General features: G+C 38.9%; 53 protein-coding genes and 2 pseudogenes (2 of these 55 only partly in view). 31 read left to right on the forward strand and 24 right to left on the reverse strand.

Going from position 1 to position 57,671, the window contains the following annotated elements; translation table 11 throughout:
* Both KTH84_RS15950 and KTH84_RS15955 read left to right on the forward strand, forming a co-directional pair.
* Window positions 1-128, forward strand: the final stretch of a protein-coding gene (locus KTH84_RS15950; protein ID WP_133972011.1) for a response regulator transcription factor. Its footprint begins 547 nt before the window's first position; only the last 128 of its 675 coding nucleotides appear in the window; the start codon falls outside the window, past its left edge; the stop codon is at window positions 126-128.
* Between the two features lie 24 nt (window positions 129-152).
* The gene (locus tag KTH84_RS15955) at window positions 153-1,487 is read left to right on the forward strand and encodes an ATP-binding protein (protein WP_262474138.1); all 1,335 of its coding nucleotides are present in this window, start codon (window positions 153-155) and stop codon (window positions 1,485-1,487) included.
* Between the two features lies 1 nt (window position 1,488).
* Here KTH84_RS15955 and KTH84_RS15960 read toward each other — a convergent pair whose 3' ends face one another.
* Window positions 1,489-2,184, reverse strand: coding sequence for a phosphatase PAP2 family protein (locus KTH84_RS15960; RefSeq protein ID WP_202743409.1), 696 nt, complete (start codon window positions 2,182-2,184; stop codon window positions 1,489-1,491).
* A gap of 82 nt (window positions 2,185-2,266) precedes the next feature.
* On the opposite strand from KTH84_RS15960, the pseudogene KTH84_RS15965 reads away from it, so the two are divergent.
* A pseudogene (locus KTH84_RS15965) lies at window positions 2,267-2,356 on the forward strand (hypothetical protein); the annotation flags it as partial.
* 139 nt (window positions 2,357-2,495) lie between these two features.
* Here the strand turns inward: KTH84_RS15965 and KTH84_RS15970 are convergent.
* Window positions 2,496-3,683: an ammonium transporter gene (locus KTH84_RS15970; protein ID WP_262474141.1), complete on the reverse strand. Its 1,188-nt coding sequence runs from the start codon at window positions 3,681-3,683 to the stop codon at window positions 2,496-2,498.
* A 304-nt stretch (window positions 3,684-3,987) separates the two neighbouring features.
* Window positions 3,988-4,872 carry a LysR family transcriptional regulator gene (locus KTH84_RS15975; protein WP_262474143.1) on the reverse strand — a complete coding sequence of 295 codons (885 nt, stop codon included), beginning with the start codon at window positions 4,870-4,872 and terminating at the stop codon, window positions 3,988-3,990.
* 118 nt (window positions 4,873-4,990) lie between these two features.
* Here KTH84_RS15975 and KTH84_RS15980 point away from each other — a divergent pair, with 118 nt between their 5' ends.
* Window positions 4,991-5,896 carry an AEC family transporter gene (locus KTH84_RS15980; protein ID WP_262474145.1) on the forward strand — a complete coding sequence of 302 codons (906 nt, stop codon included), beginning with the start codon at window positions 4,991-4,993 and terminating at the stop codon, window positions 5,894-5,896.
* 129 nt (window positions 5,897-6,025) lie between these two features.
* Window positions 6,026-7,042 carry a molecular chaperone DnaJ gene (locus KTH84_RS15985; RefSeq protein WP_262474147.1) on the forward strand — a complete coding sequence of 339 codons (1,017 nt, stop codon included), beginning with the start codon at window positions 6,026-6,028 and terminating at the stop codon, window positions 7,040-7,042.
* Window positions 7,043-7,145: 103 nt separating this feature from the next.
* Here KTH84_RS15985 and KTH84_RS15990 read toward each other — a convergent pair whose 3' ends face one another.
* Window positions 7,146-8,654, reverse strand: coding sequence for an SIR2 family protein (locus KTH84_RS15990; protein ID WP_262474149.1), 1,509 nt, complete (start codon window positions 8,652-8,654; stop codon window positions 7,146-7,148).
* A 61-nt stretch (window positions 8,655-8,715) separates the two neighbouring features.
* Window positions 8,716-11,613 carry a valine--tRNA ligase gene (locus tag KTH84_RS15995; RefSeq protein WP_262474151.1) on the reverse strand — a complete coding sequence of 966 codons (2,898 nt, stop codon included), beginning with the start codon at window positions 11,611-11,613 and terminating at the stop codon, window positions 8,716-8,718.
* A 196-nt stretch (window positions 11,614-11,809) separates the two neighbouring features.
* Between KTH84_RS15995 and KTH84_RS16000 the strand changes: the two genes are divergently transcribed.
* Genes KTH84_RS16000 through KTH84_RS16010 form a run of 3 tightly spaced genes read left to right on the forward strand, consistent with a single transcriptional unit; the run spans window position 11,810 to window position 13,803 of the window.
* Window positions 11,810-12,481, forward strand: a complete 672-nt coding sequence (locus tag KTH84_RS16000; RefSeq protein ID WP_262474153.1) for a hypothetical protein — start codon at window positions 11,810-11,812, stop codon at window positions 12,479-12,481.
* 27 nt (window positions 12,482-12,508) lie between these two features.
* Window positions 12,509-13,315 carry an SDR family NAD(P)-dependent oxidoreductase gene (locus tag KTH84_RS16005; RefSeq protein WP_262474155.1) on the forward strand — a complete coding sequence of 269 codons (807 nt, stop codon included), beginning with the start codon at window positions 12,509-12,511 and terminating at the stop codon, window positions 13,313-13,315.
* Window positions 13,316-13,368: 53 nt separating this feature from the next.
* Entirely contained in the window at window positions 13,369-13,803 is a 435-nt protein-coding gene (locus KTH84_RS16010; protein WP_202743857.1) for a nuclear transport factor 2 family protein, read from the forward strand.
* Here KTH84_RS16010 and KTH84_RS16015 read toward each other — a convergent pair.
* The 8 genes from KTH84_RS16015 to sdsA all read right to left on the reverse strand — a co-directional run bounded on the left by KTH84_RS16015 (window position 13,800) and on the right by sdsA (window position 24,481).
* The gene (locus KTH84_RS16015) at window positions 13,800-14,234 is read right to left on the reverse strand and encodes a YbjQ family protein (protein WP_202743856.1); all 435 of its coding nucleotides are present in this window, start codon (window positions 14,232-14,234) and stop codon (window positions 13,800-13,802) included. The genes KTH84_RS16010 and KTH84_RS16015 overlap by 4 nt on opposite strands.
* 7 nt (window positions 14,235-14,241) lie before the next feature.
* Window positions 14,242-14,592: a YbjQ family protein gene (locus KTH84_RS16020; RefSeq protein WP_202743855.1), complete on the reverse strand. Its 351-nt coding sequence runs from the start codon at window positions 14,590-14,592 to the stop codon at window positions 14,242-14,244.
* Window positions 14,593-14,701: 109 nt separating this feature from the next.
* Window positions 14,702-16,156, reverse strand: coding sequence for a multidrug efflux RND transporter outer membrane channel subunit AdeK (gene adeK, locus KTH84_RS16025; protein WP_262474199.1), 1,455 nt, complete (start codon window positions 16,154-16,156; stop codon window positions 14,702-14,704).
* Window positions 16,156-19,332, reverse strand: a complete 3,177-nt coding sequence (gene adeJ / locus KTH84_RS16030) for a multidrug efflux RND transporter permease subunit AdeJ (RefSeq protein ID WP_262474158.1) — start codon at window positions 19,330-19,332, stop codon at window positions 16,156-16,158. The genes adeK and adeJ overlap by 1 nt, the downstream gene beginning before the upstream one ends.
* Before the next feature lie 12 nt (window positions 19,333-19,344).
* Window positions 19,345-20,595 carry a multidrug efflux RND transporter periplasmic adaptor subunit AdeI gene (adeI, locus tag KTH84_RS16035; protein WP_042897628.1) on the reverse strand — a complete coding sequence of 417 codons (1,251 nt, stop codon included), beginning with the start codon at window positions 20,593-20,595 and terminating at the stop codon, window positions 19,345-19,347.
* Window positions 20,596-20,618: 23 nt separating this feature from the next.
* A complete protein-coding gene (locus tag KTH84_RS16040) occupies window positions 20,619-21,245 on the reverse strand; it encodes a phosphatase PAP2 family protein (RefSeq protein WP_262474160.1) in 627 nt (208 codons plus the stop codon).
* A gap of 183 nt (window positions 21,246-21,428) precedes the next feature.
* Complete coding sequence (locus KTH84_RS16045; protein WP_262474162.1) at window positions 21,429-23,489, reverse strand: site-specific recombinase; 2,061 nt, start codon at window positions 23,487-23,489, stop codon at window positions 21,429-21,431.
* Window positions 23,490-23,503: 14 nt separating this feature from the next.
* Window positions 23,504-24,481, reverse strand: a complete 978-nt coding sequence (gene sdsA, locus KTH84_RS16050; protein ID WP_016143332.1) for an All-trans-nonaprenyl-diphosphate synthase — start codon at window positions 24,479-24,481, stop codon at window positions 23,504-23,506.
* Window positions 24,482-24,925: 444 nt separating this feature from the next.
* Here sdsA and rplU point away from each other — a divergent pair, with 444 nt between their 5' ends.
* The 7 genes from rplU (at window position 24,926) to KTH84_RS16085 (ending at window position 30,715) form a co-directional block, all read left to right on the forward strand.
* On the forward strand, window positions 24,926-25,237 hold the full coding sequence (gene rplU, locus KTH84_RS16055) for a 50S ribosomal protein L21 (RefSeq protein WP_004639133.1): 312 nt from the start codon (window positions 24,926-24,928) through the stop codon (window positions 25,235-25,237).
* Window positions 25,238-25,255: 18 nt separating this feature from the next.
* Window positions 25,256-25,513: a 50S ribosomal protein L27 gene (gene rpmA / locus KTH84_RS16060; protein WP_003655414.1), complete on the forward strand. Its 258-nt coding sequence runs from the start codon at window positions 25,256-25,258 to the stop codon at window positions 25,511-25,513.
* 241 nt (window positions 25,514-25,754) lie between these two features.
* The gene (gene lolA, locus KTH84_RS16065) at window positions 25,755-26,450 is read left to right on the forward strand and encodes an outer membrane lipoprotein chaperone LolA (RefSeq protein WP_262474164.1); all 696 of its coding nucleotides are present in this window, start codon (window positions 25,755-25,757) and stop codon (window positions 26,448-26,450) included.
* 115 nt (window positions 26,451-26,565) lie between these two features.
* Window positions 26,566-27,366: an RsiV family protein gene (locus KTH84_RS16070; RefSeq protein ID WP_262474166.1), complete on the forward strand. Its 801-nt coding sequence runs from the start codon at window positions 26,566-26,568 to the stop codon at window positions 27,364-27,366.
* A gap of 118 nt (window positions 27,367-27,484) precedes the next feature.
* Complete coding sequence (serS, locus tag KTH84_RS16075; RefSeq protein ID WP_202743851.1) at window positions 27,485-28,756, forward strand: serine--tRNA ligase; 1,272 nt, start codon at window positions 27,485-27,487, stop codon at window positions 28,754-28,756.
* Window positions 28,757-28,823: 67 nt separating this feature from the next.
* Window positions 28,824-30,197, forward strand: a complete 1,374-nt coding sequence (gene cysG / locus KTH84_RS16080; RefSeq protein ID WP_262474168.1) for a siroheme synthase CysG — start codon at window positions 28,824-28,826, stop codon at window positions 30,195-30,197.
* Between the two features lie 44 nt (window positions 30,198-30,241).
* Window positions 30,242-30,715: a tRNA (cytidine(34)-2'-O)-methyltransferase gene (locus KTH84_RS16085; RefSeq protein ID WP_262474170.1), complete on the forward strand. Its 474-nt coding sequence runs from the start codon at window positions 30,242-30,244 to the stop codon at window positions 30,713-30,715.
* A 60-nt stretch (window positions 30,716-30,775) separates the two neighbouring features.
* Here the strand turns inward: KTH84_RS16085 and KTH84_RS16090 are convergent, their stop codons facing one another.
* A complete protein-coding gene (locus KTH84_RS16090; protein ID WP_262474172.1) occupies window positions 30,776-32,335 on the reverse strand; it encodes a PT dipeptide repeat lipoprotein in 1,560 nt (519 codons plus the stop codon).
* 101 nt (window positions 32,336-32,436) lie between these two features.
* Between KTH84_RS16090 and KTH84_RS16095 the strand changes: the two genes are divergently transcribed.
* The 3 genes from KTH84_RS16095 (at window position 32,437) to KTH84_RS16105 (ending at window position 35,171) form a co-directional block, all read left to right on the forward strand.
* The gene (locus KTH84_RS16095) at window positions 32,437-33,627 is read left to right on the forward strand and encodes a cupin-like domain-containing protein (RefSeq protein WP_262474174.1); all 1,191 of its coding nucleotides are present in this window, start codon (window positions 32,437-32,439) and stop codon (window positions 33,625-33,627) included.
* An 85-nt stretch (window positions 33,628-33,712) separates the two neighbouring features.
* Entirely contained in the window at window positions 33,713-34,510 is a 798-nt protein-coding gene (locus tag KTH84_RS16100; protein WP_045125896.1) for a DUF6502 family protein, read from the forward strand.
* Between the two features lie 28 nt (window positions 34,511-34,538).
* A complete protein-coding gene (locus KTH84_RS16105) occupies window positions 34,539-35,171 on the forward strand; it encodes a hypothetical protein (protein ID WP_262474202.1) in 633 nt (210 codons plus the stop codon).
* A 71-nt stretch (window positions 35,172-35,242) separates the two neighbouring features.
* Here KTH84_RS16105 and KTH84_RS16110 read toward each other — a convergent pair whose 3' ends face one another.
* Window positions 35,243-35,623, reverse strand: coding sequence for a winged helix-turn-helix transcriptional regulator (locus tag KTH84_RS16110; RefSeq protein WP_005049864.1), 381 nt, complete (start codon window positions 35,621-35,623; stop codon window positions 35,243-35,245).
* Between the two features lie 116 nt (window positions 35,624-35,739).
* Between KTH84_RS16110 and KTH84_RS16115 the strand changes: the two genes are divergently transcribed.
* Window positions 35,740-36,300, forward strand: coding sequence for a flavodoxin family protein (locus KTH84_RS16115; protein WP_003655431.1), 561 nt, complete (start codon window positions 35,740-35,742; stop codon window positions 36,298-36,300).
* A gap of 39 nt (window positions 36,301-36,339) precedes the next feature.
* On the opposite strand, the gene KTH84_RS16120 is transcribed toward KTH84_RS16115, so the two are convergent.
* From KTH84_RS16120 to rpoD, 6 genes are all read right to left on the reverse strand, one after another.
* Window positions 36,340-37,725, reverse strand: coding sequence for an APC family permease (locus KTH84_RS16120; protein ID WP_133972053.1), 1,386 nt, complete (start codon window positions 37,723-37,725; stop codon window positions 36,340-36,342).
* Window positions 37,726-37,990: 265 nt separating this feature from the next.
* Window positions 37,991-39,175 (reverse strand): iron-containing alcohol dehydrogenase, encoded by a 1,185-nt coding sequence (locus tag KTH84_RS16125; protein WP_133972055.1) that lies wholly within the window; start codon window positions 39,173-39,175, stop codon window positions 37,991-37,993.
* Window position 39,176: 1 nt separating this feature from the next.
* Window positions 39,177-39,710, reverse strand: coding sequence for a hypothetical protein (locus KTH84_RS16130; RefSeq protein WP_042897610.1), 534 nt, complete (start codon window positions 39,708-39,710; stop codon window positions 39,177-39,179).
* Window positions 39,711-39,791: 81 nt separating this feature from the next.
* Window positions 39,792-40,445, reverse strand: a complete 654-nt coding sequence (gene lipB / locus KTH84_RS16135) for a lipoyl(octanoyl) transferase LipB (RefSeq protein ID WP_262474182.1) — start codon at window positions 40,443-40,445, stop codon at window positions 39,792-39,794.
* A 204-nt stretch (window positions 40,446-40,649) separates the two neighbouring features.
* Window positions 40,650-40,937 (reverse strand): YbeD family protein, encoded by a 288-nt coding sequence (locus KTH84_RS16140; RefSeq protein WP_002116017.1) that lies wholly within the window; start codon window positions 40,935-40,937, stop codon window positions 40,650-40,652.
* Between the two features lie 97 nt (window positions 40,938-41,034).
* The gene (gene rpoD / locus KTH84_RS16145) at window positions 41,035-42,918 is read right to left on the reverse strand and encodes an RNA polymerase sigma factor RpoD (protein ID WP_042897603.1); all 1,884 of its coding nucleotides are present in this window, start codon (window positions 42,916-42,918) and stop codon (window positions 41,035-41,037) included.
* Between the two features lie 358 nt (window positions 42,919-43,276).
* Here rpoD and KTH84_RS16150 point away from each other — a divergent pair, with 358 nt between their 5' ends.
* Together KTH84_RS16150 and KTH84_RS16155 are read left to right on the forward strand one after the other, a co-directional pair.
* Entirely contained in the window at window positions 43,277-43,483 is a 207-nt protein-coding gene (locus tag KTH84_RS16150) for a PA3496 family putative envelope integrity protein (protein ID WP_016137045.1), read from the forward strand.
* A gap of 74 nt (window positions 43,484-43,557) precedes the next feature.
* Window positions 43,558-44,082, forward strand: a complete 525-nt coding sequence (locus KTH84_RS16155) for a YecA family protein (RefSeq protein WP_202743841.1) — start codon at window positions 43,558-43,560, stop codon at window positions 44,080-44,082.
* 123 nt (window positions 44,083-44,205) lie between these two features.
* Here the strand turns inward: KTH84_RS16155 and KTH84_RS16160 are convergent, their stop codons facing one another.
* A complete protein-coding gene (locus KTH84_RS16160) occupies window positions 44,206-45,138 on the reverse strand; it encodes a rhodanese-related sulfurtransferase (protein WP_042897598.1) in 933 nt (310 codons plus the stop codon).
* A 111-nt stretch (window positions 45,139-45,249) separates the two neighbouring features.
* Between KTH84_RS16160 and KTH84_RS16165 the strand changes: the two genes are divergently transcribed.
* Window positions 45,250-45,735, forward strand: a complete 486-nt coding sequence (locus KTH84_RS16165; protein WP_262474187.1) for a DUF1289 domain-containing protein — start codon at window positions 45,250-45,252, stop codon at window positions 45,733-45,735.
* Between the two features lie 81 nt (window positions 45,736-45,816).
* On the opposite strand, the gene gltA is transcribed toward KTH84_RS16165, so the two are convergent.
* Window positions 45,817-47,091, reverse strand: coding sequence for a citrate synthase (gltA, locus tag KTH84_RS16170; RefSeq protein ID WP_004789414.1), 1,275 nt, complete (start codon window positions 47,089-47,091; stop codon window positions 45,817-45,819).
* Window positions 47,092-47,456: 365 nt separating this feature from the next.
* A pseudogene (locus KTH84_RS19095) lies at window positions 47,457-47,537 on the reverse strand (hypothetical protein); the annotation flags it as partial.
* Between the two features lie 498 nt (window positions 47,538-48,035).
* Here KTH84_RS19095 and sdhC point away from each other — a divergent pair.
* From sdhC to sucC, 9 genes are all read left to right on the forward strand, one after another.
* Window positions 48,036-48,437, forward strand: coding sequence for a succinate dehydrogenase, cytochrome b556 subunit (gene sdhC, locus KTH84_RS16175; RefSeq protein ID WP_262474189.1), 402 nt, complete (start codon window positions 48,036-48,038; stop codon window positions 48,435-48,437).
* Window positions 48,437-48,802 carry a succinate dehydrogenase, hydrophobic membrane anchor protein gene (gene sdhD / locus KTH84_RS16180; RefSeq protein WP_003655454.1) on the forward strand — a complete coding sequence of 122 codons (366 nt, stop codon included), beginning with the start codon at window positions 48,437-48,439 and terminating at the stop codon, window positions 48,800-48,802. Before sdhC ends, sdhD begins: the two co-directional genes overlap by 1 nt.
* A 12-nt stretch (window positions 48,803-48,814) precedes the next feature.
* Window positions 48,815-50,650 carry a succinate dehydrogenase flavoprotein subunit gene (gene sdhA, locus KTH84_RS16185; protein ID WP_042897590.1) on the forward strand — a complete coding sequence of 612 codons (1,836 nt, stop codon included), beginning with the start codon at window positions 48,815-48,817 and terminating at the stop codon, window positions 50,648-50,650.
* Window positions 50,651-50,664: 14 nt separating this feature from the next.
* Window positions 50,665-51,375 (forward strand): succinate dehydrogenase iron-sulfur subunit, encoded by a 711-nt coding sequence (locus KTH84_RS16190; RefSeq protein WP_003655458.1) that lies wholly within the window; start codon window positions 50,665-50,667, stop codon window positions 51,373-51,375.
* 283 nt (window positions 51,376-51,658) lie between these two features.
* Window positions 51,659-51,787: a hypothetical protein gene (locus KTH84_RS16195; RefSeq protein WP_002116082.1), complete on the forward strand. Its 129-nt coding sequence runs from the start codon at window positions 51,659-51,661 to the stop codon at window positions 51,785-51,787.
* 156 nt (window positions 51,788-51,943) lie between these two features.
* Window positions 51,944-54,784 (forward strand): 2-oxoglutarate dehydrogenase E1 component, encoded by a 2,841-nt coding sequence (locus KTH84_RS16205; protein WP_133972065.1) that lies wholly within the window; start codon window positions 51,944-51,946, stop codon window positions 54,782-54,784.
* Window positions 54,784-55,974, forward strand: a complete 1,191-nt coding sequence (odhB, locus tag KTH84_RS16210; RefSeq protein ID WP_133972066.1) for a 2-oxoglutarate dehydrogenase complex dihydrolipoyllysine-residue succinyltransferase — start codon at window positions 54,784-54,786, stop codon at window positions 55,972-55,974. Before KTH84_RS16205 ends, odhB begins: the two co-directional genes overlap by 1 nt.
* 61 nt (window positions 55,975-56,035) lie before the next feature.
* Window positions 56,036-57,469 (forward strand): dihydrolipoyl dehydrogenase, encoded by a 1,434-nt coding sequence (gene lpdA, locus KTH84_RS16215; RefSeq protein WP_042897586.1) that lies wholly within the window; start codon window positions 56,036-56,038, stop codon window positions 57,467-57,469.
* Window positions 57,470-57,616: 147 nt separating this feature from the next.
* Window positions 57,617-57,671: the start of an ADP-forming succinate--CoA ligase subunit beta gene (gene sucC / locus KTH84_RS16220; protein WP_003655470.1), read on the forward strand. 1,112 nt of this gene lie beyond the right edge of the window; 55 of the gene's 1,167 nt are visible here — the first part of the coding sequence; the start codon lies at window positions 57,617-57,619; its stop codon lies beyond the right edge, outside the window.

The raw sequence follows: 57,671 nt of genomic DNA on the forward strand, positions 1-57,671 counted from the left end.
TATATGATTTCGATAGTGATGTGACTAGTAATACCATCGAAGTATATGTGCATCACTTGAGAGCTAAACTTGGGAAAGACTTTATTCGAACTATTCGGGGATTGGGTTACCGTTTAGGACAATCATAGCTTAAGTTGTGGAACTTTATAAAAGTGCATTATTCATTAAGAAAACGACTGATTTGGGGCACCTCAATTTTCAGTATTATTTTAGGTTGTATATTAATTTTTAGTGCCTATAAGGTTGCGCTTCAAGAAGTTGACGAAATTTTAGATACTCAAATGCGTTATTTGGCAGAACGAACAGCTGAATATCCCTTAAAAACGGTAAGTAGTAAGTTTGATTTTCATAAAACCTATCATGAAGAAGATTTATTTGTAGATATCTGGGCGTATAAAGATCAAGCTCATTTATCGCACCATTTACATTTATTGGTTCCACCTGTTGCACAAGCTGGCTTTTATTCGCATAAAACCAACCAAGGTTTAATTCGTACCTATGTTCTGCCTTTAAAAGATTATCAGATCCAGATTAGCCAACAAGAAAAGGTCCGTGAGGCTTTTGCTTGGGAACTTGCGGGGAGTATGTTTGTTCCCTATTTAATTATTTTGCCATTTGCAATTTTTGCTTTGGCCGCGATTATTCGTCGAGGTCTCAAGCCGATTGATGATTTTAAAAATGAACTAACACACCGCGATTCAGAAGAACTGACGCCTATTGAAGTTGCGGACTATCCTCAAGAGTTATTGCCAACCATTGATGAAATGAACCGTTTATTTGAGCGTATATCTAAGGCTCAAATGGAACAAAAACAGTTTATTGCCGATGCTGCACATGAACTCCGAACTCCTGTCACAGCTCTAAATTTACAAACTAAAATTTTAATCAGTCAACTTCCTGAACATGAGTCTTTGCAAAATCTGAGTAAAGGATTGGCGCGTATTCAGCATCTGGTCACTCAGCTTTTAGCTTTGGCAAAGCAAGATGTGTCCTTGAGTGTAATTGAACCAACCAAATATTTTCAGCTTAATGATGTCGCTTTGAACTGTGTTGAACAGCTTGTTAATTTAGCCATGCAAAAAGAGATTGATTTAGGTCTGGTTCGTAATGAACCTATTGAAATGCATAGTGTTGAACCGACAGTACATTCTATTATTTTTAATTTAATTGATAATGCAATCAAATATACGCCCCACCAAGGTGTGATTAATATTTCAGTTTTTACAGATATAGATGGCTATGCGTGTATTCAAATTGAAGATAGCGGTGCGGGGATTGACCCTGAACAGTACGATAAAGTGTTAAAACGTTTTTATCGTGTACACCATCACCTTGAAGTGGGGAGTGGTTTAGGTTTATCTATTGTTGATCGTGCAACTCAACGTTTAGGTGGAACTTTGACGCTAGATCGAAGTTTAGAGCTTGGTGGACTTTCAGTTTTGGTTAAACTACCTAAGATTCTACATATTCATGAAACAAGAACTTGATTTATACAAGTTCTTGTTTGATTCGTTTTTCAAATTCGAAGCGATGAATAAAAATCGCATAAAGTAAGATATTTACTGCCCAAATGACCCAAGCTGTCCATAAATTATGGCTAAGAAAATGAGCTCCACGCATCATTTGTCCCCAACCCATCATAAAACCTAAGATAAGACTCGTCGCTAAGTAAAAATAGGCATGTTTAGGTCGCTCAAGACGATAAACAAAATAACCTGTCATTAAGATGAAACCAGCACTTGCATGACCGCCCGGAAAACAGTGTCCATGTTTGGCGGTAAAATCCCATACATATCCTAAATTGGTAGGATGAACCATATTCCAAGGGCAAGCATACGCAGTTTGTGATTTTAATATGCCGACAATACTGCTACCTAACATACTCACAAAAAACATATAGCCATATTGCCAGCGATAAAGCTTCAATTTTTCTACTTTGAATGACGCAATCCACAGACCTAAAAAGATGACATAAACAGTGGTAATGATTTGTTTTACGATTTCATGGTTAAGGCGTACAAGATACCAATTGTCCCGATTGAAAAAATGACCTGTTGAATCCATCCAAGGCTGGATAAGGTACATATCAATTTTTCCGCCGACTGGAAAAACGATTAAAAGCAGAAAAAAACTTAAAAAAAGCAAGATAAGATTAATTTGGAAAAAACGTTTTTGCTTAGTCATTCTGATGAAATATCAATCGACAATGGATGCGACTAATTACATAAAATTAAGCTTAAATTGCTCTTAAACTTAATTTAATTTCGTGACAAAAATGATGAATGGGTGTGTCCATTCACAACCTGTTGAGCATAAGAAGTTTAAAGTTTTTGCAATTTATTTGGATGATAATAAATAAGGAACAGGTTTTGTGAATGGAAATGGTTTTGGTCTTGCGCAGCTTTAGACGCTACTCATGCCGAAACAAAAGTAACGTAATTGGCTGATGTTATTTGTTATTACAGAAGAAAAGACTCTGTCGTGCCTACACAGAATTAAAACATACCTTCTTCTGAGTTTGCAGAAATTTTATGAATGGATAAATCTGCCCCTCTAAATTCATCTTCTTGAGATAAACGAATGCCAATGGTCGCTTTAAGTAAACCGTACACAATAAAGCCGCCAGCAAGTGCAATGGCAATTGCAAGTGTTGTACCAATGAGTTGCGAGATGAAAGACACACCGCCTAAACCACCAAGCCATTGTTGACCAAATAGACCTACTGCAATGCCACCAAATGCACCACACACGCCATGTAAAGGCCATACCCCAAGCACATCATCAACTTTAAGTTTGTTTTGAGTATAGGTAAATAAATACACAAACATCGCACCAGCCGCACCACCAATAACAAGCGCGCTGATTGGATGAACAATGTCAGACCCTGCACAGATTGCGACTAGGCCTGCAAGTGGACCGTTGTGTAAAAAACCAGGGTCATTTTTTCCAATTGCATTTGCTGTAATCGTTCCCCCAACCATTGCCATGAGTGAATTAATGGCAACTAGGCCAGAAATAGCATCAACACGCTGAGCACTCATCACGTTAAAGCCAAACCAGCCTACAATTAAAATCCATGAACCGAGCGCCAAAAATGGAATAGAAGATGGCGGATGAGCACTTACACGACCATCTTTCTTATAACGACCAGAACGTGCCCCCAATAAAATAACCGCAGCAAGCGCAATCCAGCCACCCATAGCATGCACTACAACTGAACCAGCAAAGTCATGAAAAGCTGCACCAAAGGTAGTTTCTAACCACTTTTGCAGACCATAGTTACCGTTCCAAACCATGCCTTCGAAAAATGGATAAACCAGCGCAACTAAAGCGAGGGTTGCAATCGCTTGTGAACGCATTTTTGCACGTTCAGCAATACCACCTGAAATAATGGCAGGAATTGCAGCAGCAAAAGTGAGTAAAAAGAAACAACGCATGAGGTTATAGCCATGATCACCAGATAAAACCGTACTATCATGGAAGAAATGCTGGCCATAAGAAATGTAGTAGCCAACAAAGAAATATGCGATTGCAGAAAGGGCAAAGTCAGTCAGAATTTTACTCAGTGCATTCACCTGATTTTTATGGCGAACTGTACCAAGTTCCAAGAATGCAAAACCTGCATGCATGGCAAGAACCAAAACCGCACCAAGTAATAAGAAAAATAGATCTACATTTTGCATGGCATGCTCAAAAAAAGTGCTAAATTCCATTTTGGAACAAATCTGAGTCTGTAAATTGCACCAAAATAGATTTAAGGAATCTAAAAACCTAAGTTTGTCGAAACAAACTCAATTGCATAAAAGTGAATATGCAATAAGCGCACCAATTTAGATGTGGTAATAGTTTTTTGGCGACAAATGGTGCGTTGATTTAATCAAGATAGAGCAGTTATGGCTCTTTTTATGTTACAAGTCATCTAATACGCTCGTAAATTGACCTAAAAAAGTTCGTTATTAAAATTTAGAAGAGGGGTTTGTATTTGAATTAATGATCTGACCAGACCGATTGAGCAACTTCAATAAATGCTTTCACAGCTGGACTCATATGTTTCTTATTTTTCACTGCGAGTCCAATAGAACGTTTAAGGTTCGGTTTAAAAGGGCGTTTGACTACATTTGGATAGAGCGAGAGCAATTCTTTAGTAATTACCATATCAGACACAATGGAAACCCCTAGCTGGTTGTGAACCATGCTAACGATACTTAGAATTTGTGAAACATAAAATTTGATGTCTGGTTTCACATTAAAGTTTTTTAAAATTAATTCGACCTGATGTCTACTACCTGCCATTGTCATGATAAAAGGGCAGTTTTCTAGCTGTGCTGGATCAATATAGAGTTGTTGTGCGAGCGGAGATTGGTTGGGAATTAAGGCCACGAAACGGTCTTCAATTAAAGGGAAAGTATCGAATCGCTCATCTGGCATAATCAAAAAACCAACCTCGATGCGCCGTTCTAATAACCACTGAGCAACTTCTTTATCCTCACCTTCATCAATATAAATTTCGATTTTAGGGTAGCGCTGCCGAAAGCTTTCTAAAATTTCAGGCAATAGATAAATGGATGATGAAGCCCCAAAAGATCCGATATGTAATGTGCCTTCATTTAACCCATGGATCGCAGCCACTTCTTTTTCTAATGTATTGGAAATACTCAATAGCTCTTTTACATGAGTCAATAACTGCTGACCTGTTGTGGTGAGCTCAATATCACTTTGGGATCTTGAAATCAGGTTAATCCCCCATTGTTGTTCTAATGATTTAAGGGCATGAGAAACTGCCGATTGTGAAATTCCGAGCTTTTCTGCTGTTGCAGTAAAACTTTTTAGTTCAGCAATGAGTGCAAAAATTTCAAGCTGGGTAAATGTCATGTTGTACTTATTATGAGTAAAAACTCATTTTATCATGAGTTTTCATTATCTTTAATATATGAGTAAGCCAAGGTAATTGTCAAAACAGCAAGCCCTTCAACCAAACTCGAGTAAAGAAATGAATAGCATTGTTTTATCTCTATTTCCTTTAGTTGCATTAATTGCATCGGGATACCTGTTTAAAAAATATCATTTTTTTAGTGATGAGTTTTGGGCTGGGGCAGAGAAGCTCAATTATTATATTTTATTTCCCGCTTTGCTTTTTAGTACGCTGTCGACCGCGAAAATTGACTTACAAAGTTTGAGTACAGCCATTATTGCCATGTTGATTGTAGTTTTGGCAGTCACCGCCTTTTTATACATACTCCGAATGTTTTGGCACATACCATCTGCACGTTTTGGTGTACACGTACAAAGTATGGTTCGCTTTAATACCTATATTGGTTTGGCTTTAGTCACTTCGCTTTTTAAAAGTGAAGGAATAGCAATTCTGGCAATTTTATTGGCGCTTTGCATTCCACTTGTGAACGTCATTTCGGTGCTTGCTCTAACTTCTAAAGAACACATGGCAATTAAACCTGTTTTGATTGCACTCCTTAAAAATCCGTTAATTGCATCGTGTGTGGTGGGAGCGGCATTCAATGCACTTCACATCCCAATTTGGGAAGGCTTTTCTAACTTTATTAAGCTTTTTTCAGCATCGAGTTTGCCACTGGGTCTGTTATGTGTGGGTGCAGCTTTACAGTTTATGCAAATTAAAAAAGACATTGTGGTATTAGTGGCAGACACTTTTGCACGACTTTTAGCTGTGCCTGCTTTGGCTTACGCGGTCTGCATGTGGTTTGGTTTACCAAGCTTACAAACACAGATTTTAGTCATTTTCTTTGCGCTACCGACTGCTTCTGCATCATACATTTTAACCAAAGTTTTGGGTGGCGACAGCCAACTCATGGCAGCAGTAATCAGCTTTCAAACCTTATGTGCTGCTGTGACTTTACCAGTAGTGATTTGGTGGATTTCTTAAGATATAAACCTTTAGGTAAGACAAGTTCTATTCTCTAGAAATTAATAGGCTGATTCTTATTTAAAAAATGCTTTGCTACCTTCCTCATCTGATTATTGCTACACTTTTTTCTTTTTCAGGTGGATGAGTATGTCCTTTGATCTCAAAGTGAGCTTGCAGCAAAGGTCTGAACCGTCTGCACAGCAGAAAAAACTGAATCGCCTGATTGATAAAATAGAACAGCAAAAAGTTAGCCTTAGCACATGGCAAAATGCGCAAGCTGAGATTCAACAGCACATACGGCAAAAACTGATGCCTGTGTATAGCGATTTGCATGAAGTGCTATTTCAGCAGTTAGAGCAGCTTTGGAATATGTTGCATAGCCACGAGTTTTCCAAAGCGGATATGCAACAACTAGATGAAAAAATTGCCCAGTTTGCACAAATGTTGAAGCGCTCCAAACAGCTATCTGAGGAACAGTTGGAGTTAGTGAAGCAGATTGACACCTTTTATCAGCAACATGCTCAAAAGTTAGAAAAGAAAAATAAAAGGGCTCAGCCAATAAAATCCGAATACGGTGAAAATACTGATCAAGGTTCTGAATTTGATGAAGACTTTGAACAGTATGCTGCCGAGCAGCAACACGCACGTGAACAAGCCAAACAGCAAAGACAACAACAGAAACGTGAACAAGCTGAGCAAATGGCAGCGCAGTCACTCAAAACAGTTTATTTAAAAATTGCCGCGATGATACACCCAGACCGTGAGCAAGATGAAACCAAAAAAGAAGAAAAAACTGAGTTGTTCCAACAGGCAAGTCAGGCCTATGAAAAGCAGGACTTGTTTTATTTACTCAAACTCCAGTTACAACTTGAACAGAATAAAGGGCTAGGTGCTAAAGAGTTATCTGCCGAGCAGTTGCGGTTTTATAAACTGGCTTTAGATGCACAAAGTCAGCAGCTTGAAAGCCAAATTTCTAAGATTTTAGATTCTTTTCAGTTAGCCAAGAATGTGAAAGTTGAGCATGTATATATTAGTGATGTGTATAAAGCTATAGATGCTGATTGTGTTGAGCTAAAGCAGCAGGTGAAGTGGGAAAAAGAACGCTTAAAGCATATGAAAAAGGTAAGTGGGATAGAGATGTTGTTGGGGTGTGGGGTGCTTTGAAAGTCCTCTCCGTATTGGAGAGGAAAATGAGGGATATAGCTATAGATTAAAGATTCCATGTGTTCATAGCATTAATTTTTTACTAGGCTGATATGAGATAATATTAATTTAAAAGTTGACTCAATAGTTTTGGAAGCTCATCAAAATCTTCAAACCATATTACATTTACACCCAGCTCTTTAAATATTAATTCTTGAAGCTTGTGATGACTTTCTAAAAATGATTCTTCAACATTTTTTGACTCATTATCTTTTTTATCTGTAATTTCATTAAGAGAAATCCGTTTTAAAAAAGCGTAATGATTCGCTATGGAATTTCCATTTTGAGATATATCTAATAATCTTCTTAAATTTGGGTCATCCATTGAAAGGCCAATCATAATACAAGTATTATCTCTAAAGTTCGTTAATTGAACTAAATTTGACCAGTGATAAGGGTTAGAATACATTCTGTGATAGCCCTCCTCAGAAAAAACCATTTCTATGAGTTCTAGATCTTTATAGTTTTTCGAAACTTCAGGTATAAAACCATGCACGTGAAAAATTGGTAGTTCTTCATTAGTATATGTTGGGTTGTGGTGGTAAATAGATTTATATTTTAAATTTTGATTTTGAAAATGCTGTTCTAAAATATCGTCGAAATTATAATTTATAATAGAGTTAATTTTTGCCCCAGTTCGGCTAGGTTTACATAAATTTCCAATGACATTTATTAGTTCAGAGTCCCTATTTGATTCAGATTTATATAAATTTTTTCGAAGAAGCTCTATAAATTTATTACTATTTTCAATATCATCATTAGCTAAACCTTTCCTTAAATATCTTGCGGACAATAGAGCAGATTTTAAATATTTTTCTGAGAAGTTTTTATTTATTTCCTTTATTGAATTAATAAAATCACTTACAGGCATATTTTTTATTGAATCATTAGATGAGTTGCTCTCAATAAGGTAAGTAATAAATAATCCAGAGATTAACTCATCCCAGCTAGGAAGATTTGCACTACAAGATACACCAGCACCTATGAGTAATGTAGTTTTTTTACTATTTATATATAGTTTAGATAAATTATTAATCAAATTCCTTCTGTTGCTTTTCCAATCTTCATTATTGTTGAAGACAGCCTCTTGTATTTTTGTCGAGAATAAATTTTTTATAATTTTTTCGGCAAATTTTTTGTGTTTATTAATTAATTTATTTATTTCCTGCTTATTTAGAAAGAATATATCTACATCCGTATTTAGATCCTTGAATCTTTCGAAATTATCTACATTTGGAGTAAAATTATTTAAATGAACAATAATTAAAGTTCTAAAGTCTGTTTTTGTAAAATCAAGAATAAAGTTTAGAATTAACATATTAAAATATTCTTCATCAATATTCATTCTAAATTTTATAGCAATAGGGGGATTATAGTTATTATATTTATCTAATATATAGATGTCATGGTGTAAAAGCCTATTAACTTCTTTATCACGAGTATAGGCTGAAGTTTGTTTTCTGATGTCTTCTAAAATAATAGAGCGAATAAAAAGATCTATGCTTTGATTAATTTCATTCTCAGACAATTTTTGGTCATTTCTTAAATGATCTAATAAAGAGTTTATATTCATAATAAAAAAGAAGTCCCTGAAGACTTCTTTTTACATAATAAAAATTAAATAAGCAATAATTTTAAAGCGCAGCAATCTGTTCCATATTTGCTTTAACTTTCTCTAACTGAGCAGCAAACTCAGCAAGCTTCGCTTTTTCACCTTCAACAACTGCTGCTGGTGCTTTAGATACAAAGCCTTCATTTGCAAGTTTGCCCGCGATTTGGTCGTGTTGTTTTTGGATTTTGTCTAAATCTTTTTGCAAACGAGCAAGCTCAGCTTTAGGGTCAATTAAGCCTTTCATTGGTACAAATACCGATGCATGGCTAACAACGCTAGAGCAAGACAAAGGTGGTTCTTGGTCTTTATTCAAGAACTCAATGCTTTCAACTTTAGCCAATGCTTTGAACAATGCTTCAATACGAATAATTTGTTCACGTTCAGCGTCAGACGTATTTTGAAGTAACACAGGTAACAAGCGTGCATTACCTAAGCCCAACTCACCACGAATGTTACGTACCGCACCAATCAAACCTTGAAGCCATTGCATATCTGCTTCAGCTTGTTCATTGATTTTTGCTTGCTCAGGAATAGGGTATTGAGCAGTCATAATCGTTGGGCCGCCTTGACCAAGCATTGGTGCAAGCGTTTGCCAGATTTCTTCTGTCAAATAAGGCATTAACGGATGAGCCAAGCGTAAAGAAGCTTCCATCACTGCAAGCAATACACGACGTACTTCAGCTTTACGCTCTTCTGCAACGTCTGCATCGTTAAGAACTGGTTTAGTTAACTCAACATACCAGTCACAGTATTCATTCCAAATAAAGTCGTAAATCGCTTGTGCAGCAAGGTCCAAACGATAGGTTGCAAACGCTTGGTGTACGGCAGCTTCTGCTTTTTGCAGACGGCTCATAATCCATTGTTCTGGAAGTTCCCAAAGATCAGGGCGAGCGTCGGTACCAACAGTTTGACCTTCAACATTCATCAGAACGAAACGAGTCGCGTTCCAAATTTTGTTACAGAAGTTACGGTAGCCTTCAACACGTTTTAAGTCGAACTTGATGTCACGACCAGTGTTTGCAAGTGCACAGAACGTGAAACGAACTGCGTCAGTACCATAAGCATTGATGCCTTCTGGGAACTCTTTGCGCGTTGATTTTTCAATTTTCGCTGCATCTTTCGGGTTCATCAGGCCAGTAGTACGTTTTGCAACCAAGCTTTCTAAATCAATACCGTCAATTAAGTCTAATGGGTCAAGTACGTTACCTTTAGACTTCGACATTTTTTGACCTTCACCATCACGTACCAAGCCGTGAACGTAAACAGTCTTAAATGGAACTTGAGATGAACCATCTTCATTTTTCATGAAGTGCAGGGTCATCATGATCATACGGGCAACCCAGAAGAAAATGATGTCAAAACCAGTCACCAACACATCTGTTGGGTGGAAAGTTTTTAAGAAATCATTTGCTGCGTCTTTTTTGTCGTCGCCAGTCCAACCTAAAGTTGAGAATGTCCAAAGTGCAGATGAGAACCATGTATCAAGAACGTCTTCATCTTGTTTAAGTTCAACGTCAGCAGCGATGCTGTTTTTCGCACGTACTTCTTCTTCGTTACGACCCACATAGATGTTGCCATTCGCATCGTACCAAGCTGGAATACGGTGACCCCACCAAAGTTGACGTGAAATACACCAGTCTTGAATGTCACGCATCCACGCCATGTACATGTTGCTGTACTGCTCTGGTACAAACTTAATACGGCCATCTTGAACTGCTTCAATTGCAGGCTCAGCAAGTGGCGCAATTTTTACATACCATTGGTCAGTTAATAATGGCTCAATGATTACGCCTGAACGGTCGCCACGTGGAGCTTTTAAGTCATACGGTTGGATTTGATCTAACCAGCCTTCAGCTTCAGCTTGAGCAACTAATTTTTTACGTGCTGCAAAACGTTCTAAACCAGCATATTCCGCAGGTGCAGTAATGGTTTTAGAAATTTGTTCGCCAGCTTTTGCAATATATTCAAACTCACCTAAAACTTCGGCGTTTTTGTTGAAGATATTAATGATTGGCAAACTATTGCGTTTACCTAGGTCATAGTCGTTAAAGTCATGAGCAGGCGTGATTTTTACACAGCCAGTACCAAAGTCTTTTTCAACGTAGTCGTCTGCAACGATCGGAATTAAACGACCAGTAATTGGCAATACAATATTTTTACCAACAAGGTGTGCATAACGCTCATCTTCAGGGTGAACAGCAACCGCAGTATCGCCCAGTAACGTTTCAGGACGAGTCGTTGCAACGACTAAATAGTCTTTGCCATCTTGAGTTTTAACTGATTTGTCTTCAAAGAAATATTTAAAGTGCCAAAGTGAGCCTTTTTCTTCTTTGCTTTCAACTTCAAGGTCAGAAAGTGCTGTTTGAAGTTTAGGGTCCCAGTTTACAAGGCGCTTACCGCGGTAAATTAAACCATCTTCGTGCAAGCGAACGAAAACTTCTTTAACTGCGTTTGATAAACCTTCATCCATCGTGAAGCGTTCGCGTGACCAGTCTACAGACGAACCTAAGCGACGAATTTGTTTAGTAATCGTTCCGCCAGATTGTTCTTTCCATTCCCAAACTTTTTCGATGAACTTATCACGGCCTAAGTCATGACGAGTCACACCTTGCAAGCCAAGTTGACGCTCAACAACCATTTGAGTTGCAATACCCGCATGGTCAGTACCTGGTTGCCACAAGGTGTTTTTACCCATCATACGGTTATAACGGGTGAGGGCATCCATAATGGCATTGTTAAAGCCATGGCCCATGTGCAAACTACCAGTGACGTTTGGTGGCGGAATCATGATACAGAATGATTCACCGTGACCAGAAGGTTTGAAGTAACCTTGTTCTTCCCACGTTTGGTACCACTTCTTTTCGATCTCGGTTGGATCGTATGTGGTCGCAATATTTTGAGCGGTTTGAGCGTCAGTCATAGTAGCTTAGATCGAATATGCATAAAAAATTGCACCTATTGTAGCAAAAAAATGCCTCGAAATTAATGTGCTGAAAACAGATAAACGGTTTTGTATTTTTTTCAAAAAACGGTAGATTTATGAAAGATGGATCACAATTTAATCGTGTAGGCACACGGCACAAAAATTACAAAAGAATTGAAAAAGGATGCTGCTCATGAGTTATGAAGTTTTTTTGAAAATTTCCGATTCAACTTATACCCAATTCGAGATCATTCGGCAGAAACTGCATGATGGGGTAAGCCAAAGTCAGGCAAAACCTTTAGGGGATGTATTGTCTGACCTTTCTTGTGAAATTATTGAGCAGGTTTTTTCTGTACTTTTACAGTCAGGGAATACAAGCATGTCCCCAAAACAGCAAGCTGAGTCTGAAAAAGTAGTTCAGCAAGTTTTAGAGACTTTTCGAAAATACATGCCTTGGTCAGTTTCATTCTTTGGCAATGAACGTCTTTTACCTTTAGTTGACTACATGACATCCCTGATGAAAGAACAGGGGCAGCAAGTTTATATTACCTATCCAGTTACCCTCCAACTCGTGCAACAAGCCGAAACTCTTACGCAGCAAATTCGTGATGGGAACATGCAGAGTGTTGCAGCTGCTTTTGATACTCTCATTCAAATTGTAGATTTAGGCGTAACAAGCCTAGTACGTGAACCTAAAAAGCGTTTAAAATTTAATTTAGTTGTCGATAAAACCCTGAATGGGGTGATCAACATGACGACGCATTTAGGCTATAAACGTTTGGAAAAGTTAGGTACACAGGTCGATCAGACCACAGCAACTCATTATATCAACCACTTTTTGGCCTTCATGCATCAAGCAGCATAATTTAAAAAGATAATAGGAACATAAAGCATGGCCAAACTTGATACTTTAAAAAATAAGGTGGTATGGATTACGGGTGCATCTTCTGGTTTAGGTAAGGCCTTGGCAGGGGAATTAGCCTTGCAAGGGGCAGAAGTGATTTTGACCTCCCGTCGTTTTGAAGAGTTAGAAGAAGTTCGAGTTGGTTTGTTAAATCCAGAGCAACATTTGTCTGTGGTTGCAGATATTACCAATGAAAAACAAGTTCAAGAGGCCTATGAGCAGATTTTAAAAGCGAAAGGACGAATTGACTGGCTCATTAATAATGCAGGTTTGAGCCAACGTGCATTAATCGAAGACACGACAATGGCAACCGAACGGGCCATTATGGAAGTTGATTATTTCTCGCAAGTAGCTTTAACCAAAACCGTATTACCTACCATGCTAAAACAAAAGTCTGGCCGAGTTGTATTTGTCTCTAGTGTGGCGGGTTTATTAGGAACACAGTACCGGGCAAGTTATTCGGCTGCTAAAGCGGCAATTCATATGTGGGCTAATAGTTTACGTGCTGAGGTCGCTGATCAGGGCGTTGAAGTTTCCGTTATTTTCCCTGGTTTTGTAAAAACAAACGTTTCTTTTAATGCACTAAATGGTGCAGGGCAACCTCAAGGTCATCAAGATGAAGCAATTGAAAATGGTTTAGAGGCAGATACTTTTGCAGAACAGTCAGTTAAAGCTTTAATGCATGGTCAAGAATATATAGTAATAGGTGGTACTAAAGAAAAACTTGGAGTAATGGTTTCTCGGATGTCCCCAAAACTTCTCTATAAAATGATTCGGAAAACAAAAGTAAAATAAAAAAGAGATTTTGCCGTGCTAAATTGATGAAAAACCTGCATAGAAGGTTCACCATGGATCAAGATTATCACCGTGTTTTAGAGGTCATCACACGTTTTCAATTGGTCTTTGACCAGAAAAATTGGGACGCTTTTGATGAGTTATTGGCCGATCAACTTGAGGTGGACTATTTCCAGTTTAGGGGAGAGCCTTTATGTGTTGTGACTTGTCATGAATATAAAGGTTCTCGGCAGCAAGCTTTATCGCATTTACGACTACAGCACAATTTGAGTAATCCCATTATCCGTATTGAACAAGATCGGGCATGGTTAGAATGTAATTATCAAATTTATCGTTTTTCAGAAAATGATTATTTTCATTCATTTGGTCGTTATTATTTTACTTTGGCAAAACAACAGGGCAGTTGGAAAATTACCGGAATTTGCCAACATTTAACTAAAAATATTGGCAATCCACGCATTCATTTTTCTAGCGTAGGGCAGTATTAATCTTTTACCGCGGTACCGTAGGCAAAGACTTCGACCATTCCCCCTTGCATGCCAAGTTCGGTTGTACTCAGCCGAACTCCCATAATATGGTTAGCTCCTGCGGTATGGGCTTGTTGTTTTAAACGGACAATCGCTTCACGGCGAGCACGCTCAACCACACTCTCATAACTGGTGAGGCGACCACCTAAAACATTTTTGATGGATGCCAGCACATATTTAAAGTAGTCATGAGAAATCACCACATTACTGCTAATAAATTGACCTAACTGATCACTCGTGGCAAAGCGGTTTGTATCAATTCTGATATGGGCCAGCCGTTGCTCTTTTTCTAAAAGTTCTTTCAAATGTTTACGTTCAATATGACGCCCAAAACCCCAACCAATACTGAACAAAATAAGAAAAATCGTAAGCTGAAAAATAAGATTTTCCATTTTCTACCTATGTATTAAAAGGGTCTGGTAGGTGGGGTGTTTGTGGTTGCACAACCACTGCTGTGCCATAGACAAATAGTTCGGAAGCACCTTGAGCAATATTTGAAGTTGAAAAACGAATACCAACAATTGCATTCGCACCTAGTTGCTGGGCTTTGGCAATCATACGATTCATGGCTTCTTGGCGGGATTCTTCTAATAATTCGGTATAACCTGTAAGTTCACCACCCACAATATTTTTTAAACTCGCCATCAAGTCACGGCCAACATGCTTACTACGGACTGTACTTCCATAAACAACATCAAGCTGTTTTAAAATCTGGTGACCCGGAACGCTTTCTAAATTACTCAGTAACATTATTTTTTATCAATCTAAATCTCTTAAGGTTTCAAGATAAGAAATATTCACATGAGATGCAATAAAAAAGCCCACCGAAGTGAGCTTTTATGAATAAGTTATTTAAAACTTATTGCTTTTTAAGTTCAGCACTTGATGGTTGATTAGCCACTGTATCTGAAGAATTTGCTTTTAAACCGCCACCTAGAGTTTTGTATAACTCGATTTGGTTGTTTAAGTTAGCCTGTTGAAGCAACAATAAACCTTGTTCTGCTGAATAAGATGAACGCTGTGCATCAAGAACTGTCAAGTAACTATCAATACCAGCACGGAAGCGGGCATTTGAAAGAGTGTAGTTGCGGTTAGTCGCTTCTACTAGACGTTGTTGAGCTGTTAAACGTTCACCAATATTGGCACGAGTTGCAAGCGCATCATTAACTTCACGGAATGCAGACTGAACTGATTTTTCATAATCAGACAATGCAATTTTCTGATCGGTTTCAGAAATTTTTACATTGGCACGACGTGTGCCCCAGTCAAAGATTGGTAAATCTAGGCTTGGTCCAACTGACCACACAAACCCACCAGACTTAAATAGATCACTTAAGTCAGTCGATGCGTAACCTGCAGAACCCGTTAAGCTAATTGTTGGGAATAAACGTGCTTTTGCAGCACCAATATTCGCACCAGCAGCGCTTAAGTTATATTCAGCAGCTTTTACATCTGGACGATTGTTAAGCAAGTCGCTTGGTAAACCAGCTGTATAAACATTCTGTTGAGTAATGCGTTTTACCGGTTGGTTTGGCAACAAGTTTTGCGGAATCGATTGACCTGATAACAAGTTCAACAAGTTTTGTGCTTGAGCCATCTGAGTTTTGTAGTTCGCTACATCGTTACGCGCAGTTTCTACAGAAATCTGTGCCTGACGTAGTGGAACTTCACTGTCGATACCCACATCAAAACGTTTTTTGTTGAGGTTGTAAGAGTCTTGCTGTGCTTTTAGAGTTTGCTCTGCAAGCTTTAGATTCGCTGATGCAAAAGAATAGTTCAACCATGCTTGAGCAACCTGACTAATCAGACTGATTTGTGTCGAATCACGTGCACTTTGCGTTGAAAGATAACTATCTAATGCAGCATCTTTCAAGCTACGAACGCGGCCCCAAAAATCAAGCTCATAGGCAGTTACACCCAAACCTACCTGATAGGTAGAGTAGGGGTTATTCGGATCACGGCTTTGAGAAACCTGACGAATTGCACTACCACTTGCTCCGATTGTTGGAAGCTGGTTGTTTTGAGTAATTCGATATTGCTGTTGAGCACGTTCAATATTGAGCGTTGCTGTACGTAAGTCACGGTTGTTGGCAAGAGCCAAATCAATCACTTCGAGCAAACGAGGGTCAGAAAAGAACTGTTTATAACCCTGTTCTGCAATAGACGTACCAGAAGCGCTGTTATATCCATAGCTTTGTGGTATATCGGTTTTCACGACTGGTTCTGGGCCGCGCATGCTTTGACAAGCTGTCAAAGCAAGCGCAAGTGCAGATACCGCAATGCTACGACCTGAAATAGACCATACTTTTTGCATCACGATTTATGCTCCTGAGTGTTTATGGTTTTTGGTTTGTACTTAAAGATACTACGAATCCACACATAGAATACAGGGATAAAGAAGATACCTAAGAACGTTGCACTGAGTACGCCACCGAGTACACCGTAACCGACAGAGTGCTGACTTCCTGCACCTGCACCTGTTGAAAGAGCAAGTGGAAGTACACCAAAACCGAAGGCAAGGGTGGTCATAATAATTGGACGTAAACGCATTTTTGAAGCATGTAAAGTTGCATCAATGAGGTCTTCACCTTTTTCCTGCAGCTCTTTTGCGAACTCAACAATCAAGATCGCATTTTTTGCAGAAAGACCGATGACCGCGATCATCGCTACCTGGAAGTAAATGTTATTTGAGAGATTTGGATCTCCTTTAATAATCATACCCAAGTAAGTCAATATGATTGCACCAATAATACCGAGTGGTACTACAAGTAAAACCGAGAACGGAATAGACCAGCTTTCATATAATGCAGCTAAGCAAAGGAAAACGATTAACAATGAAAGAGCATAAAGGAATGGAGCTTGAGCACCAGACTCACGTTCTTCAAGTGATAAACCTGTCCATTCATAGTCGAAACCTTGTAAGCCCATAGATGGTAACTTAGCAATAATTTCTTCCATTGCTTTCATAGAATCACCAGAACTTACGCCCGGTGCAGGTGTACCTTGAATGTTAACCGATGACACGCCGTTATAACGTTCAAGACGAGGAGAACCATATGTCCATTCGCCAGTAGCAAATGCAGAGAACGGTACCATTTCGCCTTTGCTATTACGCACATACCACTTGTTTAAGTCTTCAGGCATCATACGGCTACCCGAATCACCTTGAACATAAACTTTTTTCACACGACCGCGGTCAACGAAGTCGTTAATGTATGAACCACCCCATGCAATACGCATAGTGTTGTTAATGTCGGCAATGCTCACGCCCATAGCGCCAGCTTGAGCCTGATCTACATTAATTTGATACTGAGGTGTATCTTCTTGACCATTAGGACGTACTCCTACAAGACGCTTATCTTGTGAAGCCAAACCTAAAATTGTGTTACGTGCGGCAATCAGTTTCTCATGGCCTTGACCACTTGAATCTTTAAGCTGCAAGTTAAAACCAGCTGTTACGCCTAATTCAGGCATTGCTGGAAGCTGTAATGGCATGATGTAAGATGCGTCTTTAACGATCATGTTTAATGCCATACCACGTTGAATTAACGCGCCAATCTGAGACTCTGGTGAAGTACGTTCACTCCAGTCTTTCAATTTAACGAAGCCAATACCAGCATTTTGACCAACACCTGTGAATGAGAAGCCTGAAACGGTGAAAATAGATTCCACTGTATCTTTTTCATTCATGAAGAAATTCGTCATGGTATCAACGACTTTATTGGTACGGTCAAGTGTTGCATTCGGTGGTAATTGTACAAGTGTCATGACCACACCCTGATCTTCTTCTGGTAAGAATGAAGATGGGAGTTTTTGGAACAAGAACACTAATAAGCCAATCACTACAGCGTAAAGTACGCCAGAGAAGATTTTGCCTTTAAGCATGAGGCTAACACCATTTTGGTAGCTATGCGACATGCGGTCAAAACCGTTGTTAAAGCCTCTGAAGAAACGAGCAAAAATATTATTGCTTGGTTCTTTGTTCAGATCATGCTGTTTTAAAATTGTTGCACAAAGTGCTGGCGTGAAGGTTAACGCCACAATTAACGATAAAACCATTGCTGTTACAAGGGTAATCGAGAATTGACGGTAAATTACACCAGTCGTACCACCAAAGAATGCCATTGGTACGAATACCGCTGTCAATACGCTTGTAATACCGATTAACGCACCAGAAATCTGTTCCATTGATCGTGAAGTCGCCGTGACCGGATCGGTATGTTCTTCACTCATCACACGTTCAACGTTTTCTACTACAACAATGGCATCATCGACCAGAAGACCAATTGCCAATACCATAGCGAACATGGTCAAGGTGTTAATTGAGAAGCCAAAAATATTGATGACTGCAAATGTACCTAATACAACAACAGGTACAGCAAGTGTTGGAATAATCGTTGCACGCCAGTTCTGCAAGAACAGGAACATGACAATAAATACCAAAACTACCGCTTCAATTAATGTGTGTACAACACTCTCAATTGAAAGGCGAATAAATGGGGTAGTGTCATAAGCCAGTTTATCTGCAAGGCCTGTCGGATAGTTCTTACGTAATTCGGTTAAACGATGTTCAACAGCATCAGCGGTATCAAGTGCGTTGGCACCCGTTGCAATTTTAATTGCAAGACCACCGGCAGGTTTACCATTAAACTTCGAATCGAATTGATAGTTATCAGAACCTAACTCAACACGAGCAACATCTTTTAAACGAACCTCAGCACCTGATGCTGTGTTCTTTAAGAAGATATTTTTAAACTGCTCAGGTGTTTGCAACAAACTTTGTGCATTCACTGTTGCGTTAAGGACCTGACCTTGTACGGCTGGTGCTCCGCCTAACTGACCTACAGCAACTTGTGAGTTTTGCGCTTGCAAAGCAGTCGCAATATCACTTGGTGTTAACTGGTAATTAGTCAATTTTGCAGGGTCGAGCCAGATACGCATTGCGTATGAACCACCAAAAACTTGTACTTCACCTACACCAGCCACACGGCTAAGTGGTTCTTTAATTGATGAGTTTACATAGTCTTTAATGTCTGAGTCTGAAAGGGTGTTATCTGGTGAATAAAATGCAATAACTTGTAAGAAGCTTGCACCAGATTTTGTAACAGTCACACCTTGACGTTGAACATCTTCAGGTAAAAGAGCAGTTGCAGATTGCAGTTTGTTTTGAACCTGAACCTGTGCAATATCTGGATCAATACCTTGTTCAAAGTTTAATTGAATAGAGGCCTGACCGTTACCCGCACTGTTAGATGAAATATAACGTAAACCATCTAGACCATTCATTTGTTGTTCAATGATCTGGGTTACGGTATTTTCAACAGTCTCAGCCGATGCACCAGGATAAGTTGCAGCAATTGTAACTGTCGGCGGTGCAATCGTCGGATACTGAGCAATAGGCATTTTTGTAAGCGTGAGAATACCCGCCAACATAATGACTAATGCAATCACCCAAGCAAAAATGGGGCGATGAATAAAAAATTGTGCCATTCAATCTACCCCTTATGCATTTGAAGATGCTTTCTGTTCTGCTTGAGGTTTACCTGATTGAGCCGGTTTTGTCGCATTTGGCGCTGCACCTTGAGGAGCTGCTGGTTGAGCTTGGTAAGGTTTTGCTGACACTTCTTGCCCTTCTTTAACTTTGGCAACACCGTCAACAATTACTTTATCACCAGCTTTAAGACCATTGGTCACAATCCAGTTTTGTCCTTGAACACCAGAAGTTTCAACAGGACGACTCTCAACAGCACCTTTTGCATTTACAGTCATCGCCATGGCTTGACCTGTCGGTAAACGTGTAATTGCAGCTTGAGGAATCAGATAAGCATTTGGAACTACACCTTGAACAATCTGCGCAGTTGTATACATACCAGGAAGTAACAGATGATTCGGGTTTGAGAATACGGCACGTAAAGTAACGGTACCTGTATCTTGATTTACAGAAGCATCAGAGAAAGCAAGTTGTCCTTCGATAGGATAGGTTGAACCATCTTCGAGCTTCAATTTCACTTTCGTGTTGTTACTATTATTTAAACTGCCTTTACTGAGTTGTTGACGTAAACGTAATAACTCGGCACTAGACTGGTTAATATCAACATAGATTGGATCTAATTGTTGAATCGTCACTAAAGGATCAGTTTGGTTTGCAGTAACTAAAGCACCAGCTGTTACAGAAGAACGTCCAGACTGACCAGAAATTGGTGAGCGAATTGTAGAATAACCAAGATCTACATTTGCATTCGTTACTTGCGCTTTCGCAGCAGAAACTTGTGCTTCTGCAACATTAACCTGACCAAGTAAGTCGTCATATTCTTGTCTAGATACAGCATTACTCGAAACAAGTTGCTTATAACGGTTGAGCTTGGTACGCAGTGAAGCTAGATTTGCCTGTTGCTGTAAAAGTGATGCTTTTGCATTTTCAAGCGTTGCACGGTTAGTTCGAGAGTCCAGTTCATAAAGAGCCTGACCTTCACGAACATAACTTCCTTCAGCAAACAAGCGTTTTAAAATTACGCCACTTGTTTGAGGGCGAACTTCAGAAATTTGATATGCTGAAGTACGGCCGGAAAGCTCAACGCTTTGTTCAACACTTTGTGGTTGAGCAACAATAACACCTACTTCAGCAGGCGGCATTTTCTGAGCAGCAGCAGCTTGCTGTTTCTCATCGGAGCCTTTGCCACAACCAACAAGTGCGATACTTGTTGCTAATGCGCAAGCAGTAAGGGCAGGAGCCCAAAGCTTAGCCGACATCATTGTTCCACCTCGTTAGATAAAATCTAAAAATATATTTGTTTTTTACTTAACCTACTTTGTGTTTGTAATAACCAGAGCCAAAGCAGTGCAATCCAAATAAAACCTATGCCCCAACCGGCGAGTACATCTGTTGGAAAATGAACTCCAGCATATATTCTTGAAAGCCCCATGCAGATAAACCAAAGACAGGAAATCAAAATGATATAAGGAGAGTTAGTGTTGGGCTTATGGCATAACATTATCATTGCGAAACAAGCCAGTGTTGATGCATAAACACTGTGTGCACTTGGGAACGATGCACCATAACTTTCGACAATATGATATACCTGTGGGGGTCTTGGGCGGTCAACACACCACTTGAGCAGCCAACCCAGGGTGATACTGCCAATAACTCCCACGCTAATGAAAATAACAGTAATATATTTTTTATACCATGCTTGATATATACATACCAGAAAGGATAAAAAACATACAAAAGGCATACCACCTACACGAGCCAGAAAGATCGTAATAAAGTTAAGATAATCTAATCGGTGTTCACTCAATATTTGAACGCTCAGGAGATCCATAGATTGAAGTCTTGGTACAAAAAGACCAAGCACACCTAATCCGAAAAAAATACAACCAATAAAAAGCAACATATAGGGCATGTATATACCTTTGCTTATTCAAGCAGTGTCCACTACTGAAAGCCGTTAAAAGTGTACTTGTCAGTACACTTTTTTTCAAGCCTGATAGATCATCGTAAATTCATTTTGAAAATTTTTTAACATTTGGAAAAACAATCACAACAAAATTGACGGAATTCACATTTTGTGTACAAAGCAAAATTGTTAGTGTTCTGTCTTTTTTCCACTATTTGTAGTGGTATTTTCTTCAAGTTCTAGAGGTTGTTTTGGTGGCCAGAAAAAATCGCTTGGACGAGTCAGAAAATGGGTCATTACCAGTTTAGCTAAAGGTTTCCATTGTTCGAAGCGAACTCGACGTGCCCGTAGTGCCACGATAATAGTTAAGGTGAAACTAACGAATAAGTTAGTGAGGCCAATACATAACACACCTAGGAAGGACACAATAATCAGCCCGATATCTGGGCTACCGTTAATGGTCATTAAACCTTGAATAAAGTTAGCTGATGCAAAGGCAATATGACGAATATCTAAAGGTAAACCTAAAATAAAGCCTATGGTGCCCATACTTCCTAACATAATTCCGAATAAGAAGTTACCTGCTAAGGCTCCTAAGTTACGCTCAATATATTCAGCAAAACGGTTTAAGCGATCTTGCCCAAACCAGTTTGCTAAGCGGCGATGTGCTCTTAGGCGTGGACCAACTTTCCGGTAAACAGCCATGTTGTCGAAATATCCCGCAATGAGACCTGACAAAAATAAGCAAACTCCGGCTACAGCCGCATGTGGAACTGCCAAAGAGGTGAAGGGATTTAAGCTGTGCAATAAATAAGTCGCTTTAGTATGAGTTAATAAAGGCTCATCAAGATAGAACTGCCAAGCAAAAGTAATAAGTGCGGCTGTAGGAATCGCAATTGAAATGTTGCCTAAAATAGCAATGAATTGTGTTCGAATAATATTAATAATAAGAGCTGCTAGCTCTGCAATTTGAGCTGTTTTAGAACCTTTACGCTGTTGTACTGTTGCAGCAAGAGCCGCAGCAGTCATCGCAGGTTGTTTGGTTGCAACTGTGAAATGCAGAACATGAATTAATATGAATCCTAGAGAATAATTCATACTGAAAGTAAAGGCTTGCATGAGCGGAGCCATAGTCATTCTTGCTGCAAGAATTTTTAAAGATGCCATACAAGCGATAATAACGCCCGCTCCAGCGGCAGCTTTATACATGCCCCAGAAACCTTTTGTATCGGTACTTACATAATGTTCGCCTGTTCGGCTGGCATTTTCAGTCACTTGAAAGGCAATAAGTTCACTTGTCGTACTTAATAAAGAACGAACACTTTTTTCACTGTAGTGCGCCTTGGTTAAATCGGAAATAAGATGCCCTAAAGAGACATATTTTCCTTTACTGTTATCTACAACCAAATAAAGCAGTAATTCAATTCGGTCGAGGCACTGCTCAAGTAACGACAATAAATAAGTTAAGCTTAAGCTGACACCGATTCTTTTTGTGGCACGACGAATCTTTAAAACAACATCCCGGCATTGTTCCAACATCACAAATGCTTGTGATGCATCGGGAGGAGAAATAACCGCAATTTCATGTTCAGAAAGTTCTTGTTTTTTGTACTTTTCGATAAACTCAATAATTTCGCGGTTCTGAACTAAAAATGGTGATTCATATTCAGTTAATTCGGGTTGAGCATTAATAAATTCAGGATAAAGGCCAATTCCACTAATTCGATAAGTTAAGACGGTGATTGCTTTAATCATTTCACTTTGAATGACAAGCTTTTCGTCTACATTACTTTGGCTTTGTCCAATAAGACTAAATAAGTTTGCCCAATCTTCATCATCAATATTATTAAGCCAGATTTTGTCACTTTCTAAATAGAAAATTCGACCAATTAATATTTTGAGTTGGCTTGCATCTTCGATTAACGGTAAAAAATGTGCTCCGAGTCTTTGTCCCAGTTGGTTCCAGAAACCATCTAAAGACAAAATTCCACTATCTGCATATAAACTTACTTGCTTATAGCGATTAATTAAACGTAATAAAAAAGTTTGTAGTAGGAGGGGAGCTGTAGGTGTACGTAATAGACTTTCAATGAAAGCCTGTATTTTTTGCTTGATCTCAATCGTATCATTAGGATCGGATGGACGAATGGCATTGACTAATTCAATGAGTGAATTTTCATCAATAACAGCTTGAGTATCCTCAAGCTGTTTCTGTATTTTTAAAAAATGATCTGAAAAATTTATATGCATAGGCAAAATAATATCTATTGTATTCGATGTAACGCAAGCTGAGTTAAGTTAATCAAAGCCTGACGATATGGTGTATCGGGAAGGTTTGATAAAGCTTGCAGTGCTGCTTCTGTTTCTTCTTGGGCACGTTGGTGGCAGTAATCTAAAGCACCAGACTTCTGTACAATTTCAATAACCTGAGGTAATTGGTCCACACCACCAGTTGCAATACTGCGACGAATAATCGCATGTTCTTCACCAGTTGAATGGGCTAATGCAGAAATTAACGGTAAAGTTGGCTTACCTTCCATTAAATCATCACCAATATTTTTACCTAATGTTTCAGCATCTGAAGTGTAGTCTAAAATATCATCAATAATTTGGAATGCATTACCAAAATGACCAGCAAACAATCTCAATGGTTCACGATACGCTTCTTGTCCAGCTAAAATAGCAGCGCCTTCTGTAGCGAGTTCAAACAGGCGAGAAGTTTTACCGTGAATAATTTTTAAATAAGTTTCTTCTGTTGTATCGGGTTGATGCTGCGATTGAAGTTGTAATACTTCACCTTCAGCAATTTCACATGTACCTGTTGAAAAATCTTTCAATAAAGTCATATTATTTAAATCGACTAGTAAATCGAAAGCACGGGCAATGAGGAAGTCACCGACTAATACGGCTGTCTGATTGTTCCATGTCGCATTTGCTGTAGGTCGACCACGACGAAGCCCAGATTCATCTACCACATCATCATGGACTAATGTCGCGGTATGCAACATTTCAATGATTGCGGCCAGACGCTGTGCGTTTGCCATATTATCTAAACCACATGCACGAGCAGCGAGTAAGCACATGATTGGGCGCATACGTTTTCCGCCAGCTTCAACAACATGTTTGCTGACAGACATGACTAAACCGACTTTTGAGCTAATTCCTTCATTAATCAAGTGATCCATCGCAGCAAAGTCTGAGGCAACAGGCGCAAGAATATCTTGCTTGAAATCGATGACCATATGAAGAAAAACCCCGTATTGGTAGATAAGTCGCGTTAGTGTATCAATTAAAGATGTGTTGCACAGGTGAACAAGTGGCTGATATTAATCATTTCTATTGTCTTTATGCGTTCTTTGTTCTTTATTTAAGCAAAACATGATATTTCCGGCAAAACAATAAATTTAATGACATCAGCATTAATACAACTTGTTCTTGTCGCAATTTGTGTCTGGAACTGTATTTTAATTTTCATTCAGAATCAATGAAAACTGATAAATTCCAATCTAAGCTGCTTGTCGATTTTGTAAAAATAGGAGAATAGGCATCACTGATAAATAGAAAATACTTGTCGTTTGATCAAATTTCACTTAAAATCTGTCGCCTTATATGATCCCAGTGGCGTTCGTTTTAAGCTCGGTATATCCCTTTATCGACACGACGACACGGGCTGATTGGAGTACATTATGTACGCAGTAATCCAAAGCGGTGGTAAACAGCACCGTGTAGTTGAGGGTGAAACCCTTAAAGTTGAATTATTGAAAGCTGAATCTGGCGCGACTATTACATTTGATGATGTATTAATGGTTGTAAACGGTGACAGCATTCAAATCGGTGCTCCAGTTGTAGCTGGCGCTAAAGTAACTGCAGAAGTGGTTGGTCATGGTCGTCACGACAAAATCCGCATTATCAAAATGCGTCGTCGTAAACATTACCGTAAACAACAAGGTCACCGTCAATGGTTCACTGAGTTGAAAATTACTGGTATTTCAGGCTAATCACGAGGAGTAAGAGACATGGCAACTAAAAAAGCCGGTGGATCGACGAAGAACGGTCGTGATTCAAACCCAAAAATGTTAGGTGTTAAAATTTACGGCGGTCAAGCTGTAACTGCTGGTAACATCATCGTTCGTCAACGTGGTACAGAGTTCCACGCTGGTGCAAATGTTGGTATGGGCCGTGACCATACTTTATTTGCTACTGCTGACGGCGTAGTAAAATTCGAAGTGAAAGGTCAATTTGGCCGTCGCTACGTAAAAGTTGAAACTGTTTAAGTTTTAGCTTCAAAAAAAGCCCACATTTTGTGGGCTTTTTTTATGGAATCTAATCTGGTTTATCTTCATCATGATGAATGAAATTCTACAAACAACATGAATAACATAACAAAATATCTTATTTTCTCAATGATTAGCACAGAGTTTGTCGGTTAATATGAGTCTTGAATTAAGAGCTTGCTAATTTTTCATAACTTTGAAAGATGGCAAGTTGTCTTACAGCAACTAAAAAGGTGATGACATGAATATGCTTCGTAAAACTATGTGTGCTATTACACTCAGCGCGTCAGTGCTTGCTCCTGTAATGAGTACTACAGTGTTTGCTGCGCCTGTAGCAGCACCGGAGCAACAGGCAATTGGGAACCTGGTAAATCAGTTATCAGGATTACAGCGTTTGACTGCCGATTTTGAACAAACCACTAAAGCCAATACAAAAACTGTGGCACAGAGAAAGAGTTTAAGTGCCCAGCATATGAACCAGACATTTAAAGGTTCAATGAAAGTTGAACGTCCGGGGAAGTTTTATTGGGAAACTGTGAGTCCGTCTAAACAGACGATTGTAACGAGCGGGAAAACAGTTTGGATTTATGATCCAGATTTACAACAAGCTGTACGCCAAAGCTTAGATGATCAAGTTGCAGATACGCCAGCGTTATTACTCTCTGGCAACACCAATCAAATCATGAAATCTTATCGTGTAACACAACCAGATAAATCAAAACTCTATTTCACATTATTTCCTAAAAAAGAAGATGGTGCTTTCCAAAGCTTAACCATTAGTTTTGGAGCAAATAAAGCGCCAACACTTATGGTATTGCAAGACTCATTAGGTCAAACCACCTATGTGCGTTTCAAAAATGTGAAAGTAAATGCTTCAATTCCAGCATCAGTCTTTAACTTTACGCCACCAAAAGGCACAGATGTTATTGACCAATAATTAATCCTTATAAAAAAAGCTACCTTTCACGGTAGCTTTTTTTATATAAGAGAAATAGATACATTTTTTAACCCCGTCTTATTCTTACGCTTTGTATAGTGATAGGGGTAAATTCATGGGGATTATTATGCGACTTTACGATAAAAAAATTATTTGTATTCTTCCATTAATGGCTGCAATGGCAATTGTGAGTGGTTGCCAACCAAAATCGGCAGCTAAAGAAGAGCAGGCTGCTTCAAGTGCCAAGGTTAAAGAAATAAAAGAGGCAGGTGTTCCTGTAATTCAGGCAAAAGTAATCCCAGTAAAATTGCCGAAATCAAAAGTTTGTTTAGAAGATGGTTGTACAGAGTATGACTTTCAAACAGTACAAACCAATCAAAAGTGGATTAATGATTACTTTACTAATCGTATAAAGAAAGCAGATCCGAATGCTTTTGCAAATTTAGCTGATCAGCCAGTCGATGTACCTGAAGGTGAGCCTCGTTCGAGTCAAAGTGCAATTTATGTCCGTTATTTAGGGCAAAATTATAACCTTGCAACTTTTGCATTACAGACTTATTCGTACTCAGCTGGTGCAGCCCATGGAATGTCTCATCAAGAATTTGTGAATTTTGATTTATTAAATAAAAAGCACATTACTGTTGCCGAACTCATTCAGCCAGATGTTGAAAAAAAATTAGTTGATGCACTTTTTGATACGAATACAAATTGGCTTCAAGAGCACAATATCACCCGTGAAAAACTGCAACTCAGTGATAATTTTTACTATGGTGCAAATGGTATTGTTTTTGTCTATCCGATCTATGAATTGGCTTCTTATGCCGAAGGGATGAGTGAATTAACATTGCCATATTCTGAAGCGGCTAAGTTCATTAAACCTGAGTATTTGCCAAGTGTGCCAAACTATAACTTGTAAAATAGGTGATCTCTTCTAACAATTGTGTGAAAGCTATTCGTTATGAAGATGATCACTATATTTTTTAGTGTGAAGGCCTTACACTATAGCCAGTTTTTTACCCATATTATGATTGATTATGATCGACCCTAAGTTACTCAGAAATAATATTGAAGTCGTTAATGCAGCTTTGGCAAAACGTGGTGTTCAATTAGATGTTCAAGAATGGACTTCTTTAGAAACTCGTCGTAAAGACTTGCAATCAAAAACTGAAAAGTTGCAAGCGGAACGGAATACCGGTGCAAAACAAGTGGGTCAGATTAAAAAATCCGGTGGTGATGCTTCTGAAATCATGGCGCGTATGCAAGCGATTGGTGATGAAATCAAAGCTGCTGAAGTTGCTTTGTCAGAGCTACAAAATGAAATTGAGCAAAAAGCGCTTAGCATCCCTAACTTACCAGATGAATCTGTTCCTGCTGGTAAAAATGAAGATGATAACGTTGAAATCTCAAAATGGGGTACACCTCGTCAGTTTGATTTTGAAATTAAAGATCATACCGATTTAGGGGAGTGGATGGGTGGACTCGAGTTCGAAACAGCTACTAAATTGACTGGTTCACGTTTTAGCGTGTTGAAGGGCTCTTTAGCGCGTCTACAACGTGCGTTAACGCAGTTCATGCTTGATACCCATACGTTAAAAAATGGCTATACAGAAGCTTATGTGCCTTATTTGGTAAATGCTGATTCACTACGTGGTACGGGTCAGTTACCAAAATTTGAAGAAGATTTATTTAAACTTCAAGGCGAAAAAGAATATTACCTCATCCCTACAGCAGAAGTTCCAGTTACTAACTTCGTTCGTGATGAAATTATTGATGCAGATCGCTTGCCATTAAAATACGCTGCGCATACACCATGTTTCCGTAGTGAAGCAGGATCTTATGGTCGTGATACGCGTGGTTTAATTCGTCAGCACCAGTTTGACAAGGTTGAAATGGTGCAAATCGTTAAACCTGAAACTTCTATGCAGGCACTTGAAGACCTTACTGCACATGCAGAGGGCATTTTGCAGGCACTTGGTTTGCCATACCGCAAAATTTTGCTCTGTGGTGGTGATATGGGGTTCGGCGCGACTAAAACTTACGATTTAGAAGTTTGGGTTCCAAGCCAAAATACTTACCGTGAAATCTCCAGCTGCTCTAATATGGGCGATTTTCAAGCACGCCGTATGAAAGCACGCTACAGAATGGATCAAAAGAAGACCGAATTGGTGCACACTCTAAATGGTTCAGGTCTTGCCGTTGGCCGTACTTTGCTTGCCGTAATGGAAAATTACCAACGTGAAGATGGTTCTATCGAGATTCCAGAAGTATTACGCCCATATATGGGTGGTTTAACATTTATTGATTAAGCTTTGCATCTAAATTGTGCACGGTTTTTGCTTAACCAAAATCAGATAATTCATGTAGAGGTTTAAGGTGGATATTTTTCCAATCTCTTTAAAGTTGCAACAGCAACGTTGTCTGATTGTGGGTGGTGGGCATATTGCTTTGCGCAAAGCAAACTTATTAGCCAAAGCTGGAGCAGTAATTGATATTATTGCTCCAGCAATTGAAGATCAGCTTTTACCCTTGATTCAGGCGACTGGAGGACAGTATTTTGCTGAGACCTTTGTCGAAAAAATATTAAATACCCCTTATCGCTTAGTGATCGCTGCGACTAATGATGCGCAAGTGAACAAAGCCGTTTTTGAACAATGTGAAGTGCGTAATTTGCTGGTTAATAGTGTAGATGATATTCCACACTGTCGTTTTATGGTTCCAGCGATTATTGACCGTTCTCCATTGATCATTTCTGTGGCTTCCAATGGCGCATCGCCAGTTTTGTCTAGACAACTTCGTACACAAATAGAAACGATTGTCCCGCACGGTATGGGGAAACTCGCTGAATTTTCAGGTCAATGGCGTAAGCAGGTCAAAGAAAAGATTATTAACCCAGATGAGCGTCGAATCTTTTGGGAAAACCTATATGCTAGTCCATTAAAAGAACAAGTTTTTAATGACAATCTGGACGTTGCAAATGGTTTAATTCAGCAAGCCTTAACAGAGTGGACAGCGCCTAAAGGCGAGGTTTATTTGGTAGGTGCTGGACCGGGTGATCCTGAGCTACTGACATTAAAAGCACTACGTCTTATGCAACAAGCAGATGTTGTGATTTATGACCGTTTGGTGTCTGAACCCATCTTAGAGCTTTGTCGCCGTGATGCCACTAAAATTTATGTTGGTAAAGCCCGTTCAAACCACTCGGTTCCCCAAGACGGTATTAATGCTCTACTGGTTGAATATGCTCAACAGGGAAAACGCGTTTGTCGTTTGAAAGGTGGTGATCCCTTTATCTTTGGCCGTGGTGGCGAAGAGATTCAAGAGTTAGTTGAAGCAAATGTCACTTTCCAAGTAGTACCAGGTATTACTGCAGCATCAGGCTGTTCGGCTTATGCGGGGATTCCACTTACACACCGAGACTATGCACAAAGTGTTCGTTTTTTAACTGGACATTTAAAGGAAGGTTCTCCTGAACTACCTTGGAATGAACTGGTTTATGAAAATCAAACTTTAGTTTTATATATGGGATTGGTTGGATTGGAACGTATTTGTGAGCAACTTATTGCTCATGGTCAGCGTGCAGACATGCCAGTGGCTTTAATCTCTAAAGGAACTACACCAGAACAAAAAGTTATCGTTGGAACATTAGCTGATATTGCAACTAAAGTGTCTGAACATCATATCGTAGCGCCGACTTTAACCATTATTGGTGAAGTGGTGAGTTTACGTGAACAGTTAAAATGGCAATAAGTTTATTTTGAATTTATTGTTTGTTATTAAAGTCGAGAAAATTTGTGATTCATGTTGTCCTTTACGAGCCTGAAATTCCTGCCAATACAGGCAATATCATTCGTTTATGTGCTAATACGGGCGCACAGTTACATTTAGTTAAACCCTTGGGTTTCGAGCTAGATGATAAAAAGCTTAAGCGTGCAGGCCTTGATTATCATGAATGGGCACGTATGCAGATTTGGGACAACATTGAATTGTGTCTTGAAGATTTAAAAGCCAAAGGTGTTGAGCATGTTTTTCCACTCACAACTAAAGGCTCAGCGACTCCACATACAGTCGATTTGAATCGACCAGTGGCTTTATTGATGGGGCCAGAAACACGTGGTTTGCCTGAGCATGTTCGCTTAATGTTTCCGCAAGAACAATGGATTCGATTGCCGATGGCTGAAAATTCAAGAAGTTTAAATTTATCGAATGCAACGGCTGTGATTGTTTATGAAGCATGGCGTCAGCAAGGTTTCAAAAACTTAGAATAAATGACTAAGTTTTAAATAAAAATAAGGCCATAATTATGGCCTTATTTGTTTTTGGATTTCTTATTTAGGGAAAATAACCCCACTTGCTAAATCATAGTTAGTCGGTGAGTTGGTATAGACCGACCCAAGTTTAACCGCAAAGAACCATCCTAACTTACCTTGATCTTGAATACGGTTTTCAACGATATAAGGCTCATCTAATTGAGATGCTGCATCTTCAATAAATACTTTATATTCGATAGGCCCTGTATTTTCACTGTCACGTTCAAATAAATAACCATCAACATTAAAGAAGCCAATATTATTACTTGCATCGACAAGTCTATAGCCTTCGGTTGCTTGTTCTTTTAGAAGTTTTTCAAGTTTTATTGCATCATCTTTGTTAAATGGAATATGTTTTGGAACTTCGAAAAAACGATAAGCATAGGTCCCGTTATGTGTACTACTATTTACACATGTTGGAACATAGAATGTGCCATTTGTTGTACCGTTATTGGTAAATGTCGAGTTTGCGTAGAGTAATTTGCATCCTTGAGCTCCGAGTTCATTGAAGGCATTTAAGATGCTAGTCCGAGATGTATTTGTTAAGAATCGGTTGGAGTAGGCGTAGGTTGCTGGTTTTTTATCATTTTTTACAAATAAATATTTGTTTGTATTTGATGCTACTTCTCCAAATGAGAGTTTATATATATAGCCTAAGCTACCTTGTTTATTTAATTCACTGACCCATAGTAAATAACGGTTAGCTACTGAAGTGGTTTTTACATCAACCGTTTTATAGGTATATGTGTCAGTGGATTTGTTGTTTCTTACATACAGATTTTTATACAGCGCAAAGCTACCGTCAGGGTTATCTAAACTGACTGATGGCGCAAGAAGGGCATAGCCTTGGCGTCCTTGATCATTAAGTTGATTTAATACATCTGCCCAAGATTCTTTGTTATCTGCAAGTCTATAACTCGCTGTTGCGAGTACTTGGGTTGGTTTTTGCATGCTTGCTGGTGGTGTAGTTTTGGTGAAACATGTATTTATGAGATCGAAATTTGCTTGCTGTAGATAATTATGAATCGCACTAGGTTCATCTGTAGGTACTAAACAGAACTGATTTGCATTTTTAAAGCCCAAAATAGCTGGTTGTTTTTGATTTAGTTTTCCAGCTACTACAAGTTGCCAATCTACTTTGTTGTAACTTGAAGTTTGTACAGTTTGTGGGGCCCCAATATTTGAAACCAGACTAAAATCTTCAGCTTGGCGATAGCTCGCCACAATGTTACCTGTACAGTTTTCTTCATTTTCATAGCGTACCGTTTCGCTAGTGAAACGCACACTGTTATCTGACACCTTAATCACATTCATTTTTAGAGCAGAGCCGTTAATACATGCTCCTTTACCTGCTAACCAACTTCCAATGAAGCGATCCGCTACAGTTGTTGGTGTTGGTGTTGGTGTTGGTGTTGGTGTTGGTGTTGGTGTTGGTGTTGGTGTTGGTGTTGGTGTTGGTGTTGGTGTCGGTGTCGGTGTCGGTGTCGGTGTCGGTGTCGAATCATTATCATCGGAACCACAACCACTTAATGCTATGAAAATCAAAGCAATACTGCTTCCTTTTACTATATTATTCATCACATAAGCCCTTTTTTTATAAAAATGTGAAAATTTAACATTTTTAAAATAGATCAATTATAATGCAGTTGTAAAGATCAAATTTGAAAAAAAGGTTCAATATGGCAGCTTATAATCAAATTGAAATATTCCAACAAAGCCAGAAATGGTTTGATCAGTTGCCATTTGAATGGAAAAAATGGCTTGAAGAAAATATAGAAAAAGGATGTGCGATCGAGCAATTAGTCGATGTTTTAAAAGAAAATGGATTTGGATTAACGTTTCAAACGAATGAGCCGAATTTCCTAAGCTTATCTGACCAAGATCAGGAATGGATCATCGAACAAATTTTGAATGGGGTAACATCTGCGGAAATAGTGAAAAGATTGGTAGAGCAGGGGCTTCATCGACAACAAGTAGAAGAATATTTAGGTAATTTAGAAAATAATCAGTTATATAAAATTCTTAAGAAAAAGCACCACCAATTTAAGAAACGTGAGTGGTTAATAGAAACTTTAGACCAACTGGCCCAGCTAGATTCTAATTACTGTAAAGAAATACCTTCAATCCCTGCGCCAATCTTCTCAGATTTTATTAAAGATTATTACAGTCAGCACCGTCCTGTGATTTTGAAAAAAGGGGTAGAGCACTGGTCTGCTTTACATAAGTGGACACCTGAATATTTTGCAACTCGATTTGGCCAGCATTTAGTTGAAGTTCAAATGAATAGAAATAAAGATAAGCAATTTGAAAGGCATTCTCCTTTGTTAAAGCAGACCATGAAAATGTCGGAGTTTGTATCAAAAGTTATGTCTGTCGAGGCGAGCAACGATTTCTATATGACTGCAAATAATGCGACCAATAGTCATCAAATGCTTCAGGAATTATTTTTAGATATAGGCGATTTTGCAGACGGGTACAGCAACTTGGCTTTAAAAGATGAGCGTAGTTTTTTATGGTTCGGGCCCAAGGGAACCTTTACGCCCTTACATCACGATTTAACAAATAATATGTTAGTTCAAATTTATGGGCGCAAAAGAGTAACTTTGATTCCGGCTTTGCAAGTACCTCATCTATATAACGATCATTGGGTGTTTAGTGAGCTGAGTAATGCAAATGAAATTGATTTAAAAAAATATCCTTTAGCAAAATCGATTACCCCAGTGGAATGTATTTTGAATGCAGGGGAAGCTTTGTTTATCCCTATTGGTTGGTGGCATAGTGTAGAAAGTCTGGATGTTTCAATGAGTATTTCTTTTACCAATTTTAATGCGCCAAATCATTTTGTTCATCGGTTTCCAAAGGAGGCCTAAGAATGAAAATTGCATCTTAAACCGTTCAGTGTGACAATTGCTCAGCTCATACTGTTTTTCAAAGATGAAGGAAAATTGATAACCTATGTCGACACTCCAAACGAATAATGCAGAACTTAACCAAAAGCAGGTATTGCAGTTAATGGAATATCTGACGCAATGGTTAATTCGTTCGGGAGTTGGATATAACGACTTTGTTACTGCTTTAAAACCCGTTTTCTATCAGCAGTCTTTAGCTGAGCTAGAACGCATAGATCAAAAAACTACTGATTCGGCAGTTAGTCTACTTTCTGGTTTACATCGTAAGGATGTTAATGCTTTTAAAAAAGCGACACAGGCTGGGCAGCCTTTAACTGAAGCAAAAGTAGCAGAGCCAGTGAGTGTTCCTGCTCGGGTGATTGGTTTATGGCTTGCAGAGGGCTTAGCAGAAAAAATTCCTTTTATTAGCCAAGATCAGATTAGCTTTGAAAGTTTGGTAAAGAAAGTTTCAACCGAAAAACATCCAAGATCTATTTTGAATGAACTTGAGCGTTTAAATATAGTGAAAGAAGAAGATGGTATTGTATCGTTACAGCAGCGAAGTTTTATGCCTGATGTAGAGCAATTCGAGGTTCGAAAATTATTAACAAATAACTTAGAGGCACATTTAGCTGCCGGGGTTCATAATTTATTTCAGCCAGAAAAAGAACCCTATTTAGAACAAGCAATTTTTGCTGATGAACTAACAGATGAATCGATCATTTTACTCAAAGAAGCAAGTTTACGCTTATGGGAAGATCTATCACTACAAGTACTCAAGTTAGCCATTGAACGTTGTGCACTCGATGAAGGAAAAGAGGGTGCAACCAAAACTTTCCGTTTCGGAGCTTATCAATATGACTAAAACAACTTATAAAAAATTAATAATATCCATGAGCTTCATTATGATAGGCAGCCTTTTGACTGCTTGCGGAGAGGATTTATTCGCAGGTGGTGCCAGTTTGGGTGGGTCAGGATATCCAACTAAACCTGGTAAACCGGGTGATTATGAGACCCCGGCCGATGGAAATAAAGGTGACTCAAAAGATAATGAAATTTGGTTACCTGCACCAAGTGAAGATGACTGTAATGGCTTGCATCGTAAATTAGAATTTCTTAATAATGTAACAAGAGAACCAATTGAAAAAGAAACGGTTTTTAAATACGCACAGCAATTAACTTTGAACGGTACTCTTGCTTTACAGATTACTCAAACGAATATGGGCTTAGAAAAAATACAAGAACGACAACCTGCTTGTTATGTACCTTTAGAACTCTATTTACTTGGAAATACCAAACGTTCTTATCCGGAAAATGATTGTAAAGAGACTCAAATATATGAGTATCAATCAGGTGAAACTAAAACTTTTATTGTAAATTATCCCGCATTTGAAGTCATGAATGGTACTTGGAAATATGGTCTGGAAAGTACCTATTTGAAAAATAATCAGGAGTTAAAACAATGCGAACCTTTAACGATTCAATTTAAAATAAGTGCGCCACCTGAACCGATTAAAATCAATTAAGTTGAGTCACCTTTAAGATAAGAGCAAAGCCTAATAGATAAAGTTCAATAAAATTTTAAAGAAAGTATAAGTTAAGCTTGCTCTAGCACTTTTCCATCATAAGTTATTTGGGCTGCTAAAACCTGTTCAATATTGGTTTCGGCCCATTCCTTTAATTGGAACGCCATTGAAGCTACATTTTTCCCTAAAGAAGTAAGTGAGTAATCAACGCGAATTGGGGATGTATTCTGGATTTTACGCTCGATGAAACCATCTCTCTCCAGCATTTTTAATTTCTGAGATAAGACTTTAGGGGAAATGCCTTGAATACTCTTTTTGAGCAAATTGAAGTGCTGAGTTTCTTCTTCAAGAACATTTAAAATCAATAAAACCCATTTATCTGCAATTTTTTCAAAAAATAGACGAGCAGGGCAATGTTGTTGAAAAATATTATATTTTAGAGATTCATTCATACCATTTACCTATAATTTTTTGAAAAATTACACTAGTTACCAATTAGTAACTAATTGACACCTAGTTTCTAAAATATATCATAAAGTGGAATTTAATAAAACAAAGGTTTGCTCCCATGTCTAACTCTAATATCGCGGTTGTATATTTCTCTGGTTATGGCCATACAAAAGTTGTTGCTGAAACGTTCGCAAACGAGATTAATGCTCAGCTCATCCAGATTGATCAGGAAGGAAATATTACTGATCAAGATTGGCAGACATTAAATGATGCGAAGGGGATTGTTTTTGGTGCTCCGACTTATATGGGTACAGCGCCATGGCAGTTTAAAAAGTTCGCTGATGCAACTTCAAAAGTATGGTTTACACGTGGCTGGCAAGATAAAGTATTTGCAGGTTTTACAAACAGCGCGAGCTTAAATGGAGATAAGCAAGTAACTCTTATCCAATTACAAACTTTAGCAGCACAGCATGGTGGGATTTGGGTGAGTCTTGGTTTATTACCAGCAAATACAAAAACCGCAACACGTGAAGATGTAAACAACTTAGGCGGTTCAGTAGGGCTTTTAGTTCAATCGCCTTCAGATGCAAGTGTGGAAGAAATTCCGACAGGTGATCTGGAAACAGCAAAAGTTTATGCTCAACGTGTACAAAGCATTGTGAATAAAATTTACGGTTAATTTGACCATAAAAAAAGGCGCTTAAAGCGCCTTTTTTTATTACTCATGCTCGTTATGTTGCGGAGCATTATATTTGAAGCCTTTGGTTTTATAGGCAAGATAACCTACACCAATCACGGCCCAAGCTAAGCCAATTTGTAAGGCAAGCTTATCAATCTCTAACCACATCATAAACACACTGGCAAAACCAAGTGTTGGTATAACAATATAATTAATGATGTCTTTAAGCGTTTTGTTCTTGCCATCTCTTAATGCATAGCGAGAAATCACAGAGAAGTTAACAAAACTAAAAGCAGTTAAGGCACCAAAACTAATTAAGTTAACAATATGCTCAAGATCTAAAAAGCCAGCAGATAACGCAACTACACCAACAATAAGAATGTTGTAAGTTGGAGTGTGCAATTTTGGACTGATATGACCAAATAATTTCTTGTTGATGACCCCGTCGCGTCCCATCACATACATTAAACGTGATACACCCGCATGGGCAGAAATACCTGATGCCATCACAGCGACTACAGCAAAATATAAAACCAAAGTTTTAAACATCAAACTACCAATCGCAGCGACCATCACAGGCTGTGATTCATCTAGAGGATTAAAGTAAGTGTTTGGGTTACTTGGGAAATATAATTGAATGAAATAAGTACTTACAATGAAAATAATACCTGCAAGTAATGCTGTAGAAAAAATAGCTTTTGGTAGCGTTTTTTCTGCATCTTTTGTTTCCTCAGCAAGAGAAGATAAAGCATCAAAACCAGTAAAAGAGAAGCAGAGTACGGTCGCGCCAGCAATTAAAGAACTGACAGACGTCATATCGTTCCAAAAAGGAGTTAATGACCACAATGCCGCTTTATCTGGATTTAAAGTTCCATCTGCATATACACCTTGAGTAAGTAAAATATATACCTGATAAACAAAATAAAAAATTACGCCAAGCTGAATAATAACGATCGTGCTGTTAAAACGTGCAACGAACCGTGCACCAAATAAATTAATAACAGTCATGAGAGTTGTTAAACCAATAACCCATAACCAGTTATTTACTTCTGGAAAAAGAGCTCTTAGGTAAATATCTGCCAAGATAATATTAACAAGCGGTGACAGTAAATAGTCTAACCAAGAAGACCAACCCACCATAAAGCCAACATTAGGGTGAATTGATTTTTGAGCATACGTATAGGCCGACCCAGAAGAAGGGTAGCGCTTAATCATATGTCCATAACTGATCGATGTTAATAAAATTGCGACTAATGCAAAAATGTAGGAAGTTGGTACATGACCGCCACTTCGTTCTGACACTAAACCAAAAGTATCAAACAAAGTTAATGGCTGAATGTAAGCTAAACCAATAATAATAATATGCCAAAGCACAAGATTCTTTTGAAGCTTAGCTGTTGGTTTAGTCCCAGATAAATTTGTCAACGGCGTTATCCTCATAATCGTTGATCAAGGATCAGCTTGGTGTTAAGGATCGTTTGAGACGAACGATCCCCCCTACAGAAACAGATAAAGTGCGCCAATCTATCCTAAATTGATATAAATTGTCATTACTTTCATCTATTTTTTAGCAAATTTTTTGCCATGTATTTTAAATAAAATAATGAATAAAAATTCTTAGTCATAAAAAAGGTCTGATTTAATATATAAATCAGACCTTTATGAGTTTTTTGGAGTTTAACTTATCGAATTACCAAGCTTTTTCTAAGATATCTCGGATATCTTTTAAGCTTGCTTCTTTCGGGTTGTAAATAATTGAGCCATCATTTAGTGCTTTTTCTGCAACTTCATCAAGCTGTGCTTCAGTTACTTTACCTGTTTCACGTAAAGTGCGGGGTAACTTTGTTAAAGTAAACAGGCGATCACGCATTGCTAAGATAGTCGTAATTGCTCTATCTGCGCGCTGGCTTGCAGGAGTTTGTGCATAAATATCTGCACCAGCGAGTGGTAATAATAACTCGCCAATTTTCTGACCATTTACTTGCTTGTTATATTCAAGCACGTAAGGTAAGAATAAATTCATGCATAAACCGTGGGGCAGGTGAGCAACAGCGCCTAAAGCATGTCCTAAAGAATGGACTAAGCCGACCATTGAGTTAGAAAATGCAATACCCGCCATTGTTGAAGCTTGTGCTAGCTCTAAACGGCCCTGTGAGTCATTGGGGTTTTCTAAAACATTAAAGAGATTTTCACTAATTTTTTTAATGCCGGCACTTGCATAAGCATCGCTCAGTGGGTTAGCCGCCAGACATGTATAGGCTTCAACACAATGCGTTAAAGCATCCATGCCAGTCATTGCGGTTAAGTGAGGAGGCAATGTAAGTGTCATGCGTGGATCTAAAATCGCTGCATGTGGCATTAAATAATAAGAAGCAAATGCTAACTTAACATTCTTTTGAGTATCTGAAACTACAGCAACCATAGTCACTTCCGAACCAGTGCCAGAAGTTGTTGGAATCACAAAAAATGGTTTTAAAGGTTTCGGTAGGTTGTGAGCCCCTGCATATTGCAATAAGTCATTTCCACCTTCAGATACTAAAATGTTAGTTGCTTTAGAAGTGTCTATGACTGAACCACCACCTACAGCAATAATCGCATCACATTTGTTTGTGCGATAAGCTTCTGCTGCAAGACGAACGACTTCTAAACTCGAATCGGGTGGTACATCATCAAAAACATGACCAATAACAGCATCAGTCGTACTAAATGCAGCTTCAATCGGATTTAATAAGCCATTTGCGCGAACACCTTTATCTGTAATGATAAGAGGGCGTTTTGCACCTAAAGTTGCAAGCTCAAACGGAATATGTTCTAGCGCAGCATTACCAGCAATGACTTTTACAGGACAAAAGAATTCGTAATATGGTTTGGCCATGTTATGCGCTCCGCTTGAAATAGGACTTGGCTACTTTTAAGTAAATGTTTGCAGCCTCGTTGAATTTTTCTTTTAGGGTAAGTTCGGTTGGGTATTCTTTGACTGCTAGTGAAGCAACCAATTTAGGTAAAATAAGAGATTCCATTTTATTTAGGCAGCGTACCAAGCGGATAGCAGCCGATACATCACCATCGGCAATCATTCGGTCATTGGCAAATGCTTGAGCAGTACTTTCTTGAAAAGAAAACACTAAAAAGGCATGAGTGACATGTTTGAATGTAATCGTTAAATCTGGTTTTTTTTCAGCTCTTTGAAGTAGCTCTAACTGTTTGTCTTCTGTCACTCGAGCAAAAAATGCTGGTCCATTCGGAAAAACATTCATTGAAAGTACAAAGTGAACAGGAAATTTAGATACTTCCTCTTGTATTTCAGTGTCCACTTGACTTGCCATGACTAAGCCACGACCAATAACATCCATCATGAGCTTAACGTAGGCAAGTTGCAGAGTCGGCTTTACCGCTTTTGTCGAAATCACTCGCGTATCCCTTGTTAAAATTATGCGAAAGCAAATTTAGAGTAATTACTCTAATCCATTTTTATTTCATCGCAAAGCGATTTATTCATATTTGACTTTAGGGTCATTAAAGTACCCAGTGCTATTAATATACTCAATAAAGTCCTGACAAAGTTGATCAAATGATGGACAAGGAGTCACTAAATCTTGTATACGCACCATTTCTAAACCCGCATAACCGCAAGGATTGATGGTCTGGAATCCATCTAGGGCACAGTCCAGATTTAGTGCTAATCCATGGTAACTACGACCACGACGAATTTTGAACCCTAAGGAACCGATTTTACGGCCATCCACGTACACCCCTGGGGCATCGGGTTTGGCGTAAGCTTCAATTCCATATTTTTTTAAAACATCTATCATAAATTGTTCAGCAAAACTGACCAATGTACGTACATTCCATTTTAGCCGATTAAGATCAAACATAAAGTAAGCAACCAATTGACCTGGTCCATGCCAAGTCACTTGGCCACCACGGTCGGTTTGTACTACCGGAATGTCTGATGAAATTAGAATGTGTTCAGGTTTGCCTGCTTGACCTTGTGTTAAGACATTATGATGTTGAAGCAACCATAACTCATCAGGCGTATCTTGATCACGCTCGTTTGTTAAGAGTTTCATGGTTTCAAATTTGCTTTGATAATCTTGTAAATCGTTCCATTGTCGAATGATCAAGTTAGGTTTATCAAGGCTCATCACAATATATTCCTATGAGTTAATTCAGTCGGTACCCAGTTAATATCTATAAGATAGAAGCCGAAAACCTTGTAATTTTAAAGGATTTTATAAGAGGAATTCTAAATATTTGTATGGTTTTTTCGAGGGTAATTGGCTTAAAAATTTCCAAAAAAATACCACAGTAAGAATATCTGACTGTGGTATTGATTTAAGAACTTAAAGTTAAAGCGCAGTTCGAATCTGCGGACAAGCAGCCAAGTCAGCATAAAGTGCATGAACTTGTTCTAATTCTTCAAAGCGCAATTGTGCTGTTAAAGAGTGATACTTGCCGGTGCGAGATTCTTGAACTTTTAGGGTTGAGTGATCGAAATCTGGAAAATGTTTTACCAAAATATCGACTACAGCAACACGTAATTCTTCACCCGCATCACCAATAAGTTTAATTGGATAATCCATCGGAAATACCCAAAGATGTTCTTGTAGTTCGCGAGATGGAGTGCGGTCTAACATAAGTTACCTCATGATTTGAAACGCCTGCATCATCGCAGGCGTTTATAGCTCTTTCTATTAAATGGGGCTTGCTTTTGAAATTTCAAGCTTTCAAAACTTAGTCATTTTCCAAGAAAGAACGTAAGTGTTCAGAACGAGAAGGGTGGCGCAATTTACGCAACGCTTTCGCTTCAATCTGACGGATACGCTCACGTGTTACGTCAAACTGCTTACCCACTTCTTCTAGTGTGTGATCGGTTGGCATATCAATACCAAAACGCATTTTCAATACTTTTGCTTCACGTTCAGTTAAGTTTTCAAGTACTTCGCGTGTTGCTTCTTTTAAGCCTTCTGAAGTCGCAGCATCAATTGGAGAAGTGATGTTTTGGTCTTCAATGAAATCACCAAGATGCGAATCTTCATCATCACCAATAGGCGTTTCCATTGAAATCGGTTCTTTGGCAATTTTAAGTACTTTACGAACCTTAACTTCGTCCATCTCTAAACGTTCACCTAGTTCTTCAGGTGTCGGTTCACGGCCCATTTCTTGTAACAATTGACGAGATACACGGTTGATCTTGTTAATCGTTTCAATCATATGCACAGGAATACGAATTGTACGAGCCTGATCGGCAATTGAACGGGTAATCGCCTGACGAATCCACCAAGTTGCATAAGTCGAGAATTTATATCCACGACGATATTCAAACTTGTCTACAGCTTTCATCAAACCAATGTTCCCTTCTTGAATCAAGTCAAGGAACTGTAAACCACGGTTGGTATATTTCTTCGCAATCGAAATCACCAAACGAAGGTTGGCTTCTACCATTTCTTTCTTAGCACGGCGTGCTTTTGCTTCGCCAATCGCCATACGCTTAGAAATATCTTTAATTTCAGCAACACTTAAATTAAGTTCTTTCTCAATATCTGCAATCTTTTGCTGGAATGCTAAAATATCCGGACGAACCTTTTCTAAATGCGCCTTGATCTCAGCAGGGGCTTTGGCAATCTGTTCATCTAACCAAGCTGGATTAGATTCTTGCTTAGGGAAAGATGTACGGAATTGAGTGCGATCCATACGGCCACGACGTACTGCGTAACGCATAACTTCACGTTCGTTGGCACGAATTTGCTCATGTGTACCACGAATCATTTCAGAAATGATGTCAAATAAACGCGGTGTAAACTTAAACATCATAAATACAGTAGCTAAAGCTTCTAAAGCTTCATCTGCTTCTGGGCTGTTACGACCATGTTTCTCAATAATAGCTTTTGTTTTAGTCCATGCAGCTTCAAGTTCATTAAAACGAACCTTTGCAACTTCAGGGTCTGGACCAGATTCACCTTCAGAGTCATCATCGCTTTCTGACTCTTCATCTTCTTCATCGTCGTCAAGCTTAACTTCTTTTACTGGTGTAGCTGGCGCTGCTTCTTCCTCAAGCTCTGTTTCTTCTTCTAGAACTTCAGGAATTTCTGCGTCAGTTTCCGGATCAAGATAGCCAGATAAAATATCGGCAAGGCGACGTTCGCCAGTCAAGAAATCATTATATTCTTTTAATACAACTTCAACAGCATTTGGCCAATACGCAATTGAATTAAGGACATCACGAATCCCTTCCTCAATACGTTTTGCAATGCTGATTTCACCTTCACGGGTTAACAGTTCAACTGTACCCATTTCACGCATGTACATACGTACAGGGTCTGTCGTACGCCCAGGCTCATTTTCAACCGATGCAAGTACGGCAGCAGCTTCTTCTTCAGCAACTTCATCGGCTGTGTCAGTTGACTCACCGAACATGGTATCGTCAGATTCAGGTGCACGCTCGTGTACAGGAATACCAACGTCTTGAAGCATTTGAATAATGTCTTCAATCTGTTCGCTTTCAGTAATCGAGTCCGGCAGATGATCGTTAACCTCAGCGTAAGTTAAGTAACCTTGTTCTTTGCCTCGGCTAATCAGAGCCGCTACTTGAGAAGTAGGGGAATGCATATCGCTCATCTTTGCTTACTCTTCGTTGAATCTGTGGCAGTGAAAAACCGTGCATGATAGCACAATTTGCTTGAAATATTTTGGATTTGATCGGTAACCGTTAAATAAAAAATATCTTTGAATTCACGTCTGTTTTTTGGATATTGGGTTAAATTCATTTTTTTCAAGCTTAGATTATGGAAAAGATCATAGAATTTTTTCTTGGTCATAAAAATAGTTCAGTTTTATAAATACACAATTTTTTGGGTGAAAAAAAGTACAAATATGCAGTTTAATGAAAAAAATATAAATAAAACTTGACATGATTCTGTAAGAGAGATAAATAGCGGCTAGACCCATTCACATTTTTTCATTAGAGGTAGTTTTAGTGTCTTCTACAGATTTTGAACTAGATGATAGCTACGGTGATGATGATGATGTCGGTTTTGATGAGTCATCAGGCAAAATCACTGCGAAAGAATCATTAGAAAAACGTAGATTAATTGATGATCTATTAGCTCAACGCCGTTTAGAGCGTGAGTTGAAGGATTTTGATTATGATTTAGACGATGATGATCTTGATGATGAAGACTAATCAAATCTGAATAGGGCATCGTCAGCTTAAATGCTATGCTATCGTAGATTTCTTTTTTATAGTCAGGTAACACAATGAGTGCGTTAGATTTAGACCAATTAAGTGAATATCTAGATGGAGACCACAATGAGTATGGTCTAGATTTCGCTGCAACTCATGGTTTTCTGAGTGCAATTGCAGTAGGCCCTCAGTTTGACCGTTGGTTAGATGAGCTGTTTGATAATAACCATAAAAAGGTGCCTGCTGAAATTATTCAGCAAATCAAGGCGTGGTTAGAGTCAATTCGACAAGATTTAGCAAATGAAAATGGAATTGCATTTCCATTTGAAGTTGAAGAAGCTGATGTTGAATCTAGCTTAGGCGACTGGAGTGTGGGATTTGTTGATGCAATGTTCTTAAATGAAGAGGCATGGTTTGCCCCTGAATATGAAGAACAATTAATTGATTTAACTTTACCAATGATGGTATTTAGTGGAATTGATGAAGAAGATCCGCAGATGGAATCTTTCCGTCGTAATGGACAGCTAATGGATGAACTGGCAGAAGAAATTCCAGATAATTTGAATGAATTATACTTGATGTATCATACGCCAAATTAAACTTTAAAAAATTATGTAAATAACGTCCTTTCTAGGGCGTTTTTTATTTGGAAAAATTTAATTATATAAAGTTAAAAAGGCACTTAGAAATCTAAATGCCTTCTGAAAAATAGTTCTAGTGATTTATAAACGTTTACGTTTTGCAGCTGCAATTTGTGACTGGCGCATACGGAAACCAGCTTTTTGTTTTTCAGTTGTCTTGTCGATGCAATACACGCAAGAAACACCATGTTCATAGCTTGGTAAAGCAGATTCTTCTGGAGTTAGCGGCCAGCCACAAGCATGACATTTAATATTTACGCCTTCTTCAACACCATGAGTTACGGCAGTACGTCCGTCAAATACGAAACATTCGCCTTCCCATAAGCTTTCATCAGCGGGGGTTTCTTCTAAATATTTAAGAATACCGCCTTTAAGATGGTAAACCTCTGTAAATCCTTCTTGAAGAAGTAAAGAAGTTGATTTTTCACAGCGAATACCGCCTGTACAGAACATCGCAATTTTTTTATCTTTATGTTGCTCTAGCTCTTTTTTAACATATTCTGGGAACTCACGGAAAGTCTCAGTTTTAGGGTCGATTGCACCTTTGAAAGTACCCGCCTTATATTCGTAATCATTACGCGTATCAATTAAAATTACATCATCACGTGCAATTAAATCATTCCATTCTTTTGGATCAAGATAATGGCCCACTAAGTCGCGGGGTTTAACTTCAACACCTAAAGTCACAATTTCTTCTTTAAGTTTAATTTTCATTTTACGGAAAGGTTTGTCGGAGCTAAAAGACTCCTTATATTCCATAGAGGCAAAACCTTCATTGAGCAAAAATTGATAAAGACTATCAATTGCTACACGGTCGCCCGCCACAGTACCATTAATTCCTTCACCTGCTACAATTAGTGTTCCACACAGATTAATTGTTTTCACTAAGTTTAATAGACGTTGCTGAAGATCTGTAGGATCTTGAACTTCTTTAAATTGATATAGTGCGGCAACAACCCAATCTGCGGTCGCTTGCTGTTCTACAGGTGCAAGCTGTTCTACAGTAGCGTTCATGGAAAACTCCAAATGTATTAAGATAGAAATTTAAGGCGCACATTTTAGCGCGAAAATTTGTAATAAGCGAGAAAACCATAAAAAGTATATGGTTTATTTAAGGAGTCTGTTTTGAGTAGTGATCATCGAACGCTCTCTCTCACCCCATGTGCAGGGCGTTGTTCAACAGTTTTTGGTGATCAGGTTTGCCGTGGTTGTCGTCGTTTTAACCATGAAGTGATTCAATGGAATACTTATACAGCAGAGCAACGTTTGGCTGTATGGAAGCGTTTAGATGATCAATTGAATCAAATTCTAGTGCCCATGTTACCTCATGCAAACTTGCAGCATGTAGAAGGATTTATTTTAAGTAAACGTGTTCGGCTGATGGAAGGGGCGAGCAAAGGTCGTAAGCTCTATCACGCTTTAAAAATATGTGAAAAAAATAAGCATCTGGCAACAGAAAGTGGTTTGGGTATTTCAGAGTCTCAAGTCAAAACAATATGGGTTGAATTCGAAAGGCGCGTTTTAGCTTTAGCTAAAGCGAGTTATGAGTTAGCTTGGTTGAGAGCTGATGGAATTAGTCATCACTTATTAAGTGTGTTTGATGAAGAATAAGTTTGTAGATTGAATTGAAGATAACTCAATAAAAAAAGCTGCCAGAAGGCAGCTTTTTTATCACTAATTTTCTTTCGAATATTAACGTTTGATATCGCGTTGAGTCGGGCCAGTATAAAGCTGGCGAGGACGACCGATTTTGTAAGGTGCGCTGTGCATTTCTAACCAGTGGCTGATCCAACCTACTGTACGTGCAAGTGCAAAGATTACCGTAAACATTTCTGTTGGGATACCAATCGCTTTAAGGATGATACCTGAGTAGAAATCTACGTTAGGGTAAAGTTTACGTTCAACGAAGTACGGGTCGTTCAATGCAATACGCTCAAGTTCCATAGCAAGCGCTAATTGAGGATCATTGATATTTAATGCTTCAAGAACTTCGTCACAAGTTTGTTTCATGACTTTTGCACGTGGGTCGAAGTTTTTGTACACACGGTGACCGAAGCCCATGAGTTTAACTTCTTTACGTTTTACTTTTTCCATGAACTCGGCAACGTTTTCTACACTACCGATTTCATCAAGCATTTTAAGTACAGCTTCGTTTGCACCACCGTGAGCCGGTCCCCAAAGCGCAGAAATACCTGAAGAGATACATGCATAAGGGTTTGCACCAGTAGAGCCGGCAAGACGTACTGTAGATGTCGAAGCATTTTGTTCGTGATCAGCATGAAGCGTGAAGATACGATCCATCGCGCGAGCAAGAACAGGATTTACTTTGTAATCACGGTCAGCAGGAGTAGCAAACATCATGTGCAAGAAGTTTTCCGCGTAATTTAAGTCATTACGTGGATAGATGAATGGTTGACCTACTGTATATTTGTAACTCCAAGCAGCAAGTGTTGGAATTTTTGCAATGAGACGAATCGCAGTGATTTCACGGTGATTGATGTCTTCAATGTCAAGGTTGTTGTGATAGAACGCAGATAATGCACCAACAACACCAACCATGATTGCCATTGGGTGAGCATCACGACGGAAACCATTGAAGAAACGGCTAACTTGATCGTGAACCATAGTGTGAGCACGAACTTTAGCATCAAATTCTGTTTTTTGTTCAGCAGTTGGAAGCTCGCCATTTAATAGCAAGTAGCAAGTTTCAAGGTAGTCTGCTTGAGTTGCTAACTGATCAATTGGGTAACCGCGGTGTAATAAAATACCTTTGTCACCATCAATGAACGTAATTTTAGACTCGCATGCAGCTGTCGCCATAAAACCAGGATCGAAAGTAAAATGACCTTCTTTCAATATGCTGCTGACATCAATTACATCTGGACCTAAAGTGCCACTGTAGATTGGTAATCCAATTTCTTTGCCATCAAGATGTAATACGGCTTTTTTGCCATTTGCTTCAGACATTCAATAGATCTCCTGTCCTGGTGAATGTTGATCTGACCCGAAATCCTAATGTTCTCATGTGCGAATCAGACGCTGTCAAAATTTGCTATAAGATTAGTGAGTACTGAAATTTTGTCAATTATACTTATGGATAAAAAATGACGATCCCACAGAGAGTTAGTCATCAAGACCCGAGCAAAAAAAGTCAGTAAAATCACTGCATCGGGATCGTATAATAAGTCAATTCAACAAGAACGTGCAGAAAAAAAATGAAGTATGAGTACAATTGTAAGCAAATCTTTAAATTAAAATTAGAAATGACAAGTCGGTAGAAAATGCCAATCCAATTAAAAAAATCATAAAACTCATGGTGTAATTTCAAATTGCTAATCAAAAAAAACTCTATTTTTATTGAGTTGTAACAAAGAATATTGATGTTTTTTTAAGTTTAATTGTATAAAAAATAGCTAATTGAACTGCATTAGAATAATAAAAACTCTTGTTTCCAATAAAAATTGCTTTCTCAAACGTGTTTTAGATTGGCTGATTTGGGTCCAATGTAAGTACGTTCACTTATTTGAATTACAGCTTTATATTGAAAATATGAGGTGTTACTAACATTTTTCTATTTATATGATGAATTTATAACTTTATCTTTAGTCTAAAACTCACTTATTTAAAAGAAATTTCAGAAAAAATGAAATTAAATAAAAAGTTATTTTAAACAACAACATGATAGAGCTATGTATACCTTTTTTGTAGGGTTAATAGGGTGATATCATTGTGAATGATTCTTATTTAATTGTTTTTTACTTAAATGGGAAAGTGGATTGTTTGTATTTTGATACTTCGCGTTTTATAATTCAGTGTCGTTTATAGGTTAGGCATGAGCTGTGCTTGCCTAACAATGCCAGCTTTCCTTGGAATTAATTCAACAAACTCCGGTCGGAGTTTCTACCTACAGGATGCCCGCTGTGAAAAGCAACAGACCTGTCAATTTGTCCATGGGTCAGGTGTTAGCGGTAAATTTACGCTCACCCGTGGCTATTGCATCAATTTTACACCGTTTATCAGGTGTCATCGTTTTCTTATTAGTACCAGTTCTCTTATGGATTCTAGATAAATCATTATCTTCACCAGAAGGATTTGACTACGTTAAAAATGTCGTGTTTGGAAATATCTTTGTACGTTTTATCGTTTGGGTATTTGTAGCCGGCTTATTATTCCATTTTATTTCTGGAGTTAAGCACTTACTTGCAGACTTGGGTTTTGCTGAAGAACTGCAAAGTGGTCGTATTGCAGCGACAATTTCATTGATCTTGTCTGTGGTAGCTATTATCGCAGCCTTTGTATGGATTATGTTCTAATGAAAAGTGCTACAGGTTTAACTGGTTCGGGTTCTCGTGATTGGTTTATCCAGCGTGTAAGTGCGGTTGTATTAGCAGCTTATACTGTTGTTCTTTTAGGTTGGATTCTCTGCAAAGGCGGGTTTGACTATCAACAGTGGGCTGGTTTTATGATGACATTACCAATGAAGATTTTTTCTTTGTTGGCAATTTTATCGCTTATCGCACACGCATGGATTGGTATGTGGCAAGTTTTTACTGACTATGTCACTACTCGTCAAATGGGTCCTTCAGCGAAAGGTTTACGCCTTGTACTGACGACGGCTGTCATTATTGCAGTGTTTGTGTACGCAATCTGGGGTATCCAGATTTTCTGGGCGAATTGATAGGAAGACATCATGGGCGCGATAACCCCTAAAGAAGATTATTCAAATATTCAAAACCTCACTTTCGATGCAGTTATCGTTGGTGGTGGTGGTTCTGGTATGCGTGCATCTTACCAACTTGCTCAAGCAGGTTTGAAGGTTGCAGTACTCACTAAAGTTTTCCCGACACGTTCGCACACTGTAGCTGCTCAAGGTGGTATCGGTGCGTCGTTAGGTAATATGCAAGAAGATAACTGGCATTTCCATTTTTACGATACGGTAAAAGGTTCTGACTGGTTAGGTGACCAAGACGCAATTGAATTTATGTGTCGTGAAGCGCCAAAAGTTGTGTATGAACTTGAACACATGGGTATGCCGTTTGACCGTAACGCTGATGGTACAATTTACCAACGCCCGTTCGGTGGTCACTCTGCTAACTATGGTGATAAGCCAGTTCCACGTGCTTGTGCAGCTGCGGACCGTACAGGTCATGCATTATTGCACACGCTTTATCAAAGCAACGTGAAAATGGGTACTCAGTTCTTCGTTGAGTGGATCGCTCTTGATTTGATCCGTAACGAAGCTGGTGATGTTCTTGGTGTAACAGCGATTGACCAAGAAACTGGTAACATTTCAGTATTCCAAGCAAAAGCGACATTATTTGCTACTGGTGGTGCTGGTCGTGTTTATCGTGCATCAACGAATGCTTATATCAACACTGGTGACGGTCTTGGTATGGCTGCTCGTGCTGGTATTCCATTGCAAGATATGGAGTTCTGGCAGTTCCACCCAACGGGTGTTGCGGGCGCTGGTGTATTGCTGACTGAAGGTTGTCGTGGTGAGGGTGCAATCCTTCGTAATAAAGACGGCGAACCGTTCATGGAACGTTATGCACCGACTTTAAAAGACTTGGCTCCACGTGACTTCGTTTCACGTTCTATGGACCAAGAAATTAAAGAAGGTCGTGGTTGTGGTCCAAAAGGTGATTATATCTTACTTGATATGACTCACTTAGGCGCTGAAACAATCATGAAGCGTTTACCATCTGTATTTGAGATTGGTAAAAAATTCGCGAACGTTGATATTACAAAAGAAGCAATTCCTGTAGTACCAACAATCCATTATCAAATGGGGGGTATTCCTACGAATATGCATGGTCAGGTATGTTTGCCTGAAGTGGGTACAGATAACTACACTAAACCTGTAAAAGGTTTCTATGCAATTGGTGAATGTTCTTGTGTATCTGTACATGGTGCAAACCGTTTAGGTACTAACTCACTTCTTGACTTGGTTGTATTTGGTAAAGCTGCTGGTGAGCACATTATCGATTACGTAACTAAGCATCATGGTGATGAATATGCACCACTTCCAACAGACGTATTAGGGCAAACACTAGCTCGTGTACGTAAGTTGGATGACTCAACTGCTGGTGAGAATGCTCAAGAAGTTGCTGATGCAATTCGTGATATCGTTCAAGATCACGCTGGTGTATTCCGTACCCAAGCTTTGCTTGATAAAGGTGTAAAAGAGATTCTTGCTCTTGAGCCACGTGTGCGTAATATCCACTTGAAAGATAAATCTAGAGTATTTAATACTGCGCGTGTTGAAGCACTTGAAGTTGAAAACTTGTATGAAGTTGCAAAAGCAACTCTGATTTCAGCTGCTGCACGTAAAGAGTGTCGTGGTGCGCATACTGTAGTTGATTATGAATTACCAGCTGATCACCCAACTTATTCATACGGTCGCCGTGATGATGAGTGGATGAAACATACGTTATGGTATTCATCAGATAACCGTTTGGAATATAAGCCAGTGCGCTTCAAACCGTTGACTGTTGATGCAATTCCGCCAGCACCACGTACATTCTAATCGGGAGTATAAAGATGAGTAGAGGTACTCGTACATTCGAAATCTACCGCTATGATCCTGATAAGGATAAAGCGCCGTACATGCAAACTTTTAAGCTTGAATTGACTGATAAGCACCGTATGTTGCTTGATGCATTGCTTGCATTGAAAGTTCAAGACGAAACGTTAACATTCCGTCGTTCTTGCCGTGAAGGTATTTGTGGTTCGGATGGTGTGAATATCAATGGTAAAAATGGTTTGGCTTGTTTAGAAAACCTAAATGATTTACCAGAGAAAATCGTAATTCGTCCATTACCAGGTTTGCCGGTAGTTAAAGATTTGGTTGTTGATATGAACCAATTCTATGATCAGTATGACAAGATTCAGCCATTCTTGATTAATAACCAACCAGCTCCACCTAAAGAGCGTTTACAATCTCCAGAAGAGCGTGAACACTTAAACGGTTTGTATGAATGTATTCTTTGTGCATGTTGTTCAACTTCATGTCCATCATTCTGGTGGAACCCTGACAAGTTCTTGGGTCCTTCAGCATTGTTGAATGCATACCGTTTTATTATTGATTCTCGTGATACTGCTACTGCAGACCGTTTGTCTCGTCTTGACGATCCATTCAGTTTGTTCCGTTGTAAAGGTATTATGAACTGTGTGTCAGTATGTCCTAAAGGTCTAAATCCTACAAAAGCAATCGGTCACATCCGTAATATGCTATTAGATCAAGCGGGTTAATTCTGCACAAATAGAGAGCGCACATCCTTGATGTGCGTTTTTTTTTAACTTTATAATGTAAACTTTAGACTTTGGTCGAAAAAGATGAGGTTTTTATATATTGCACCATATATTAAAAGATAAAATCGCATATGTATTTCGCCAATTTATAGGTGGTATGTGTCAAAAAAATCAATCGTTCGTTAAGAACATGATACGATTTGCCACAAAGTTATAGGTAAAAAAAGCGTATACTAGTGGAATTAATTTAAATAGCACGATCTTAGATCTGTGCTTAATTTTTATGGTTAAAGTCATTTTAGAAAAGTTAATTTTAAAGTTAATTTTTCTAAAAAGATTTGCAAAAAATTGCTCGGTTTTAATCGAGTATAAGGTGAGTGATGATGCCATTGAGGGTGTTGTGATTCATTAATTACCTATGGAGTTCCTCTCTAGGTAGTATGACGCCCCATGGTCGTAAAGACCTGTTGGGTAAGTAATGCCTTTTTTACCAATTCGGCATTATGCATCATGGGTGTGCTTAAAAGGCAGCCTGTAATATTTTTTGCAATAGGAAATGGGTCCACAAATGCAAGAAGTTGCTGACGCATTGCGTCTTGACACTGAACTTTCCGCTGATAGTGCAGCGTATATTGAAGAACTTTACGAGCAGTACCTGTCTTCCCCAACCTCTGTAGCTGAGGACTGGCGCCAATATTTCGATAAATATCCAAAGGGTGACCAACCACACGGCGCTGTGCGTGAGCAATTCCTATTACTAGGACGTAATGCTAATCGTGTTCAACCTGTTGTACAAAGTACGGTAAGTACTGAGCATGAACGTCGTCAAATTGGCGTTTTACAACTTATTGCTGCTTATCGTAATCGCGGACATCAAAAAGCTAAATTAGATCCATTAGGTCTTGCTAAGCGTGAAGATATTCCTGATTTAGAACTTTCAGCACATGGTTTAACCAAATCAGATTTAGACACAGTATTCAACACAGGCAATCTTGAGATTGGCAAAAGCGAAGCAACGCTTGGTGAAATGATTGAAGCAATGGAAGCAATCTATTGTGGTTCAATCGGTGTTGAATATATGCATATCGTGGACACAAAAGAAAAGCGTTGGATTCAGCAACGTCTTGAAAGTGTTCGTGGTCAGCTTAATTTTACAAATGATCAAAAGAAAGGGTTCTTGGAGCGTTTAACCGCTGCAGAAGGGCTTGAAAAATACCTAGGTAATAAATACGTTGGTGCTAAACGCTTTGGTGTGGAAGGTGGTGAATCTTTTATTCCTATGGTGAATGAAATCATTCAACGTGCTGGTACTGTTGGTTGTAAAGAAGTTGTTATTGGTATGCCACACCGTGGCCGTTTAAACCTTCTTGTTAATATTATGGGTAAAAACCCTGCAGACTTGTTTGGCGAGTTTGAAGGTAAAGCTATTCATAAGAAAGGTTCTGGTGACGTTAAATACCATCAAGGTTTCTCAAGTAATGTAATGACTCCTGGTGGCGAAGTTCACTTGGCATTAGCATTTAACCCATCTCACTTGGAAATCGTTGGTCCTGTAGTTGAAGGTTCTGTACGTGCACGTCAAGTGCGTCGTAGAGACATCGGCGGTGACGATGTATTGCCAGTAATTGTTCATGGTGATGCTGCATTTGCAGGTCAAGGTGTGAACATGGAAACCTTCCAGATGTCACAAACTCGTGGCTATACGGTTGGTGGTACTGTACACATTATCGTGAACAACCAAGTTGGTTTTACAACTTCTGATCCACGTGATGCGCGTTCTACTGAATATTGTACTGACGTTGCAAAAATGATTCAGACGCCAATCTTCCATGTGAATGGCGATGATCCTGAAGCAGTAATCTTTGCTACTCAATTAGCACATGATTTCCGTCACGAATTCCGTAAAGATGTTGTGCTTGACTTGTTCTGTTACCGTCGTCGTGGTCATAACGAAGCAGATGAGCCATCTGGTACACAACCATTGATGTATCAAGTGATTGCTAAAAAAGCAACAACTCGTACACTATATGCAGATCAGCTTGTTCAAAACAAAGTAATTGATCGTGCTGAAGCAGACCAAATGGTTGAAGATTACCGTGCAGATTTAGAAGCCGGAAACCATGTTGCAAACGCTTTAGTACTTGAACCAAATACAAAAATGTTTGTTGATTGGACGCCTTATTTGGGCCATGACTATACAGACGATTGGGACACTTCATTTGACTTAAATCGCTTAAAAGAATTAGGCGAGGGCATGAGCAAACTTCCGGAAGGATTTGTTATGCAGCGTCAAGTGCAAAAAGTTATTGAAGATCGTGTGAAAATGCAAACTGGTGAAACTGCATTGAACTGGGGTGCTGCTGAAACTTTAGCTTACGCAACCTTGATTGATGAAGATTACCTTGTTCGTATTACTGGTGAAGACGTTGGGCGTGGTACATTCTCACACCGTCATGCAAAATTGCATAACCAAGTAGATGGATCAACATATATTCCACTTTGCAATGTCAAAGAAAACCAGTCTCGTTTTGCAATTTATGATTCTTTATTATCTGAAGAAGCTGTTCTTGCATTTGAATATGGTTATGCAACTACAATTCCTAAGAGCTTAATCATTTGGGAAGCGCAATTTGGCGACTTCGTAAACTGTGCTCAGGTTGTAATTGACCAGTTTATTGCTTCTGGCGAGACTAAGTGGGAACGAGTTTGTGGTTTAACAATGTTGTTACCACACGGTTTCGAAGGTCAAGGTCCAGAGCACTCATCAGCTCGTTTAGAACGTTTCTTACAGTTATGTGCTGAAGATAACATGCAAGTGATCACTCCAACGACACCTGCACAGATTTTCCATGCATTACGTCGTCAAGCTGTACGCCCAATTCGTAAGCCGTTGATTGTAATGTCACCGAAATCTTTACTTCGTCATAAACTTGCGACTTCTACTTTAGAAGAGCTTGCAAATGGTTCATTCCAGACTGTAATTGATGAAGTTGATCAAATTAACAAGTCTGATGTAACTCGTCTTGTACTTTGTGGTGGTAAAGTTTATTACGACTTACTTGAAAAACGTCGTGAACAAAACTTAACTAACGTTGCAATCGTACGTATTGAACAGTTATATCCATATCCAGAACAACGTCTTGCGGAAATCTTGGCTGCATATCCAAACGTGAAAGAACTTGTTTGGACCCAAGAAGAGCCGAAGAACCAAGGCGCTTGGTTATTTATCGCACCGCGTTTATACGACGATATCTTAAAATCTGGCAAACAAATCCGTATCAGTTTTGCAGGTCGTGAAGCTTCTGCTGCACCAGCTTGTGGCTCACCGTACTTGCATGCAAAACAACAAGCTCAGCTAATTAATGATGCATTGGCACTCGAAGCTGAACAATCAGGAGATTCTCAATAATGGCAACCGAAATTAAAGCACCGGTATTCCCAGAGTCAGTTGCAGATGGAACCATCGCAACTTGGCACAAAAAGGTGGGTGAACCTGTATCACGTGATGAAGTAATCTGTGATATTGAAACCGACAAAGTTGTTTTAGAAGTGGTTGCTCCTGCAGATGGTAGCTTAGTTGCAATCATTAAAGGTGAAGGCGATACAGTTCTTTCTGACGAAGTAATTGCTCAGTTTGAAGCTGGTGCTGGTGCAGCGGCTGCTCCTGCAGTAGAGCAAGCAGTTGCTCAAACTCAAGCTGGTGCAGCTCCTGTTGTTGAGCGCACTGAAGCTGTATCTGGTCAAGCTCCTGCAGTTCGTAAAGCTTTGTCTGAAACTGGTATTGCTGCTGCTGACGTACAAGGTACTGGTCGTGGTGGTCGTATCACGAAAGAAGATGTGACAAACCATCAAGCTAAACCAGCTGCTAACGTTACTCCGTTAAGCGTAGCTGTTGGTGAGCGTATCGAAAAACGCGTTCCAATGACTCGTTTACGTAAGCGTGTAGCTGAGCGCCTTCTTTCTGCAACTCAAGAAACTGCAATGTTAACTACATTTAACGAAGTTAACATGAAGCCAATCATGGAATTGCGTAAGCAATATAAAGATGCGTTTGAAAAGCGCCATGGTGCTCGTTTAGGCTTCATGTCATTCTTTGTTAAAGCTGTAACTGAAGCACTTAAGCGCTATCCTGCGGTAAATGCTTCAATTGATGGCGATGATATTGTTTATCATGGTTACTATGACATCGGTGTTGCAGTATCTTCTGATCGTGGTCTTGTTGTTCCAGTATTACGTGATACTGATCGTATGAGCTATGCAGAAGTTGAAGCAGGTATTGGTGCTTATGCTGCTAAAGCACGTGATGGTAAATTATCTATCGAAGAAATGACTGGTGGTACTTTCACTATCACTAACGGTGGTACTTTCGGTTCATTACTTTCAACTCCAATTTTGAATCAGCCACAAACTGGTATCTTGGGTATGCACAAAATCCAAGAGCGTCCTATGGCAGTAAATGGTCAAGTTGAAATCTTGCCAATGATGTATTTAGCGCTTTCTTATGACCACCGTATGATCGATGGTAAAGAAGCAGTAGGTTTCTTGGTAGCAATCAAAGAATTGTTAGAAGAACCAGCTAAACTCATCCTTGATCTTTAATTTCTTCGAATAATATTACCGAGATAGAGTGATCCTCTATCTCGGACCATGGAGATAAACAATGTCTCAACAATTTGATCTTGTTGTTATTGGCGGTGGTCCTGGTGGTTATGAAGCTGCAATTCGTGCTGCTCAACTAGGTTTTAAAGTCGCTTGTATCGAAAAACGTATTCACAACGGTAAGCCATCTTTAGGTGGTACATGCTTAAACGTAGGTTGTATTCCTTCTAAAGCATTACTTGACTCTTCACATCGTTATGAAGATACAGTGCATCATTTAGCTGATCACGGTATTACTACAGGTGAAGTGAATTTTGATCTTGCTAAGCTTCTTGCTCGTAAAGACAAAATTGTTGACCAATTAACTGGTGGTATCGATCAATTGCTTAAAGGCAATGGTATTGAGTGGTTAAAAGGTACTGGTAAATTACTTGCTGGTAAAAAAGTTGAGTTTGTTTCACATGAAGGTGAAACTCAAGTTTTAGAACCTAAATACGTGATTCTTGCGTCTGGTTCTGTACCTGTAAATATTCCAGTAGCTCCTGTAGATCAAGATATTATTGTTGATTCAACTGGCGCATTAAACTTCCCAGAAGTACCTAAACGTTTAGGTGTTATTGGTGCTGGTGTAATTGGTTTAGAGCTTGGTTCTGTTTGGCGTCGTCTTGGTTCTGAAGTTGTTGTATTTGAAGCAATGGATGCATTTTTACCAATGGCTGATAAAGCTTTGGCAAAAGACTACCAAAAACTTTTAACTAAGCAAGGTCTTGATATTCGTATTGGCGCTAAAGTTGCTGGTACTGAAGTTAATGGTCGTGAAGTGACTGTTAAATACACTCAAGGTGGCGAAGAAAAAACTCAGACTTTTGACAAATTAATCGTTTGTGTAGGCCGCAAAGCTTATGCAGAAGGTTTATTGGCAGATGATTCAGGCATTAAATTGACTGAACGTGGTCTAGTTGAAGTTAATGATTACTGTGCAACTTCTGTAGAAGGTGTATATGCAATTGGTGACTTGGTTCGTGGTCCAATGCTTGCTCATAAAGCAATGGAAGAAGGTGTAATGGCTGTTGAGCGTATCCACGGTCATGCAGCTCAAGTGAACTATGACACAATCATTTCTGTTATCTATACACATCCGGAAGCGGCATGGGTTGGTTTAACTGAAGAACAAGCTAAAGAAAAAGGTCATGAAGTTAAAACTGGTCAATTCGGTTTTGCTGTAAATGGTCGTGCTTTAGCTGCGGGTGAAGGTGCAGGTTTCGTTAAGTTTGTTGCTGATGCAAAAACTGACCGTTTATTAGGTATGCATGTCATTGGACCTGCTGCATCTGATATCGTACATCAAGGTATGATCGCACTTGAATTTGTATCTTCTGTTGAAGACCTTCAGTTAATGACATTTGGTCATCCAACATTCTCTGAAGTTGTTCATGAAGCTGCACTTGCTGTAGATGGTCGTGCAATTCACGCGATTCAACGTAAGCGTAAATAAAATAAAGAGCGGTTCTCCGCTCTTTTTCACATTTGATGGTGTGATTAAAAAAACATCAAGGTGATAGAGGTAGACAGCAATTTGCATATACAACATGAGAATGTTGCGCAAATTGAAGACAACAAACAAAGTTAAGTAGGTAACTAAATGAACTTACATGAGTATCAAGCTAAAGCGTTATTGAAAGAATATGGTATGCCGG

Source organism: Acinetobacter sp. WU_MDCI_Abxb74, from assembly GCF_025513915.1.
GTDB classification, from domain to species: Bacteria; Pseudomonadota; Gammaproteobacteria; order Pseudomonadales; family Moraxellaceae; genus Acinetobacter; species Acinetobacter calcoaceticus_C.

Coding starts and splice junctions, on each gene's coding strand:
- KTH84_RS15960 (WP_202743409.1), bottom strand. CDS start 2,184: ATGACTAAGCAAAAACGTTTTTTCCAAATTAATCTTATCTTGCTTTTT.
- KTH84_RS15970 (WP_262474141.1), bottom strand. CDS start 3,683: ATGCAAAATGTAGATCTATTTTTCTTATTACTTGGTGCGGTTTTGGTT.
- KTH84_RS15975 (WP_262474143.1), bottom strand. CDS start 4,872: ATGACATTTACCCAGCTTGAAATTTTTGCACTCATTGCTGAACTAAAA.
- KTH84_RS15980 (WP_262474145.1), top strand. CDS start 4,991: ATGAATAGCATTGTTTTATCTCTATTTCCTTTAGTTGCATTAATTGCA.
- KTH84_RS15985 (WP_262474147.1), top strand. CDS start 6,026: ATGTCCTTTGATCTCAAAGTGAGCTTGCAGCAAAGGTCTGAACCGTCT.
- KTH84_RS15990 (WP_262474149.1), bottom strand. CDS start 8,654: ATGAATATAAACTCTTTATTAGATCATTTAAGAAATGACCAAAAATTG.
- KTH84_RS15995 (WP_262474151.1), bottom strand. CDS start 11,613: ATGACTGACGCTCAAACCGCTCAAAATATTGCGACCACATACGATCCA.
- KTH84_RS16000 (WP_262474153.1), top strand. CDS start 11,810: ATGAGTTATGAAGTTTTTTTGAAAATTTCCGATTCAACTTATACCCAA.
- KTH84_RS16005 (WP_262474155.1), top strand. CDS start 12,509: ATGGCCAAACTTGATACTTTAAAAAATAAGGTGGTATGGATTACGGGT.
- KTH84_RS16010 (WP_202743857.1), top strand. CDS start 13,369: ATGGATCAAGATTATCACCGTGTTTTAGAGGTCATCACACGTTTTCAA.
- KTH84_RS16015 (WP_202743856.1), bottom strand. CDS start 14,234: ATGGAAAATCTTATTTTTCAGCTTACGATTTTTCTTATTTTGTTCAGT.
- KTH84_RS16020 (WP_202743855.1), bottom strand. CDS start 14,592: ATGTTACTGAGTAATTTAGAAAGCGTTCCGGGTCACCAGATTTTAAAA.
- adeK (WP_262474199.1), bottom strand. CDS start 16,156: ATGCAAAAAGTATGGTCTATTTCAGGTCGTAGCATTGCGGTATCTGCA.
- adeJ (WP_262474158.1), bottom strand. CDS start 19,332: ATGGCACAATTTTTTATTCATCGCCCCATTTTTGCTTGGGTGATTGCA.
- adeI (WP_042897628.1), bottom strand. CDS start 20,595: ATGATGTCGGCTAAGCTTTGGGCTCCTGCCCTTACTGCTTGCGCATTA.
- KTH84_RS16040 (WP_262474160.1), bottom strand. CDS start 21,245: ATGCCCTATATGTTGCTTTTTATTGGTTGTATTTTTTTCGGATTAGGT.
- KTH84_RS16045 (WP_262474162.1), bottom strand. CDS start 23,489: ATGCATATAAATTTTTCAGATCATTTTTTAAAAATACAGAAACAGCTT.
- sdsA (WP_016143332.1), bottom strand. CDS start 24,481: ATGGTCATCGATTTCAAGCAAGATATTCTTGCGCCTGTTGCCTCAGAC.
- rplU (WP_004639133.1), top strand. CDS start 24,926: ATGTACGCAGTAATCCAAAGCGGTGGTAAACAGCACCGTGTAGTTGAG.
- rpmA (WP_003655414.1), top strand. CDS start 25,256: ATGGCAACTAAAAAAGCCGGTGGATCGACGAAGAACGGTCGTGATTCA.
- lolA (WP_262474164.1), top strand. CDS start 25,755: ATGAATATGCTTCGTAAAACTATGTGTGCTATTACACTCAGCGCGTCA.
- KTH84_RS16070 (WP_262474166.1), top strand. CDS start 26,566: ATGGGGATTATTATGCGACTTTACGATAAAAAAATTATTTGTATTCTT.
- serS (WP_202743851.1), top strand. CDS start 27,485: ATGATCGACCCTAAGTTACTCAGAAATAATATTGAAGTCGTTAATGCA.
- KTH84_RS16090 (WP_262474172.1), bottom strand. CDS start 32,335: ATGAATAATATAGTAAAAGGAAGCAGTATTGCTTTGATTTTCATAGCA.
- KTH84_RS16095 (WP_262474174.1), top strand. CDS start 32,437: ATGGCAGCTTATAATCAAATTGAAATATTCCAACAAAGCCAGAAATGG.
- KTH84_RS16100 (WP_045125896.1), top strand. CDS start 33,713: ATGTCGACACTCCAAACGAATAATGCAGAACTTAACCAAAAGCAGGTA.
- KTH84_RS16105 (WP_262474202.1), top strand. CDS start 34,539: ATGAGCTTCATTATGATAGGCAGCCTTTTGACTGCTTGCGGAGAGGAT.
- KTH84_RS16110 (WP_005049864.1), bottom strand. CDS start 35,623: ATGAATGAATCTCTAAAATATAATATTTTTCAACAACATTGCCCTGCT.
- KTH84_RS16115 (WP_003655431.1), top strand. CDS start 35,740: ATGTCTAACTCTAATATCGCGGTTGTATATTTCTCTGGTTATGGCCAT.
- KTH84_RS16125 (WP_133972055.1), bottom strand. CDS start 39,175: ATGGCCAAACCATATTACGAATTCTTTTGTCCTGTAAAAGTCATTGCT.
- lipB (WP_262474182.1), bottom strand. CDS start 40,445: ATGAGCCTTGATAAACCTAACTTGATCATTCGACAATGGAACGATTTA.
- KTH84_RS16140 (WP_002116017.1), bottom strand. CDS start 40,937: ATGTTAGACCGCACTCCATCTCGCGAACTACAAGAACATCTTTGGGTA.
- rpoD (WP_042897603.1), bottom strand. CDS start 42,918: ATGAGCGATATGCATTCCCCTACTTCTCAAGTAGCGGCTCTGATTAGC.
- KTH84_RS16155 (WP_202743841.1), top strand. CDS start 43,558: ATGAGTGCGTTAGATTTAGACCAATTAAGTGAATATCTAGATGGAGAC.
- KTH84_RS16160 (WP_042897598.1), bottom strand. CDS start 45,138: ATGAACGCTACTGTAGAACAGCTTGCACCTGTAGAACAGCAAGCGACC.
- gltA (WP_004789414.1), bottom strand. CDS start 47,091: ATGTCTGAAGCAAATGGCAAAAAAGCCGTATTACATCTTGATGGCAAA.
- sdhC (WP_262474189.1), top strand. CDS start 48,036: ATGCCCGCTGTGAAAAGCAACAGACCTGTCAATTTGTCCATGGGTCAG.
- sdhD (WP_003655454.1), top strand. CDS start 48,437: ATGAAAAGTGCTACAGGTTTAACTGGTTCGGGTTCTCGTGATTGGTTT.
- sdhA (WP_042897590.1), top strand. CDS start 48,815: ATGGGCGCGATAACCCCTAAAGAAGATTATTCAAATATTCAAAACCTC.
- KTH84_RS16190 (WP_003655458.1), top strand. CDS start 50,665: ATGAGTAGAGGTACTCGTACATTCGAAATCTACCGCTATGATCCTGAT.
- KTH84_RS16195 (WP_002116082.1), top strand. CDS start 51,659: ATGGTTAAAGTCATTTTAGAAAAGTTAATTTTAAAGTTAATTTTTCTA.
- KTH84_RS16205 (WP_133972065.1), top strand. CDS start 51,944: ATGCAAGAAGTTGCTGACGCATTGCGTCTTGACACTGAACTTTCCGCT.
- odhB (WP_133972066.1), top strand. CDS start 54,784: ATGGCAACCGAAATTAAAGCACCGGTATTCCCAGAGTCAGTTGCAGAT.
- lpdA (WP_042897586.1), top strand. CDS start 56,036: ATGTCTCAACAATTTGATCTTGTTGTTATTGGCGGTGGTCCTGGTGGT.